Origin of the sequence: Afipia massiliensis, from assembly GCF_014203115.1 — a bacterium.
Lineage (GTDB): Bacteria > Pseudomonadota > Alphaproteobacteria > Rhizobiales > Xanthobacteraceae > Afipia > Afipia massiliensis.
In genome coordinates, this window is record NZ_JACHIJ010000006.1 from 1 (window position 1) to 55947 (window position 55947).

57 protein-coding genes and 2 pseudogenes (1 of these 59 only partly in view) are annotated in these 55947 nt (G+C 57.9%); 46 read left to right on the top strand and 13 right to left on the bottom strand.

What is annotated here, in order from left to right:
- Positions 1-103: 103 nt before the first annotated feature.
- Complete coding sequence (locus HNQ36_RS19585) at positions 104-877, top strand: crotonase/enoyl-CoA hydratase family protein (protein WP_347339993.1); 774 nt, start codon at positions 104-106, stop codon at positions 875-877.
- A 93-nt stretch (positions 878-970) separates the two neighbouring features.
- Here the strand turns inward: HNQ36_RS19585 and HNQ36_RS19590 are convergent, their stop codons facing one another.
- Positions 971-1381, bottom strand: coding sequence for a PaaI family thioesterase (locus tag HNQ36_RS19590; protein ID WP_184087823.1), 411 nt, complete (start codon positions 1379-1381; stop codon positions 971-973).
- A 709-nt stretch (positions 1382-2090) separates the two neighbouring features.
- On the opposite strand from HNQ36_RS19590, the gene HNQ36_RS19595 reads away from it, so the two are divergent.
- The 7 genes from HNQ36_RS19595 (at position 2091) to HNQ36_RS19625 (ending at position 8164) form a co-directional block, all read left to right on the top strand.
- Positions 2091-2402, top strand: a complete 312-nt coding sequence (locus HNQ36_RS19595; protein WP_184087825.1) for a cupin domain-containing protein — start codon at positions 2091-2093, stop codon at positions 2400-2402.
- A gap of 556 nt (positions 2403-2958) precedes the next feature.
- Positions 2959-3744, top strand: coding sequence for an enoyl-CoA hydratase/isomerase family protein (locus HNQ36_RS19600; RefSeq protein WP_184087827.1), 786 nt, complete (start codon positions 2959-2961; stop codon positions 3742-3744).
- A gap of 145 nt (positions 3745-3889) precedes the next feature.
- Positions 3890-4294, top strand: a complete 405-nt coding sequence (locus HNQ36_RS19605; protein WP_184088372.1) for a GFA family protein — start codon at positions 3890-3892, stop codon at positions 4292-4294.
- A 1327-nt stretch (positions 4295-5621) separates the two neighbouring features.
- A complete protein-coding gene (locus tag HNQ36_RS19610) occupies positions 5622-6173 on the top strand; it encodes a pyridoxamine 5'-phosphate oxidase family protein (protein ID WP_184087828.1) in 552 nt (183 codons plus the stop codon).
- Between the two features lie 39 nt (positions 6174-6212).
- Positions 6213-6839, top strand: coding sequence for a glutathione S-transferase family protein (locus HNQ36_RS19615; RefSeq protein ID WP_184087830.1), 627 nt, complete (start codon positions 6213-6215; stop codon positions 6837-6839).
- 155 nt (positions 6840-6994) lie between these two features.
- Positions 6995-7378, top strand: a complete 384-nt coding sequence (locus HNQ36_RS19620; protein ID WP_210312127.1) for a VOC family protein — start codon at positions 6995-6997, stop codon at positions 7376-7378.
- 405 nt (positions 7379-7783) lie between these two features.
- Positions 7784-8164: a nuclear transport factor 2 family protein gene (locus tag HNQ36_RS19625; RefSeq protein ID WP_184087832.1), complete on the top strand. Its 381-nt coding sequence runs from the start codon at positions 7784-7786 to the stop codon at positions 8162-8164.
- Positions 8165-8242: 78 nt separating this feature from the next.
- Here the strand turns inward: HNQ36_RS19625 and HNQ36_RS19630 are convergent, their stop codons facing one another.
- Together HNQ36_RS19630 and HNQ36_RS19635 are read right to left on the bottom strand one after the other, a co-directional pair.
- The gene (locus HNQ36_RS19630; protein ID WP_184087834.1) at positions 8243-8842 is read right to left on the bottom strand and encodes a LysE family translocator; all 600 of its coding nucleotides are present in this window, start codon (positions 8840-8842) and stop codon (positions 8243-8245) included.
- Positions 8843-8948: 106 nt separating this feature from the next.
- Positions 8949-9875 (bottom strand): LysR family transcriptional regulator, encoded by a 927-nt coding sequence (locus HNQ36_RS19635; protein WP_184087836.1) that lies wholly within the window; start codon positions 9873-9875, stop codon positions 8949-8951.
- A gap of 139 nt (positions 9876-10014) precedes the next feature.
- On the opposite strand from HNQ36_RS19635, the gene HNQ36_RS19640 reads away from it, so the two are divergent.
- From HNQ36_RS19640 to HNQ36_RS19660, 5 genes are all read left to right on the top strand, one after another.
- Entirely contained in the window at positions 10015-10719 is a 705-nt protein-coding gene (locus HNQ36_RS19640) for an RraA family protein (RefSeq protein WP_210312128.1), read from the top strand.
- Between the two features lie 124 nt (positions 10720-10843).
- Positions 10844-11818: an NADPH:quinone reductase gene (locus tag HNQ36_RS19645; protein ID WP_184087839.1), complete on the top strand. Its 975-nt coding sequence runs from the start codon at positions 10844-10846 to the stop codon at positions 11816-11818.
- Between the two features lie 178 nt (positions 11819-11996).
- Positions 11997-13430: an aldehyde dehydrogenase family protein gene (locus HNQ36_RS19650; RefSeq protein ID WP_184087841.1), complete on the top strand. Its 1434-nt coding sequence runs from the start codon at positions 11997-11999 to the stop codon at positions 13428-13430.
- Positions 13431-13514: 84 nt separating this feature from the next.
- The gene (locus HNQ36_RS19655) at positions 13515-13943 is read left to right on the top strand and encodes a heme-binding protein (protein ID WP_184087843.1); all 429 of its coding nucleotides are present in this window, start codon (positions 13515-13517) and stop codon (positions 13941-13943) included.
- 53 nt (positions 13944-13996) lie between these two features.
- On the top strand, positions 13997-15145 hold the full coding sequence (locus tag HNQ36_RS19660; protein WP_184088376.1) for an alpha-hydroxy acid oxidase: 1149 nt from the start codon (positions 13997-13999) through the stop codon (positions 15143-15145).
- Between the two features lie 33 nt (positions 15146-15178).
- Here HNQ36_RS19660 and HNQ36_RS19665 read toward each other — a convergent pair whose 3' ends face one another.
- Positions 15179-15622 carry an Lrp/AsnC family transcriptional regulator gene (locus tag HNQ36_RS19665; RefSeq protein ID WP_184088385.1) on the bottom strand — a complete coding sequence of 148 codons (444 nt, stop codon included), beginning with the start codon at positions 15620-15622 and terminating at the stop codon, positions 15179-15181.
- Positions 15623-15776: 154 nt separating this feature from the next.
- Between HNQ36_RS19665 and HNQ36_RS19670 the strand changes: the two genes are divergently transcribed.
- The 14 genes from HNQ36_RS19670 to HNQ36_RS19735 all read left to right on the top strand — a co-directional run bounded on the left by HNQ36_RS19670 (position 15777) and on the right by HNQ36_RS19735 (position 30448).
- Positions 15777-17006, top strand: a complete 1230-nt coding sequence (locus HNQ36_RS19670; protein ID WP_184087845.1) for a thiamine pyrophosphate-dependent enzyme — start codon at positions 15777-15779, stop codon at positions 17004-17006.
- Positions 17007-17008: 2 nt separating this feature from the next.
- Complete coding sequence (locus HNQ36_RS19675) at positions 17009-18022, top strand: alpha-ketoacid dehydrogenase subunit beta (RefSeq protein ID WP_184087847.1); 1014 nt, start codon at positions 17009-17011, stop codon at positions 18020-18022.
- A 3-nt stretch (positions 18023-18025) separates the two neighbouring features.
- Complete coding sequence (locus HNQ36_RS19680) at positions 18026-19306, top strand: dihydrolipoamide acetyltransferase family protein (protein WP_184087848.1); 1281 nt, start codon at positions 18026-18028, stop codon at positions 19304-19306.
- The gene (gene lpdA / locus HNQ36_RS19685) at positions 19306-20703 is read left to right on the top strand and encodes a dihydrolipoyl dehydrogenase (RefSeq protein ID WP_210312129.1); all 1398 of its coding nucleotides are present in this window, start codon (positions 19306-19308) and stop codon (positions 20701-20703) included. Before HNQ36_RS19680 ends, lpdA begins: the two co-directional genes overlap by 1 nt.
- A gap of 288 nt (positions 20704-20991) precedes the next feature.
- Positions 20992-21528, top strand: coding sequence for a TRAP transporter small permease subunit (locus tag HNQ36_RS19690; protein ID WP_184087852.1), 537 nt, complete (start codon positions 20992-20994; stop codon positions 21526-21528).
- 25 nt (positions 21529-21553) lie between these two features.
- On the top strand, positions 21554-22975 hold the full coding sequence (locus HNQ36_RS19695) for a TRAP transporter large permease (RefSeq protein WP_184087854.1): 1422 nt from the start codon (positions 21554-21556) through the stop codon (positions 22973-22975).
- 285 nt (positions 22976-23260) lie between these two features.
- Complete coding sequence (locus tag HNQ36_RS19700; RefSeq protein WP_184087856.1) at positions 23261-24355, top strand: TRAP transporter substrate-binding protein; 1095 nt, start codon at positions 23261-23263, stop codon at positions 24353-24355.
- A gap of 334 nt (positions 24356-24689) precedes the next feature.
- Entirely contained in the window at positions 24690-25580 is an 891-nt protein-coding gene (locus tag HNQ36_RS19705) for an NAD(P)-dependent oxidoreductase (RefSeq protein WP_184087858.1), read from the top strand.
- A 56-nt stretch (positions 25581-25636) separates the two neighbouring features.
- Positions 25637-26044: a (R)-mandelonitrile lyase gene (locus tag HNQ36_RS19710; RefSeq protein ID WP_184087860.1), complete on the top strand. Its 408-nt coding sequence runs from the start codon at positions 25637-25639 to the stop codon at positions 26042-26044.
- Between the two features lie 45 nt (positions 26045-26089).
- A complete protein-coding gene (locus tag HNQ36_RS19715) occupies positions 26090-26974 on the top strand; it encodes a polysaccharide deacetylase family protein (protein WP_184087862.1) in 885 nt (294 codons plus the stop codon).
- Between the two features lie 22 nt (positions 26975-26996).
- On the top strand, positions 26997-27545 hold the full coding sequence (locus HNQ36_RS19720; RefSeq protein WP_184087864.1) for a hypothetical protein: 549 nt from the start codon (positions 26997-26999) through the stop codon (positions 27543-27545).
- A gap of 4 nt (positions 27546-27549) precedes the next feature.
- A complete protein-coding gene (locus tag HNQ36_RS19725; RefSeq protein ID WP_184087866.1) occupies positions 27550-28425 on the top strand; it encodes an N-acyl homoserine lactonase family protein in 876 nt (291 codons plus the stop codon).
- A 13-nt stretch (positions 28426-28438) separates the two neighbouring features.
- Positions 28439-29053, top strand: coding sequence for an NIPSNAP family protein (locus tag HNQ36_RS19730; RefSeq protein WP_184087868.1), 615 nt, complete (start codon positions 28439-28441; stop codon positions 29051-29053).
- Between the two features lie 489 nt (positions 29054-29542).
- Positions 29543-30448 (top strand): alpha/beta fold hydrolase, encoded by a 906-nt coding sequence (locus HNQ36_RS19735; protein ID WP_184087870.1) that lies wholly within the window; start codon positions 29543-29545, stop codon positions 30446-30448.
- Positions 30449-30663: 215 nt separating this feature from the next.
- On the opposite strand, the gene HNQ36_RS19740 is transcribed toward HNQ36_RS19735, so the two are convergent.
- The 3 genes from HNQ36_RS19740 to HNQ36_RS19750 all read right to left on the bottom strand — a co-directional run bounded on the left by HNQ36_RS19740 (position 30664) and on the right by HNQ36_RS19750 (position 32531).
- Complete coding sequence (locus HNQ36_RS19740) at positions 30664-30969, bottom strand: hypothetical protein (protein WP_184087872.1); 306 nt, start codon at positions 30967-30969, stop codon at positions 30664-30666.
- Between the two features lie 265 nt (positions 30970-31234).
- A complete protein-coding gene (locus HNQ36_RS19745; RefSeq protein WP_210312130.1) occupies positions 31235-31936 on the bottom strand; it encodes a DUF4865 family protein in 702 nt (233 codons plus the stop codon).
- A 31-nt stretch (positions 31937-31967) separates the two neighbouring features.
- Positions 31968-32531: a TetR/AcrR family transcriptional regulator gene (locus tag HNQ36_RS19750; protein WP_184087874.1), complete on the bottom strand. Its 564-nt coding sequence runs from the start codon at positions 32529-32531 to the stop codon at positions 31968-31970.
- 367 nt (positions 32532-32898) lie between these two features.
- On the opposite strand from HNQ36_RS19750, the pseudogene HNQ36_RS19760 reads away from it, so the two are divergent.
- Positions 32899-33191, top strand: a pseudogene (locus HNQ36_RS19760) (antibiotic biosynthesis monooxygenase family protein).
- Between the two features lie 72 nt (positions 33192-33263).
- A pseudogene (locus HNQ36_RS19765) lies at positions 33264-33497 on the top strand (branched-chain amino acid ABC transporter permease); the annotation flags it as partial.
- A gap of 331 nt (positions 33498-33828) precedes the next feature.
- Here HNQ36_RS19765 and HNQ36_RS19770 read toward each other — a convergent pair.
- Both HNQ36_RS19770 and HNQ36_RS25980 read right to left on the bottom strand, forming a co-directional pair.
- Positions 33829-34818, bottom strand: coding sequence for a Bug family tripartite tricarboxylate transporter substrate binding protein (locus tag HNQ36_RS19770; RefSeq protein ID WP_184087878.1), 990 nt, complete (start codon positions 34816-34818; stop codon positions 33829-33831).
- Between the two features lie 39 nt (positions 34819-34857).
- On the bottom strand, positions 34858-35091 hold the full coding sequence (locus HNQ36_RS25980) for a hypothetical protein (protein ID WP_210312131.1): 234 nt from the start codon (positions 35089-35091) through the stop codon (positions 34858-34860).
- A gap of 185 nt (positions 35092-35276) precedes the next feature.
- Here HNQ36_RS25980 and HNQ36_RS19775 point away from each other — a divergent pair, with 185 nt between their 5' ends.
- From HNQ36_RS19775 to HNQ36_RS19825, 11 genes are all read left to right on the top strand, one after another.
- Positions 35277-35951 carry a TetR/AcrR family transcriptional regulator gene (locus HNQ36_RS19775; protein WP_184087880.1) on the top strand — a complete coding sequence of 225 codons (675 nt, stop codon included), beginning with the start codon at positions 35277-35279 and terminating at the stop codon, positions 35949-35951.
- A 169-nt stretch (positions 35952-36120) separates the two neighbouring features.
- Positions 36121-36870, top strand: coding sequence for an ATP-binding cassette domain-containing protein (locus tag HNQ36_RS19780; protein ID WP_184087882.1), 750 nt, complete (start codon positions 36121-36123; stop codon positions 36868-36870).
- On the top strand, positions 36863-37564 hold the full coding sequence (locus HNQ36_RS19785; RefSeq protein WP_046829536.1) for an ABC transporter ATP-binding protein: 702 nt from the start codon (positions 36863-36865) through the stop codon (positions 37562-37564). The genes HNQ36_RS19780 and HNQ36_RS19785 overlap by 8 nt, the downstream gene beginning before the upstream one ends.
- 29 nt (positions 37565-37593) lie before the next feature.
- Positions 37594-38802 carry an ABC transporter substrate-binding protein gene (locus HNQ36_RS19790; protein WP_046827234.1) on the top strand — a complete coding sequence of 403 codons (1209 nt, stop codon included), beginning with the start codon at positions 37594-37596 and terminating at the stop codon, positions 38800-38802.
- Between the two features lie 56 nt (positions 38803-38858).
- A complete protein-coding gene (locus HNQ36_RS19795; protein WP_184087884.1) occupies positions 38859-39725 on the top strand; it encodes a branched-chain amino acid ABC transporter permease in 867 nt (288 codons plus the stop codon).
- On the top strand, positions 39725-40690 hold the full coding sequence (locus HNQ36_RS19800; protein WP_184087886.1) for a branched-chain amino acid ABC transporter permease: 966 nt from the start codon (positions 39725-39727) through the stop codon (positions 40688-40690). The genes HNQ36_RS19795 and HNQ36_RS19800 overlap by 1 nt, the downstream gene beginning before the upstream one ends.
- On the top strand, positions 40687-42183 hold the full coding sequence (locus HNQ36_RS19805; protein ID WP_184087888.1) for an AMP-binding protein: 1497 nt from the start codon (positions 40687-40689) through the stop codon (positions 42181-42183). Before HNQ36_RS19800 ends, HNQ36_RS19805 begins: the two co-directional genes overlap by 4 nt.
- A gap of 10 nt (positions 42184-42193) precedes the next feature.
- Positions 42194-42709: a nuclear transport factor 2 family protein gene (locus HNQ36_RS19810; protein ID WP_184087890.1), complete on the top strand. Its 516-nt coding sequence runs from the start codon at positions 42194-42196 to the stop codon at positions 42707-42709.
- A 15-nt stretch (positions 42710-42724) separates the two neighbouring features.
- Positions 42725-43537, top strand: coding sequence for an enoyl-CoA hydratase (locus tag HNQ36_RS19815; RefSeq protein WP_184087892.1), 813 nt, complete (start codon positions 42725-42727; stop codon positions 43535-43537).
- 6 nt (positions 43538-43543) lie between these two features.
- Entirely contained in the window at positions 43544-44719 is a 1176-nt protein-coding gene (locus HNQ36_RS19820) for an acyl-CoA dehydrogenase family protein (protein ID WP_184087894.1), read from the top strand.
- Between the two features lie 4 nt (positions 44720-44723).
- On the top strand, positions 44724-45797 hold the full coding sequence (locus tag HNQ36_RS19825) for an acyl-CoA dehydrogenase family protein (protein WP_184087896.1): 1074 nt from the start codon (positions 44724-44726) through the stop codon (positions 45795-45797).
- Positions 45798-45849: 52 nt separating this feature from the next.
- On the opposite strand, the gene HNQ36_RS19830 is transcribed toward HNQ36_RS19825, so the two are convergent.
- Entirely contained in the window at positions 45850-46338 is a 489-nt protein-coding gene (locus HNQ36_RS19830) for a winged helix-turn-helix transcriptional regulator (RefSeq protein WP_184087898.1), read from the bottom strand.
- Positions 46339-46422: 84 nt separating this feature from the next.
- On the opposite strand from HNQ36_RS19830, the gene HNQ36_RS19835 reads away from it, so the two are divergent.
- A complete protein-coding gene (locus HNQ36_RS19835) occupies positions 46423-47238 on the top strand; it encodes a dienelactone hydrolase family protein (RefSeq protein ID WP_184087900.1) in 816 nt (271 codons plus the stop codon).
- A gap of 75 nt (positions 47239-47313) precedes the next feature.
- Complete coding sequence (locus tag HNQ36_RS19840) at positions 47314-47658, top strand: 5-carboxymethyl-2-hydroxymuconate Delta-isomerase (protein WP_184087902.1); 345 nt, start codon at positions 47314-47316, stop codon at positions 47656-47658.
- Here HNQ36_RS19840 and HNQ36_RS19845 read toward each other — a convergent pair.
- From HNQ36_RS19845 to HNQ36_RS19855, 3 genes are read right to left on the bottom strand one after another with little or no spacing between them, the layout of a single operon-like run.
- The gene (locus tag HNQ36_RS19845) at positions 47655-48452 is read right to left on the bottom strand and encodes an IclR family transcriptional regulator domain-containing protein (protein WP_184088389.1); all 798 of its coding nucleotides are present in this window, start codon (positions 48450-48452) and stop codon (positions 47655-47657) included. The genes HNQ36_RS19840 and HNQ36_RS19845 overlap by 4 nt on opposite strands.
- 60 nt (positions 48453-48512) lie before the next feature.
- Entirely contained in the window at positions 48513-49751 is a 1239-nt protein-coding gene (locus HNQ36_RS19850; RefSeq protein WP_184087904.1) for an NAD(P)/FAD-dependent oxidoreductase, read from the bottom strand.
- Positions 49748-50071, bottom strand: a complete 324-nt coding sequence (locus tag HNQ36_RS19855; protein ID WP_184087906.1) for a 2Fe-2S iron-sulfur cluster-binding protein — start codon at positions 50069-50071, stop codon at positions 49748-49750. The genes HNQ36_RS19850 and HNQ36_RS19855 overlap by 4 nt, the downstream gene beginning before the upstream one ends.
- 463 nt (positions 50072-50534) lie before the next feature.
- Here HNQ36_RS19855 and HNQ36_RS19860 point away from each other — a divergent pair, with 463 nt between their 5' ends.
- The 4 genes from HNQ36_RS19860 to HNQ36_RS19875 all read left to right on the top strand — a co-directional run.
- Positions 50535-51893, top strand: a complete 1359-nt coding sequence (locus HNQ36_RS19860) for an aromatic ring-hydroxylating dioxygenase subunit alpha (RefSeq protein ID WP_184087908.1) — start codon at positions 50535-50537, stop codon at positions 51891-51893.
- Between the two features lie 14 nt (positions 51894-51907).
- On the top strand, positions 51908-53365 hold the full coding sequence (locus HNQ36_RS19865; protein ID WP_246395463.1) for a glutamine synthetase family protein: 1458 nt from the start codon (positions 51908-51910) through the stop codon (positions 53363-53365).
- A gap of 61 nt (positions 53366-53426) precedes the next feature.
- A complete protein-coding gene (locus tag HNQ36_RS19870; RefSeq protein WP_184087910.1) occupies positions 53427-54602 on the top strand; it encodes an ABC transporter substrate-binding protein in 1176 nt (391 codons plus the stop codon).
- Positions 54603-54680: 78 nt separating this feature from the next.
- Positions 54681-55947 carry the 5' portion of an amidohydrolase gene (locus HNQ36_RS19875; protein ID WP_184087912.1) on the top strand. The gene runs 365 nt beyond the window's last position, so only the first 1267 of its 1632 coding nucleotides appear in the window; the start codon lies at positions 54681-54683; its stop codon lies beyond the right edge, outside the window.

Genomic DNA, 55947 nt, shown 5'->3' on the forward strand with positions numbered 1-55947 from the left:
GGCTCACACCAAGCGAGTTTGCCAACCGTTCAAACAGGGACGAAAACCAGAACAGAGTCTACTTATAAACGAGGGCAATCAGGGGTGCAGGTCACTAACAATTATCCAATCGCGCTTTGGGTCGCGTAACGCTATCGATGCCGATCACGCGGATGCGCTGTATGACGCTTTTTTAGCGTTCGAGGTGGACGAGAGTGCTGACGTTGCCGTCATTTGGGGAGAAGGCGGCGCATTTTGTGCTGGAGCAGATTTGAAGAGTCTTGCGGCTCGTGGCATAGCAACGCGCGAGAATTCTGCCACGCACCGATCTTTAGATTTTCCCGAGGACAGTGGCCCAATTCCACGCGGGCCCATGGGGCCAACGCGGCTCAGACTCAGCAAGCCGGTTATCGCAGCGATCGAGGGGCCGGCTGTTGCTGGTGGTATGGAGCTTGCGTTGTGGGCAGATTGTCGCGTCATGGCTGAAGGCGCTTATATGGGAGTATACTCTCGGCGTTTTGGGATACCAATGACTGATGGCGGTACAGTTCGACTTCCGCGTCTAGTGGGCCAAGGTCGCGCTCTTGAAATTATTATGACGGGTCGCAAGGTGAAAGCAGAGGAATGCTTGCGCATTGGTCTTTGCGAAATCGTCGTGCCCGAAGGGCAAGCGCGCCAATCTGCTGAGGATATGGCGCAAGAGATTTCGCGATTTCCGCAGGCGTGCATGCGCGCTGATCGGCGCTCCGTTTATCTTCAGAACGGTCAGGGCGAACACGCTGCCTTGGTTCAAGAATGGTACAACTGCAATGGTGTTTTTAACGCGGAAGGGGCTGTTGGCGCGGCAAGATTTGCTCACGGAAACGGCCGCCATGGAGATTTTAGCAAGATCTCATAACTCCAGTCGACAATGCCGAGCGTAGCTCTCGTTTTTTGCTGATCAGCGCTGAGTATATCACGCAACCTCTGAGGGAGTCGTAGGACGGGCACGTTAATCAGTCACGACGCTAAATGTACCACTCGCCCGGGCGCATCGCTTGCCATCGGCGGTGACGATGCATTGCGCAAAGCAGAGTTTCCTGCCGACCTTGATGACGTCGGTTTCGATCGAAACCCATTGCCCGATTTTTGCTGAGCTGATGAAATCGATCGAAAGGCTGGCGGTTAGTAAGCGCGTTTTTCCGTCCCGCTTCATGCCACAACTCAGTCCCATCGCATTATCGGCGAGCGCCGTGATGAAGCCGCCGTGGGCAAAGCCACGCGAGTTGGTGTGCGGCTCCGCTAACCGCACGCCGAGAAGAACGGCATCCTGCGTCCTTTTGTAGTAAATCGGCTCCCATGGCGCCGTGATCGGACTCGGCCGAATGTGCGGTTCGAAACCTTCGGGAATAGTGGCGTTCATGCATCGCTCTCATGGACAGTGCATAGCGAGGCTTCGCCTTGCGCTGGGTCTCGTCGACAAAGTTGCAACGTGATTTTAGCGTCCGTCAATCCCGTGTCAGCAGTTGCCTCATAGGGCACATAGCAAGGCGGATAAGGACCGAATATTCAATTATTCGCAAGACGAAGTTCGCCAATTCAGAAGGATATGGGCAGGAGTTGAAGAGAGGCGTAGCAATAGTTGATTGAATGAGAGGCCAGGTTACCTACCGGAATCACGAAGAGGGTATCGCGCGAGTAAGCCTCATTCGTGTGGAAGCAATTGTTATCCAAGCGGATATAGCCTTTCAACATGGACGACCTATTGAGTGCATTCTGCTCGCTTCGACGGCATCGGATACTGTGAGAGAAACCAACGGATCGGGTTCGTCGTTTGCGCGATCGCGGCTGTTCCACACCTCGATCCATCGCTGCTGTATAATTGCGCTTCGGTCATACCAGCAATCGTGGCTGGATTGGCCAATGATCGCATTTATAGGTCATCTCGCATTTTTCCAACTTATAGTGTCAAAATTTCAAAGAGCAAAATCGTGACCAGCTGTTAGAGTAGATTGCTGCGTTAATACGCTTTTGCCGAGGCCATGGCGGTCCTGTGATTGGAGTCCGCTCTAGCATTTGGTTGGAGTTATATTTTCTTCCCTGTTGTCCATCTGTAACTTTCGGATATCCCAATGGCTTTTGAATGCACATGCCCGGCCATATCGACGGTCCAGGAAGACAATGCAACGGTTCGCATCACGCGATGGGATTTCGAGCCGGGAGCGGTCACTGGTTGGCATCGTCACGGCTGGCCTTACTTCGTTGTCATGTTGACCGACGGCATTTTGCGTATCCATGACGGCACATCTGTTACGGACGTTCTCCTTGTCGCCGGCCAATCGTACATGCGGAAATCCGGCGTGGAGCACGACGTCATGAATGGGTCTCCCCACCCAATTGGGTTCGTAGAGATTGAAATCAAACGACCTGAATGGCTCGACTAGTCGAAAGAGCAATTTATTCGGAACCTTTCTTAGATCCCGCTAAGTGGTCCATTCCACTTCTTTGCTCGACGAAACTGTCTGGCGAATTCGAGACTTTGTGATTGCCGATCCAATGGGAGTTCTCTGGCGCATAGGGTAAAAAAATCTCAGTGCCGGAAGCGGCGATTAAAGTAGCCAATAGCGTGCGAAGCTACGCCATGCAGTGTCAGCATCACAATCTCTCAAAGCGGCTTCCAGAATTTGCCAACGGAATGGCCAATCCTACGGGACTCGTCGTATCCGGCACGGTTGCGCGCCACCGGCCGCACACTGGGTATCGCTTGAAGTTAAAACGATGTGCAGCGTTCGCATCGATATTCAAGATCTAGCCTATTCTCGTTTTCGATCCACTGAAGTTTGACTTCAGCATTAAGCGGATATTCAAGGCGTGCGATCGTTACTAACCATAATCGTTGCGCTCGCCATCGTTTGTAAATGATCTAATGACGATTGTTTCGATTCAGAGGACAGTGCGGCGGGATGAGGCTCGGATTGAGTTTCGAAAATTGGATTCCTGATGACGACTAAAAATCAGTCTGTAGAATTTCGCGTGGATAACGCAATAGCCTACGTGACGCTTAATCGGCCCGATCAAGGCAACGCGATTAACGCGGATATCGTCAATGATCTGGTGCGTATTGCCCACCTTTGCGACAATGACCCACAGATCAAAGTTGTGCTGCTTTCGGCAAACGGAAAAATGTTTAGCGTCGGCGGGGACCTAGCGCTATTCTCCACTATGGGAGATCAAATCCGAGTTACCCTGAAGGGGCTGGCGGACCAATTGCATAAAGCAATCTCCCTTTTTGCGCGCATGGACGTACCTTTAGTAATCGCCGTGAATGGAATAGCGGCCGGCGGTGGGTTCAGTCTTTGTTTGATCGGAGATTATGTTATTGCGGCGGAGTCGGCCAAATTCACGATGGCATATACCAAAGCTGGGTTAAGCCCCGATGGCAGCTCCACCTATTTTTTACCCCGTCTTGTAGGATTGCGAAAAGCACAAGAGCTAGCGTTAGCTAATCGCACGCTTTCGGCTCAGGAGGCCGCGGACTGGGGGTTGATCACGCGCGTGGTGCCTGATGCTTCTTTGAAGGAAGAAGCGCGCGCCATTTGCCAGTCGCTGGCAAACGGGCCAAAGCATGCTCAGGCTGTGGTGAAGCGGTTGCTTTTCTGTTCTCCACGCAATGGTCTCGAAGAGCAGATGGAAATCGAAGGGCGTGAAATCGCCAATACAGCAGCTTCGGTCGAGGGAAAGGAAGGCATCCGTGCTTTTATCGAAAAGAGAACTCCTCGATTCTAGATGAACCCTTGGGTGGAGCGGATGGCGATGATTTCGGATTTAAAACATTTGGACAACGGTACGTCAGGCGTTTGAAGGTCCATGAAGTAACGAGCGTGACTTTTTGGCGGACGCTGGCACCAATCACAAACTTGGGAAAAACATCATGTGGGATCGGAAGGGCGGCTGTTTGTGTGGGGCTGTGCGTTACGCGTTGAAGAGCGAACCTCGGGCAATCGCGATATGTCATTGTACGCGGTGCCAGCGGCAAAGCGGCAGCTTGTTCTCGTTCAACCTTGTTATCAAGGAAACTGACTATGAGCAGTCGGGCGAGACCATGGTCTACGTGGATAAGGGTGATAGCGGGCAGTCTGTCTATCGTCATTTTTGCGGCAGCTGCGGGTCGCCAATATTAGCGAAGACAGCGTTGGCGCCTGGGAAGGTCGTTGTGAAGGCGGGCACTCTCGATAGCATGGAGGGCTTACAGCCGAAGACCGAGATATACACCGATCACGCAGCGAAATGGCTTGCGCCTGTCGCGGGAGCTGCGCGCTTTGCCCGGAATCTATGACCTTGAGATGAAGATGCAACATTGATGCTTGAAAGATTTTGTCGCTACGGCGCATAAATGTCCCCTCATTTAAGTGGTTTCGTGGAGCAGCAGCTCGCTAGCCGAGGCGAGCGTATTCAAGGAGCGTACTAGACGATCGCGGCTTGCTGTCGCTTACTTCATTTCGACTCGTTGGTATCTGACTTCAACTCTTTTGAATTTTATTCGGTAGAGCTTTGCTGTAATCACCGAAGCGCCAATACTGGCATCTCCTCACCTCATGCCGCGCCATCCATCGAGTTGGCGCGGCATATTTTTCCCAGTTTTGGCTCCGACGTCTTGCTCCGATCGAGACGACGCGTATGAACCCATTAACGAACGTTTCTCATCAGAAGATGATGATGTGCCGAGCCCTTAAACAATCTTTCCATCGGTGCCCTCACGCGGATGCGTCACATTTCATTTTGAAAACGAATAGCGATGCTGTTTGGGCCGCTCGAAAGATCAATAAGGTTGAATGCAAGTTCGAAGATTTAGTCCCAGGCCAAGGCTCCATCTGCAGAGCATCCCGCCCTCTTAGTTGACCGCTATTACTCACGTAAAGCAGTGATAACGCTGTCGAGTGCATCTCCTCGTCGACTTGAGCACGCAGTCGAGATAATGACTGTTCCAGCCATCGATCCAGCTGTGGCCCAAATCCTCCATTTGCGCTTCTGTCATGCCACTCTCGCGTATCTCTGCATTCCGTTCGGTGTCTGGATAGTCTGGGAGTTTCGACCATTCGAAAATGCGAAATCTCGATTTCAGATTTCAAAAGTGCATAAGGGAACTTTGTAAGTTACGATGGGCGGGTCAACATGCGAATCTTCGCGCTAAAAGATGAGTAAGAGAATTCTGAATGAGAGCGGGTGAAGACAAGAAGATCCTTGCAATCAACGCGGAAGATACAGAACCGCCCCCGAAGTCATCGTCGTATCCGGAGCCCATCTTCAGCAGGGTGGCCAAGCACAAGCAGCGACCGCGCTGCGATTTGTTTGAGCTCAAAAACTACAGTGTGAATCTGAGTAGGCGTTTTCCATGCGGAGAGTCGTCGATTTTACATCGACACAGCGAACGATATGTATTCATACATCGCGCATCAGTTGATCAACCGCGCAGCAGACATCGTTTCCTACCTTGAAATTGGTGATAGACGCCCGATGATAGGGGTGCGTACTCTCATGACGATTGAAAGTGGAGACGATGGGCATCAGGGCAACCGACCGCAGTAAAGATGCTCGGGGTAAGGACTCCAAACGTCATTATTGATGGTCTTTCCAGGGCGTGAACTCAGTTTGGGAGGAACAAGATGAGCAGCGCGGCGGGTATGCGAAGACATGATTTGATTATGTCGGAGGAGCAAGCGTTCAATGCGCTTGAGCAGGGTTTTAGTGGCTGGTTGGCAACCGTTGGACAGGATGGAATGCCGTACTGTACGCCTATGCTCTATATTTGCATGGATAATAGGGTGTATCTACACAGCACGCGCGCAAAAGGTTTGTTCCGAAATAATATAGACAATAACGCCAAGGTCTGCTTCGGCGTTGATGATCCGGATCAGGTTTACGCCTACGGACGCTTTGAGTGCGACTCCGCATTGGCATATCAAAGCGTGATAATGACCGGCGAGATCGAAGTAATTGAAGATCTCGAAACCAAGCAGCGATTCTGTGAGCGCCTTATGGCAAAGTATGGAAAGAAAGATTGGGATCGCCCGAGCGGTTTCTTCCCGCGTCTCAATCAGATCGCCGTTTATGCCATCACCATTCAACGTCTCACCGGAAAAAAGATCGAGTTGCCCGGGGTGTCGCAGCAGTGGCCGGCAATTGATCGAACAAAGACTCCCAATGCCCACTCTTAAACCAAATGCAAGAAGGGTTACGTCGGGATGAAACAGTCGATGAAGCTCTTCTATGCTGCTCATACTTGCGCGCTCGCATCGCACATCGCTTTAGAGGAAGCGGGTGCGGAATATGTCGCGATCCGGATCGATTTTGGTGCTGACGAGCAGCGCAAACCGGACTATTTGGCTATCAATCCGAAAGGTCACGTGCCAGCGCTTGTGACGGAGCTGGGCGTTCTGACGGAGACGCCCGCGATTCTCGCCTTCATTGCTCAAAGCTTTCCTGATGCTGGGCTGGCGCCGTTCGATGATCCTTTCTCGTTCGCAAAGATCCAAAGCTTCAACAGCTATCTTTGCTCGACTGTACATGTAGCGCACGCACATCGGATGCGAGGTTACCGCTGGGCGGATGGTCAGGCTGCGATCGAAGCGATGCAGAGAAAGGTTCCGCAATCGGTTGGTAGTTGCTTTTCGCTGATTGAAAAGGAGATGTTTGCTGGACCGTGGGTGATGGGTGCCACTTACACGGTGTGTGATCCTTATCTATTTACTCTCTCGCAATGGTTAGAAGCTGACGGCGTCGATATCCATAAAATGCCCAAAATATCAGAGCATAGACTGCGGATGATGGGGCGGCCTGAGGTTGCGAGGGCAATCGCAATGGAGACACGTTCCGAGGTCTAAACCAATGGCTTGTTCCCGCCGTTGCTATCCGCGATATCCAAGTTGGCACACCGTCTGACGCGTTTCGTGTTGACTTGGTCACATTAGGTGATCGGCGTTGGTCGCTGAAGGTGATGTAGCAGAGCCGCGCATGTTGAACGTAAGGGAGACGAGGATTGACGACAACTAAGAAGCTGTTACCAGCAGTTCTCAAGATGCGCACGTTCGTGCCAGCCAAAAATTTTGAGGAGAGCAGAAAGTTTTACGAAGCTCTAGGATTCGCGTCGACAAAATTGAATGACAAATCGTTCGAGATGCGACTCGGAAGCGAAGCCTTCTTCCTTCAGAATTTCTATGTAAAAGAGTTTGCAGACAATCTTATGATGCAAGTACTTGTGAGCGACCTCGATGAGTGGTGGGACCACATATCGGGTCTTTCACTGGAAAGAAATTTTCATGTGGTTCCCGCACGACCGCCGAGCCTCCAACCGTGGGGTTTGCGGGTAGCCTACGTATGGGATCCTTCTGGCGTACTCTGGCATTTTGCCTCCGATAGCTGACGGCGGCGTTCCTTAAGAGTCACTTGTTCTCGATTGAATTTGAGAGAATCCATTGATTATCTTTCGGCTGATCAAAGCTAGTGGTCGCGATCATGATGTGTTGGCGTCGTCGCAGCAGCACGTATCGCCGCGTCTTAGTTGCAGAGGGTTAGGGTGACGTTTTTTTAACTGATGAGGAAAGAGGCCAAACCTTATCAGTAGAAAAGCGGATTTCGAAGCACTGATGTTTGGCTTCAATATTTTGAGATTTTGCTCTACCGTTTCATGCTGTAAATCATACGGTGCCACTCTAGGCATCTGTTATATCTCCTTGAACTTAAGCCGCGCCAATCATTGAATTGGCGCGGCCTTTTTCTCGATAAAGAGCGGTTGTTTTCTGGGTGCCAGAACTAGGGTTGTGAAACTATGCATAACAGTGCAATCCAAGAAGTAGTTCGAACATATATGTTGGCGTGGAATGAAACCGACGCCGATCAAAGGTACCAGTTGCTCACCCGGTGCTGGGGAGCTGATGCGGTGTACGTCGATCCCTCCGTGCAGCTTTTCGGGCGCGATGCGCTTGCTGATCGAATTTCGATAGTTCAATCGAAGAGACCTGGCTCTCGCCTGGAGTTCGTAAGCGGTATCGATACACATCATAGTATGGTCAGGTTTCTATGGCGCGTTGCCAGAGCTGACGGCAGTTTCGGCGATACGTCGATCGACTTCGGCGAAGTGGGAGCGGGTGGCCGATTGGAAAAAATGGTGGGATTCTTCGGCGCTCCACCAAGCATCCCGCTTATCTGATCGAGGCTCGATCCGTATAGCGCTTTCGATCTGAATTATCAGATCGGATCATGCGCGGAAAATGTTTGAGGCTTGCCATCATACGATGATCAAGATCGTCGAGGCGGCGAGTAGTAGGCCCATAGCGCGGTTGAAAATCCGCGCGGTAGAGCGCTGCAGGAAAAGGTGCCGTTCAAGTAGGGCACCAAATAGAAGCCAGATCAGCAGGCTAGGGACAGCGGCGAGGAAAAACAGCAATGCAAATGCACCGGCATAAGGGATGATGCTGATGGAATCGGAATGAAAGTACGCGCCGATAGCGCCGGTGGCCACAATCCACGACTTTGGATTCACCCACTGAAACAATGCGGCATGATAAAAGCCAAATGCTTTCTTGTCCTTGGTATCGCCGACTACTTCTGCCGTGGCAATCTTCCACGACAACCAAAGCAGGAACAGTGCACCCAGCCAGTTCATCAGCGGCAAGATGCTCTTGTGCGCAACAAGAAGTTGACCGAGGCCGAGAGCGACGGAAAACATTAGAGAGGCCATTCCGACTGATACGCCAAGGAGGCATGGGAGACCGCGCCAGAAGCCAACCGCGGCGCCGGTAGCTGTCACCATAATATTGCTTGGCCCAGGAGTGATGGCGGCCACCACCGAAAAGGTCAAGAAGGCAAGTATCTCCTGGCGGGTCATCTCACGACGTCCAATCCGATACCAGTATATTGAAAATGCGCCTTAGTGATGTTGCGCGTGACCTAGGTGCTCAAACAGCAGATGCTTCGTGATGGAGCGAGGATTATTAAGGTCGCGCGCGAATTTCGCGAGGTAATTTCAGTGCTTTTCGGGGTTCGACTATCGTTTCGCCGACTCGGTTTCGAACAACTTGGTAAAGGATGTCTCGCAAGTCTGCAGCTGCGGGGGACAACTCACTTGCGGTCAACATTCGCAATTCAATCGCAGGCAGAGGTGGAAGGCCGAACTCTGCGCCCACGTCGCGAATGCCCGGAGGGACATGATGGCTCGTTCTTGGCGAGATACCATAGCCGGACTGCAGGGCCGCCCAAACGCCAGGCAAACTGGGCGTTGTGAGGGATAAACGCCAGCGAAGTTTTTTGCCTTCCAGAACTTGGAATGCGGCTTGGCGAAACAGACACGGATGATCGAACACGACAAGCGGAATTGGATCTTGTACCTCGGATCGGCTCATTCCCTTCCCACCAAACCACATCATTGGCAGAGATGCGATCAAAGTGCCGTGGTTAGAAGAATTAGCTTTGAAGAAAGCCAGCGCAACATCGAGCCGGCTGGAGTTAATTTCTTCCTCAAGCGAGTAATTGCGACCGGCGCGGACTTCAACATGGATTGCGGGGCGCTTTTTGGAAAATTGCCCGAGGGCATCGGGCATCACGTCTTCGAAGAAGTCTTGAGGAAGTCCCATCCGTACAGACGCAGCTGCGGTCATCGCGCCGACAGACGCAGCGGCCTCGTCATTCAGGGCGATAATACGTCGTGCATACATAAGTAGGGAATCGCCAGCCTCGGTTGGCACGAGGCCGCGGCCGTTGCGGCGGAACAATGGTTTTCCAGCCTGTTCCTCAAGTTTCTTCAATTGCATACTAACAGCGGACTGCGACCGGCCAAGCTGCGATGCTGCTCGAGCGAAACTTCCGAGCTCAAGTCCCAAGACCATCGTGCGCAAAGCGTCCATATCGAAGTTCGGCTTCATTCTTTTGAATTCCAGAATTGTGATTTCAGAACTATATGATATTCGAAACAATCATCTCTTGCTAGTGTTTTGATATCGGGCGGCTGATTTCGCGGAAACGCGATTTGGCGCGCTCCATCCAAGCATGGAGATTGTAATCTTGAGCCAGGCGCTGGTCGATCAGCTAAACAAACTTACGACGCCGTATCTGGCGGATGGTTGCTTGAGAACGGGTGTTCCAATCCGTTTTGCGCCAGCGGGCATAAATCCGCTCGTCGGCGACATGCGCTGCGCCGGGCGTGCGCGTCCAATTCGTCACGTCGGCAGCATTGATATTTTCTTTGAGGCGCTTGAGAGCTCGTCTCCCGGCGATGTTTTTGTCATCGACAACGGCGCGCGTCTCGATGAGGCATGTATTGGCGATATTGTCGTGCTCGAAGCCAAAGCGGCGGGCATCGCCGGCGTGGTGGTTTGGGGGCTGCACCGCGATAGCAAGGAACTCAACGACATCGGCTTTCCCGTGTTCAGCATGGGTTCGTTGCCGACCGGCCCGCAGCGTCTGCACGTTAGGCCTCCGGATATCTTGACCCGCGCAACGGTCGGTACTCATGCCATCACATCCAGCGACTTTGTCGTTGGTGATGCCAATGGTGTTCTCTTCCTGCCGGAAGACCGTCTGGAAAACATCGTTACTGCCGCGATCTCCTATCGCGAGACGGAGGCGCGGCAACTCAAAGGTATGAACGACGGCCGAAGCTACCGTTCCCAAACACGCTTCAGTGAATATCTGGCGCGACGGCAGCGCGAGCCCAGCTACGGCTTTCGTCAGCATCTGAAGGACATTGAGGCTGCGGGCGAAGTCTAAGACGCCGCGAACGAAATGCGGCTTACAGAAAGAAGCGCGGGTATCGCTCGGTCGATCGCAGAAAGCGCGACGTACCCGGTACCATTGCCTGCGTCCCACATCACCAGACCAATCGAGGGAAAAAGTGACTAAAGCCATTATCATTGAGAAGACGGGCGGGCCTGAAGTCCTGCAGTGGAACGACGTTCAGGTTGGAGAGCCGGGCGAGGAGCAGGTCCGCATCCGCCAGACCGCAATCGGCCTGAACTACATCGACACCTATCAGCGCTCGGGCCTTTATCCTGTTCCGATGCCGGGTGGCATCGGCCAGGAAGCTGCCGGCGTAATCGAGGCGGTGGGGTCACGTGTCAGTCACGTCAAGGTTGGCGATCGCGTCGTTTATGCCGGTGGGCCGGCGGGGTCGTATGCCGAGAAGAGGGTGATGCCCGCTGCACCTCTGGTGAAGCTGCCGGACAATGTTTCCGACCAGCAGGCCGCAGCCTTGTTGTTAAAGGGCATGACTGTTCAGTTCCTCATCCGCCGCACCTACAAAGTGAAGGCCGGTGAAACCGTTCTGCTGCACGCTGCGGCTGGCGGCGTGGGTCTAATTGCTTGCCAGTGGCTCCGGGCGCTCGGCGTGACTGTGATCGGCACGGTGAGTAGCGAAGAGAAGGCGGCGCTTGCCAAGGAAAATGGGTGCACCCACACTATTCTCTACACGAAGGAGAAGTTTGCCGATCGTGTCCGCGAATTGACCGACGGTGCAGGCGTGCCGGTTGTGTATGACTCGGTCGGCAAAGTCACGTGGGATGACTCGCTGTCGTGTTTGCAGCCGTTGGGCCTGATGGTCAGCTTCGGCAACACCTCCGGTCCTGTTGCGCCAGTCAATATCGGCCAACTTGCTGAGAAGGGCTCGCTCTTTGTTACGCGACCGAGGCTGGCGACCTACACGGCCAAGCCAGACGACCTCCAGGCGACGGCGAGCGATCTGTTCGACGTTGTTGCCAGCGGCAAGGTGAAGGCGGAAGTGGCACAGACTTTCGCATTGAAGGATGCAGCGGAAGCGCATCGCGCGCTTGAAGGCAGCAAGACGGTCGGCTCGACAGTCTTGATTCCTTAATACTGGAGCGGTCGGCGAACGCGGTGCCTTTGCATCGCGTCGCTCGCCTGTTTGAAAGACTATTCACGGTTGCAATCATTTAATCGCGCTGCGCTCGCATGGTCGAGCGCAAGACTGAAAACTAGCAGCCGCCAGGTAATTCTCTTACGGCTTTGGACTTTGATGTGAGGCAGAAGCGATGAGCAAAACGCACCGAAATCTGATCGACGGAGAGTGGGTGGACGGGGAATCCGCCCCCAATGTCAATCCGTCGGATCTCAATGATATTGTCGGTGACTACGCGCGTGCGACAAAGGCCGACACCGAAGCCGCGATTGCCGCAGCGAAAGCGGCTTTTCCCAAATGGTCCCGATCTGGTCTGCTTCAACGCCATAGCATATTGCGCAAGGCCTCCGATGAAATTCTTGCTCGCAAAGACGAACTAGGTCGGCTGCTTTCGAGGGAGGAAGGCAAGACTTTGGTTGAAGGAATCGGCGAAGCGGCGCGTGCTGCGCAAGTTTTCGATTTCTTCGCCGGCGAGGCTCTGCGGCTTGCCGGTGAAATCTTGCCGAGCGTGCGTCCGGGCGTGAGCGTCGAGGTGACACGCGAAGCCGTCGGCGTTGTCGGCATGATCACGCCATGGAATTTTCCGCTCGCGATCCCGTCCTGGAAAATTGCTCCGGCTCTTTGCCATGGCAACACGGTGGTGTTCAAGCCGGCAGATTTGGTGCCGGGCTCGGCTTGGGCACTCGTCGATATTCTTCGTCGGGCCGGACTGCCGAACGGCGTGCTTAATCTTGTGATGGGTCGCGGTTCGATCGTGGGGCAGACAATTCTCGACAGTCCCAACGTTGATGCGATCACCTTTACCGGCTCTACCGGCACAGGAAGGAGGGTGGCGGAAGCCTCCGTGGCGAACATGCGCAAGTTTCAGCTCGAGATGGGTGGCAAAAATCCGCTGGTGGTGCTTGACGACGCCGATCTTGGCGTGGCCGTCGAAAGCGCCGTGAACGGCGCATTCTTTTCCACAGGACAGCGCTGCACAGCTTCGTCGCGACTTGTCGTGACGGAGGGCATCCACGATCGGTTTGTGTCTGCGGTCACGGAGAGATTGAAAAACCTCGTTGTCGATGACGCATTGAGAGACGGCACGCACATTGGGCCCGTCGTCGATGAAAATCAGCTCGCTCAAGATCAGAAATACATCTCCATTGGTCGAGACGAGGGGGCAACGCTAGCCTTCGGAGGAGAGAGGTTGAATCGTCAGACGCCGGGCTTCTATCTTCAGCCGGCATTGTTCGTCGACGCGAGCAACGATATGCGGATTTCCCGTGAGGAAATTTTCGGTCCGGTCGCTTCCGTGATTCGCGTGAAAGATTACGATGAAGCATTGTCTGTCGCAAACGATACGCCATTCGGTCTATCTGCCGGCATTTGCACTACTAGCCTCAAGCACGCCACGCATTTCAAGCGCAACTCGGAAGCGGGCATGGTGATGGTAAACTTGCCAACAGCGGGAGTCGATTTCCATGTTCCTTTCGGAGGACGCAAAGGATCGTCTTGCGGCTCACGCGAGCAGGGTAAGTACGCCGCCGAGTTCTATACCACGGTCAAGACCGCATACACTGGTTAAGGAAGACAGGCCGGCATCGAAAGAGACAACCAGGCGGGAAAGCTTGTCTCGCTTGAGACGATATCAGTAGTGAAGGAGAGAAAAGTGTTTGGCCCGACACTTGCTGACGCAAACCGGATCATCGCGATCGCTTTTGAGAAGGCATCTGATCTTGATCTCAAGCCAATCGGAGCTGCGGTTCTCGATCCAGGCGGACATCTCCTGGCCTTCCAGCGCCAGGATGGGGCGTCGATTCTCCGATTCGAGATTGCATTCGGAAAAGCCTATGGCGCGTTGGCGGTCGGTGTCGGTTCGCGCGCGGTCGCAAGGATGGCCGTTGAAAGGCCGAATCTTGCGTTGGGGCTTTCAGGTGCCTCCGGTGGCAAGATCGTTCCGCTTCCCGGCGGCGTGCTGATTGTCAGAAACGGAGAGATCATTGGAGCCGTCGGCGTGACCGGCGATACGTCCGATAACGATGAGCTTTGCGCTGTGTCTGGAGTCGAAGGCATCGGCCTTGAGGCTCAGTGCGAGTGATCGAAATTCTGCAGGCGCCGGAACGCACCTATTCCATTGGGATCGCTACAATCATGACACCAGTCACAACGATTAGAGATCTGCGGGAGTTGGCCAGGCGGCGCATTCCGCGCGCGGTGTTCGACTATGGCGATCGTGGCTCCTATGAAGAGATTACGTTGCGCGACAATCGTGCGGATCTAGATGCGATCCGACTGCGTTCGCGAGTGATGATCGATGTTGCGGATCGTTCGACGGCGACTAATATTGTCGGCGTCCCGGCCGCATTGCCTTTGGCCATCGCGCCGATGGGCCTCATTGGTCTGTTTCACGGGGACGGGGAGATTCATGGCGCCCGTGCCGCACGCGACGCAGGAATTCCGTTCTGTCTCAGCACAATGTCAATCTGCACAATCGAGGATGTGTCCGACGCAGTTGGCGAGCCATTCTGGTTTCAGCTTTACATGATGAAAGACCGCGGCTTCTGCGCTTCTTTGCTGGAGCGCGCTAGGCTCGCAGGCTGTTCGGCTCTGGTGCTGACGCTGGATCTGCAGATCCAGGGGCAACGGCATCACGACGTCAAGAGTGGCCTGACCGTGCCCCCGCGACTCACAGCGAAAAATGCGTTCGATGTCGCGACAAAGCCCACTTGGATATTGAGCATGTTGAAAGCAAAGCGGCGTTCCTTCGGAAATCTCGAAGGGCGTATACCCGACGCCGACAACCTAACGACGTTGTCTCAATGGATCGCAGGGCAATTCGATCCATCGTTAAGCTGGAAGGATATCGAATGGGTTCGCGCGCGATGGCCCGGCAAGCTCATCCTAAAGGGAATACTCGATCCTCGCGATGCGATGACCGCTGCTACTTCGGGCGCCGATGCGATCATTGTTTCTAATCATGGCGGCCGTCAGCTTGATGGAGCGCCATCCTCGATAGCAGCACTTCCGGAAGTCGTATCTGCGGTCGCTGGGCAGACCGAAGTAATGTTCGATGGAGGCGTCATGTCGGGTCAAGACGTGCTGAAAGCGTGCGCCCTCGGCGCGTCATCCTGCTTGATTGGAAAAGCCTTTCTCTATGCTCTCGCGGCCAACGGATATGAAGGTGTGCGCACAGCGATCGAAATTATCCGCAAAGAGCTAGACATTTCCATGGCGCTCACTGGCGTCACTAATGTGAAAGACGTCAACAGGACGATCTTGGCGCCTGCCGGCAATCGTTGAGAATAAGGCTTCGGCAGAAGGCATATTGACGGGTCAGATCGGCAGCTTGGTGGTTTTCTTCACGCATTTGAGTGAGAAGTGTGAATTAACAGACGCAACGCCAGGGAAATGCAGGAGCACCTTTTTAAGGAATTGCTCATACTGGTCTACACTTCCTACGGCCACCCTGACAAGGTAATCGCTTTCGCCGCTCATCGAAAAGCAATCTACAATTTCCGGGCGACTCTGAGCGCTCTGCTCGAAGGCCTCGAGCGTATCCTCGTCGTGCGCCTTGAGCCTAATATTGGCAAATACGCTGATGCTGAGGCCCATGATGTTCGGGTCCAGGATCACCACGCGCTCGCGAATGGCGCCGCTCTCCTCCATCTGTTTGATGCGCCGCCAGCAGGGCGTGTGCGATAGCCCGACCTTCTGCGCGAGGTCGGCCACGGAAATTTCGGGAGAATCCTGCAACACGCGCAGGATTTTGCGATCCATCTCATCCACGAAATTTCATCCTAAAACCCCGCCCTCAGAACAATAACTCATCCTAATTCACCAGTCTTTACAAGTCAGGAAAGCAATTTGGTTTCCAACCACCCGATGCAATCATTCACGAAGAAAACCAAAAGCTGATCCTAGGGCGAGGAATATGTTGAACAGATCGCAACTTAATCTCCATGTGCCTGTACCTCAGGCGCGGCCCGGCGATCAACCGGACTTCAGTGGTGTTGTAATCACAGAGGCGGGAGCCGCTCGGCGCCCCAACGCTTTCGCGACCGAAACTGAGCTTCGGGACATGCCCTACGGCTTAATTCGCGTGCTTGGATCGGATGGCCGCGCTGTCGGCCCATGGAATCCGCAGATCGATGCGGCGGGTTTGCTCCGCGGGTTGAGAGCGATGGTTCTGACGCGTATTTTTGACGATCGCATGCTTCGGGCGCACCGCCAGGGTAAGACGTCGTTCTTCATGAAATCGACCGGAGAAGAAGCGATTGGTGCGGCTTCTTCGATGGCGCTCGACCGCGACGATATGTGTTTTCCGACCTATCGAATGCTGAGCTATCTCGTGGCGCGCGACTATCCGTTGGTCAATCTCGTTAATCAGATTTACTCGAACGCTGCCGATCCTTTGAAGGGGAGACAACTTCCCATCATGTATTCTGCGCGTGATTACGGTTTTTACTCGATATCAGGCAATCTCGGCACACAATTCGGCCATGCAGTCGGTTGGGCAATGGCATCGGCCTACAAGCACGACAATAAGATCGCTATCGGCTACGTGGGTGATGGTGCTACGGCCGAGGGCGATTTCCATTCGGCGATGACGTTTGCAGCTGTCTACCATGCTCCCGTCATCCTGTGCGTCACAAACAATCAATGGGCGATCTCGACCTTCCAGGGTATCGCGGGCGGCAACGAGACCACGTTCGCGGCGCGTGCCGTTGGCTACGGTCTGCCGGGTCTACGCGTCGATGGAAACGATTTTCTGGCGGTGTATGCGGCGATCGAATGGGCCGCGGAACGAGCTCGTAACAACCTCGGCGCAACCCTGATTGAGTTCGTAACCTATCGCGTCGCGGGACATTCCACCAGCGACGATCCGAACAAGTATCGCCCTGCCGCTGAAGCAACCGAATGGCCGCTGGGCGACCCCATCAAGCGTCTGAAAGAACATCTGATAGCGATCGGTGAGTGGTCCGAGACGCAGCATGCGGAGCTGGAAGCCGAATTGAAGGATCTGATTCGTTTGGCCACAAAAGAGGGTGAGGCGATTGGCACGCTCGGCCAGTCGAAACCAAGTACGCGGGAAATGTTCGAGGACGTTTACAAGGAGCCTGACTGGCGCCTCATAGAACAGCGACAGGAATTGGGAGTTTGATCATGGCGACGATGAACATGATTCAGGCGATCAACTCCGCGCTCGATGTGATGCTGGGTTGCGATCCCGATGTGCTGATTTTTGGCGAGGATGTCGGCTACTTCGGTGGTGTGTTTCGCGCGACGGATGGCTTGATGGCGAAGCACGGCCTGACCCGCTGTTTCGATACGCCGATCTCGGAAGGCGGGATCGTCGGCACCGCGATCGGTATGGGCGCCTATGGCCTGCGGCCGGTCGTTGAAATCCAGTTCGCTGACTACATTCTACCGGCCTACGATCAACTGGTCTCAGAGGCTGCGCGCTTGCGCTATCGCTCTGCCGGGCAGTTCTGGGCGCCAATCACAGTGCGCTCACCCTACGGCGGAGGAATTTTCGGCGGGCAGACCCATAGTTCCAGTCCCGAGGCGATCTTTGCTCATGTGTCGGGACTTAAGACGGTCATTCCGTCGACTCCCTACGATGCGAAGGGACTCTTGATCGCGGCGATCGAGGACGATGATCCGGTTATCTTTCTGGAGCCGAAGCGGATCTATAACGGGCCTTTCGACGGTCGCCATGGTCAGCCGGTGCAGCCGTGGTCTGCGCATGCCGCCAGCGAAGTGCCGACCGATTATTTCAAAATTCCTCTCGGAAAAGCAGCCATCGCGCGCGAGGGGGTGGCTGTCACTGTGCTCGCCTACGGAACGATGGTCCATGTCGCGCTCGCCGCGGTTGAGGACAGCGGGATCGATGCAGAGATCGTTGATCTGCGCAGCATCGTACCACTCGACATTGAAACCATTGTTGCGTCCGTCAGGAAAACCCGACGATGCGTCATCGTCCATGAGGCGTCCCGTTTCGGAGGTTTCGGCGGCGAGCTTTCATCCTTGCTGCAGGAACGGTGTTTCTACCACCTCGAAGCACCCATCGAGCGCGTCGCGGGATGGGACACGCCTTATCCGCACGCCTTCGAGTGGGATTACTTTCCCGGCGCTTCGCGGGTTGTCACTGCGATGCAGCGCGCGATTGAGAGCTGAGACATGGAAAATTATACTTTTCGTTTGCCCGACGTTGGTGAGGGCGTGGCTGAAGCCGAAATTGTCGCATGGCATGTGAAGATCGGCGATCTGATCGATGAAGACCAGTTGATGGTCGATGTCATGACCGACAAGGCGACGGTCGAAATGACCACGCCCGTGGCGGGGCGCGTCATCGCGCTTCACGGCGAGATTGGGCAACGTATGCCGGTGGGATCGGTTCTGATCGAACTTGATACCAATCAAAATGGGTTGGCGCCGGAAACTGCGAAGGCGCCGCCGAAGGAGGCGCCAGCATCGAAGTCCGTCGTGGCAGCGCCTGTAGCTGCTGCGCCTGTCAAGTCAACGTCGCCAGCGGCACCGGCAAAATCCGAACCGGCACGGTTTGCCGCGACGCGTGCGCCGGGCGATCTCCCGCTTGCTGCGCCAGCGACACGCAGGCGGGCCTATGAACTCGGTTTACCGCTGCAATTTGTACCAGGCACCGGTCCGGGGGGGCGGATCACCGCGGAAGATCTGAATGCGTATGTTGCAGGTACGCCGGCTGGTGCGTCGGTGCAACACCATCACGCGAAACGTGAGGGTATCACCGAGACCAGGATCGTTGGTCTGCGCCGCAAGATCGCCGAGAACATGCAGGTCTCCAAGCGCCGAATTCCTCATTTTACTTATGTCGAGGAGTTCGATCTTACCGAACTCGGGAGGTTGCGGCGGGAAGTGAATGCGGAGGGCAGGATGGATCGCCCGAAGCTGACCTTGCTGCCGTTTTTCATGCGCGCGCTTGTCAGCCTCGTCGCTGACTTCCCGCAGGTCAACGCACGCTATGATGACGAGACCAGTATTCTGCGTACATATGAAGGCCTCCATATCGGTATCGCCACCCAGACTCCGGGTGGGCTGATGGTGCCGGTTGTGCACCATGTTGAAGCGCTTGGCCTGTTCGAGTGCGCGAGTGAACTCGCGCGCGTCACAAAGGCGGCGCGAGAGGGCAAGGCCACCCGTGACGAGCTGACAGGCTCGACGATCACGCTGACCAGTCTGGGCGCACTTGGCGGCGTGTCCGCGACGCCGGTGATCAATTATCCAGAAGTGGCGATCATTGGCCCCAACAAGCTCGTCGAGCGGCCGGTTGTGCTGAACGGTCAGGTCGCGGTCCGAACAATGATGAACCTGTCCGCATCGTTCGATCATCGCATCGTCGATGGTTATGATGCCGCTCGATTCATTCAGGCCCTGAAACGCCTGATCGAACAGCCCGCATTGCTGTTTATGGATCGTGCGTGATGGAGACAATCAAGACCAAGGTCATCGTGGTCGGCGGCGGCCCCGGTGGTTATGTGGCGGCGATCCGTTGCGGCCAGCTCGGCTTCGACACTGTGCTTGTCGAAAAGGAGCGGCTGGGCGGCACCTGCCTGATCCGCGGCTGCATTCCATCCAAGGCGCTTATTCATGCCGCAGGGCAGTTCGAGGCCATAGCGCGGGTAGCTGAAGGCGGCCGTTTAGGCATCAGCTTGGCCAGTCCGCCACAACTCGACTTCGCCGGCACCGTCCGCTGGAAGGAAGGCATCGTCAATCAGCTGAATAACGGCATCGCGGGATTGCTGAAACGAGCCAAGGTAAAGGTCGTGCAGGGATGGGCGACGTTCTCCGATGCCAAGACGTGCCGAGTGACGGGAGCGGACACCGATGTCGTCATCACAGCGGAGCATGTCATTCTTGCCAACGGATCTGTGCCGGTTGAATTGCCATTCCTGCCGTTCGGCGGTTCAGTCATATCCTCAACCGAAGCGCTTTCACTGCCCGAGCTTCCGAAGTCTCTGGTGGTGGTGGGCGGCGGCTATATCGGCCTCGAACTTGGTATTGCGTTTCGCAAGCTTGGCTCTCAAGTTGCAGTCGTCGAGGCGCAGCAGCAGATTCTCCCGCTGTACGACGAACAGCTTGTCGAACCTGTTCGGCGCTGGCTGAAGCGCAAAAATGTCATCACGCATCTCGGGGCCAAAGCGGTTGGGATAGATGAGGCCGGAACGGGACTTGTCATTGAAACAGACTCCCGGGAGCGGCTGACGTTACAGGCCGACAAGATCCTCGTGGCCACCGGCCGTCGGCCCGCAGTAGATGGCTGGGGCCTCGAGCATATGGCGGTGGCGATTGATGGCGGGTTCGTGCGTGTCGATGAACGCTGCGCCACATCGATGAAGAATGTCTGGGCGATCGGCGATCTCGTCGGTGAGCCGATGTTGGCCCATAAGGCATCCATGCAAGGCGAAATGGTTGCGGAGATTATCGCTGGTCATCGCCGCCGCTTTGACCCTGTTGCAATTCCCGCGGTTTGCTTCACGGAGCCGGAGATCGTTAGCGTTGAGACGGGAGCAACGACAGCCGATTTGCAGGATGCCATTGTTTCAACTTTTCCCTTTCAGGCGAATGGCCGAGCCTTGTCGATGAATGGCGTCGAGGATGGTGGCTTCGTGCGTGTGGTCGCGAGAAAAAGCGACCACCGTATCCTCAGGATTCATGCTGTCGGTCCGCACGTGTCAGAGCTTGTGGGTGAATTCACCCAAGCGATAGAGATGGGGGCAGTCTTGCAAGACATCGCATGCACTATTCATGCTCATCCGACCCTGGGCGAAGCGTTCCACGAGGCGGCACTTAAGGGGTTGGGTCATGCGATCCATGCTTAACTCTACATTCAGTTCAGGCAGAGAGGCGTTCAACCTCTGTCTGGGTTCCACAAGTTTTGCTTCACTAATATCTGATTTCGGAATTATTGGGATTATCAAGACCTTCGCATCGTCATAGAGAGCGGTCCGCAATAAGGGATGTCGCCACGCTGGTCCTGCCTGTTTTCGTGGCTCATCGCGATACTAATGAAGATTCGATAGCGTGCGGCATAAGCCGCGATCATGCTAGCCGCAACAATAACAAAATTGGCGGGTGACCAATAAAGCAACACCACTCAGGGGGATGCGTTGGAAATCATAAAATTCACGCGCGTGATCGACGGCATTAGCGATGTCGCAGGTTACATTGCCAAATGGCTCGTGCTCCTCGCCTGCCTCGTGAGTGCTGGCAACGCAGTGGTCCGTTATCTGGTCAGCTACAGCTCAAACGGATTGCTTGAAATCCAGTGGTACATGTTCGGCGGGATCGTGTTGCTCGGAGCTGCGCAGACGCTGCGTCTTAACGAGCACGTTCGCGTCGATCTGCTGTATTCGTGGGTAACTGACAGAACGCGGCTGTGGATCGATATCTTCGGCTTCACGGTATTCCTGCTCCCGGTGATGGCCTACCTCACCTACCTGACCTGGCCCTTCTTCTTCAGTTCCTTCCAATCGAAGGAGATGTCCATGAACGCGGGCGGACTGATCCTGTGGCCTGCCAAGGCCCTCCTTCCCGCTGGTTTCGCATTGCTCTTCATTCAGGGGCTTGGCGAACTTGCAAAGCGTACTGCGGCGCTCGCTGGCGCGATACGCATTAACACGCATTACGAAGCTCCTTTGCAATAGCAACCGCACGAGTCGGGATTAGTTGATGTTTTCGCACGGCATATTTCCCCCGTTGATGTTCGGGTCCATGATCCTGTTTATGCTGATCGGGTTTCCGGTCGCATTCTCATTGGCTGCGGTTGGATTGTTTTTCGGCATTCTGGGAACCAATACAGGACACTTCGATCCATCGTTTCTGCAGGCTCTCCCCTTCCGCTTTTACGGAATCATTTCAAACGAGCTGTTGCTGTCGATTCCATTCTTTACATTCATGGGTGCGATTCTTGAACGGTGCGGTCTTGCGGAAGATTTGCTCGAAGGCACAGGTCAACTGTTCGGAAAAATTCCAGGTGGTCTCGCCTATGCCGTGATCCTCGTTGGCGCCATTCTTGGAGCGATCACCGGCACGGTGGCTGCCTCGGTCATCGCCATGGGCGTTATCTCGCTGCCGATCATGATCCGCTACGGTTACGATATGCGCCTCGCGACCGGTGTTATCGCAGCGTCCGGAACCATCACGCAGTTGATTCCTCCGTCGCTCGTGCTGATCGTACTCGCCGACCAGCTCGGCCGTTCCGTCGGCGACATGTACCTCGGCGCAATCGGCCCCTCGATCCTGCAGGTCGTGATCTTCCTGCTCTACATCGTCGGCGTATCGATCCTGCAGCCCCAAAAAATGCCGCCCCTTCCCGAGTCGGCGCGAGAGCCAATGGACTGGAAGCTCGTCAGCCGCGTGCTGTGGGGCATGATCCCTTCGATCGTCTTGATCTTTCTCGTTCTCGGCACCATCGGTCTCGGGCTTGCGACACCCACCGAGGCCGGCGCCATGGGCGCAGTCGGCGCGATGGTCCTCGCCGCGATGCACCGTCGCCTGACATGGCCGCTGGTCGAACAGGCGATGACGTCCACGATGCGGCTGACATCCATGGTGGTGTTCATCCTTGTCGGCTCGACCTGCTTCAGCCTCGTGTTCCAGGGCATGGATGGCGGGCGCTGGATCGAGCATCTGCTCACGGGGCTGCCGGGGGGTGCCATCGGATTCCTGATCTTCGTCAACATCTTCGTATTCTTCCTGGCGTTCTTCCTGGACTTCTTCGAGATCGCCTTCATCATCATTCCACTGCTTGCGCCGGTCGCCTCCAAGCTTGGCATTGACCTGGTGTGGTTCGGAGTCCTGCTCTGCGTCAACATGCAGACGTCGTTCATGCACCCGCCGTTCGGCTTCGCGCTGTTCTACCTGCGCGGCATCGCCCCACCTGAAGTAAAGAGCTCGGACATCTATTGGGGCGCCATGCCGTGGGTGCTGATGCAAGTCATCCTGGTGATTATCGTGATCTACTGGCCGGGTGCGGTGACCTACTGGATCGACACCACCAAGGTCGACACCACCAACATCAAGATCAACATCCCAGAGAATGAGATACCGCAACTCGAACTGCAGAGAACTGATAGCGCGCTATGGAGGTAGCGACGCTCTAAGAGGCACGGTTGTTTCTTCAAATTGCCAGGGACGCCGTACTGGACCTCTATGAAGCGAAACTTTTCGCTTCATAGCGCAGAGGCGAGACCTACCAAATGCTTTCGAAGTGGCAATGAAATTGTTCCGAATGTTTGAAGTCTGACTTCAAAAGTATTCGTTATAAAGCAGCGATCCGGATTGCTACTGCTAGATCCAATGATGTTCCCTAAAGTTATGGGCCAGTCCGTGCGCGAAGTACGTGCGCGAGAAACACGTTTTGGGAGGAATATGAGAATGAAGCGTCGCGAGTTTTTGAAAGTAGCCGCGGCCGGAGCAGCAGCAACTGCGGTTGCCTCGCCGGCCATTGCCCAGTCCTCGCCTGAAGTTAAGTGGCGCTTGGCGTCCAGCTTCCCGAAGTCGCTCGACACCATTTACGGCGGTGCTGAGCAGCTCTCGAAGTACGTCGCCGAGATGACTGACAACAAGTTCCAGATTCAGGTGTTTGCCGCAGGCGAACTGGTGCCGGGTTTGCAGGCTCTCGACGCGACCTCCAATGGCACGGTCGAAATGAGCCACACGGCTTCCTATTACTATGTCGGTAAGGATCCCACCTTCGCGATTTTCGCATCGGTTCCTTTCGGCTTGAATACCCGCATGCAGAATTCGTGGCTCGATCAGGGTGGCGGCAACCAGCTGGCCAACGAGTTCTACAAGAAGTACGGCGTGATCGGCATGCCTTGCGGCAACACCGGCACGCAGATGGGCGGCTGGTTCCGTAAGGAGATCAAGACGGTCGCTGATCTTCAGGGCCTAAAGATGCGCATCGGCGGCATCGCTGGGCAGGTGCTGGCCAAAGTCGGCGTCGTTCCGCAGCAGCTTGCTGGCGGCGACATCTATCCGTCGCTGGAAAAGGGCACCATCGACGCTGCCGAGTGGGTCGGTCCGTATGACGACGAAAAGCTCGGCTTCAACAAGGTCGCGAAGTTCTACTACTATCCAGGTTTCTGGGAAGGCGGATCGACGATTCATGCGTTAACTAATCTAGAGAAGTTCAAAACGCTGCCGAAGAACTATCAGGCGATCCTGACCAGCGCCGCTGCACATGCTAACAGTTGGGTCCCCGCGCGTTACGACATGCAGAATCCTGGAGCTCTGAAGCGTCTGGTGGCTAGCGGTACGCAGCTGCGCCCGTTCCCTAACGAAGTTCTTGACGCCTGTCTCAAAGCGACCAACGAGCTCTGGGCTGAAATCTCGGCGAAGAACGCCGACTTCAAGAAGGTGATCGATGCGATGCAGGCCTACCGCTCAGATCAGTATCTGTGGTGGCAGGTTGCGGAATACGCCAACGACAGCTTCATGATCCGGTCGCGAATACGCAACGGCGGATAGGCGGAAAAATTCGCTGGATTGAGCACGTCGAAGGCAGCTTTGATGCGCTTGCCGCGAATCTTTTGCTCAAGGAGCGAATGACGCTCAAATTCTAAGAATCTCCGGGAGAACCTTCGCACACTCGATTTTTGATAGTGGCAAAATTGATTCCCGATATGGAGTACGAGGTGTGCAATGACAGTATCTCAGCGTCCCATATGTTCCGAACGATGACATCCTAAGTACTATCTCTATTCGAACTCGCGGCCAGAATTGTGATGATTTGCAAAGCCAGTTTCGCAAAGTTCCTTCCTAGAGGCGGCTTGCATCGCGGGAGAGTGGAGTTCTTCTCGCTATGAACAATCCGTATGCACCCATTGGCTTCATCGGTCTCGGTACCATGGGTGAGCCAATGGCATTGAATCTGATCAAGGCGGGTCTTCCGCTTGTTGTGTGGAATCGCTCTCACGTAAAGTGCAAAAGCGTCGCCGCGTTAGGTGCGGCTGTCGCCACGCATCCGGAAGAAGTATTTCTGCGGTGTGAAGTTGTCATTGTCATGCTGGTCGACGGACCTGCCCTGGATGATGTTCTGGTGCGAAACGGACGAGCGTTCAATGACCGTGTGCGTGGTCGTATCTTGATTAACATGGCGACAACCGCGCCTGAGTATTCAAAAGCTCTTGAGGCAGACGTCATTGCTGCGGGAGGACGTTACGTCGAGGCTCCGGTATCTGGCTCGCGCAAGCCTGCGGAGGCTGGGAAACTGATAGGCATGCTAGCAGGGGAAAAGGAATCTATAGACACCGTACGGTCGTTGCTTGCGCCAATGTGCAGCAATGTCGTTCCTTGCGGAAATGTGCCGAATGCACTTCTTATGAAGCTTTCTGTGAATCTGTTTCTGACCGCAATCGTCGCTGGACTTTCTGAGGCTGTGCATTTCGCAAGTCGCCAGAAACTGGATCTCTCGAAATTTTTCGCTGTACTCGATGCTGGGCCATTGGCAAGCGACGTATCGCGCATCAAGGGCGAAAAGTTTCTGTCGCAGGACTTCGCTGTGCAGGCGTCAATCCGCAATGTTCTCGAAAATGTCCAGCTGATTTCAAATGCTGCGCAGGCAGCAGGGATTGCTTCGCCACTACTGAATGTCTGCCTCGCTCTCTTCACTGAGGCCAGCGCCTTGGGTTTTGCGGACAGCGACATGATTGCAGTGATACGGGCGATCGAGCAACGAACATCTGAACTCTAAAGCTTGGACGTGAACTCACTGCCGATAACCTGAATGCTCGCGTGGGAGTGGAGCGCATGGAAATTTATGTTAGCGGCTCGAGATCATCGCGCCGTGGCGAACCGGAATACTTTACCGGCTCTGTGTGGCGGGAAGAGATCATTACGGCGCCGGCACCGGCTCGCGTGCGGTCGGGATTTGCGCGCTTCGAACCGAGGGCGCGAACGGCTTGGCATACGCATCCTTTGGGTCAGACGCTCTGTGTGCTGTCTGGAGTTGGTCGAGTGCAGTCGTGGGGAGAGAAAGCACGCGAGGTGCGCGCTGGTGACGTTATTTGGATTCCGCCTGGCGAGAAGCACTGGCATGGAGCCAGTCCTAACCACACGATGGTTTACATCGCAACGCAGGAAGATCTCGACGGCGTGCATGTCAGATGGATGGAGCACGTTAGCGAAGCGCAATACCTCAGTCCGATAAGCTTGTGAGCTATCTGCGTTTTATATTGTTCGGTTAGATTCAGAGGAAGTGAGATGTCGAAAGAGATTCAGTGCACATTCAGTGTGGATATTGATGCGGTCGCGGGATTCCTTGGCTCGTGGGGAGGTGCCGATTCCATCTATGATATACAGCGGGGAATCTTCGCCGGTGAAATCGGTACGCCACGCATTCTCAAGCTGTTCGATAAATATGGAATCACAGCAACATGGTTTGTGCCAGGGCATTCCATCGAAACATTTCCTGAGCAAACAAAAATGGTTGTCGCTGCCGGGCATGAAATTGGTGCCCATGGCTATTCACACGAACCGCCGATGAACCTGACTGCGGAACAGGAAGAGGACATCCTCAAAAAGTCGGTCGATCTGATCGAGGAGTTCAGTGGAAAGAAGCCGCGAGGGTATTCAGCTCCATGGTGGGAGCCTTCTGCAAACACGTTCGACCTCTTGCGCAAGTATGGATTTCAATACGGGCATACGCAGGCTTACCACGATTTTCTGCCGTTCTACGCGCGCGTCGGAGAGACTTGGACGAAGGTCGACTATGCCAAGAAGGCTTCGGAGTGGATGAAGCCGCTGGTGCATGGAAAGGAAATCGACCTGGTCGAAATCCCCACCAACTGGTATATTGATGATCTCCCCCCGCTGATGTTCATCAAGCAGGCGCCCAATAGCGGCGGCTGGTTCAATCCTCGCGATATTGAAGAGATGTGGCGGGACCAATTCGACTGGGTTTATCGCGAGATGGATTATGCGGTATTCCCCATCACGATTCATCCTGATGTCGCGGGAAGGCCGCAAGTCCTCCTTCTGCTTGAACGGCTGATTTCGCACATTAACGCCCATGCGGGGGTCCGTTGGATGACCATGGAAGATGTGGCGAAGGATTTTCGTCGCCGTCAGCCATTCCGGGCACGTTGATTAGCGAGAGATGGACTTCGGAATGGGCGCGCGATCGCAAGGGCTGGAACGGGACATTGAAAGACCGTCCGAAAGTGTTCGTGGGATCATGAATGCGGATATTGACGACGGATCGATCGCGTATGCGATCGGGATGCAATTGCCTTTCGAATGCTTGCGCAACGCTGCGGCCCAACTGGCGGGGGTCCTGATTTTGGCCGCTACCGGCAGCCGATCAGGTTCTCCCGACCATCCAATCGTGGCCGTCGCGGCTGACAATCATCAGCAAGCACTCGACGGGATGAACGCGTTAAAGGTGCCGGACGGAAGCAGGCATCGGCATCTCCACATGATCCGCGCGTCGTCTCTTATCGCGGATGCCGTGGTTACGTTTAAATCCGTTGCTACACGGAAGAATTCCAACATCGATGCGGCTCTCGCGCTGCTGGTTCGTGGATGGAGCGAATTGCGCCTCGCCTCTGTATCGCTTCCCGGATGCGAGATCGTTGATCTCCAGCACGCCTGCTGTGCGGATCATCAGAAATCAATCGGAGCGGGTTTCGCCGCTCGTGCTGTTCAAGCGGGGCAGTAAGTAAATGGGTATTTATTCGATCTGGGTGCTTGAATACGGTTATACGAGCAGTTTTCCAAAAGGCGTGACGCTACACGGTGCGTTCAACGAGACCGCGCGGTTCTCGTATGCCTATGTACTGATCAAGGGACCTGGTGTCGTTGCGATGGTCGATGTGGGATTCGACAACGTCGCTTATGGAAAAGAACTGAATGATCGGTTTGGTGTCGAGAACTGGAGGTCGCCCCGCCAAGTGCTGGGGAATTGCGGTATTCGCCCGGAAGATGTAACGCACGTTTTTGTCACCCACGCTCACTTCGATCATTTAGGGGCGGCAGATCATTTTCCAAATGCTACCTTCTATATCCAGGAAACGGAGCTCACAAAATGGGTGTGGGCAATGTCGCTGGACCGGAAGTTTCGCTGGCTGACAGCGGCTGTCGATCCGGGCGATATCATTCGGGCGATCAATCTTGCGCGACAAGGACGACTCGTTTGCATTGACGGCGCTTGTGAGGATGTTCTTCCCGGTATTGATCTCTATCCAGCCTACGATACTCACACGGCTGGGAGCCAATATGTGCTGATCCGTAACGATAGCGGCCGCGCATCGGCCGATTCCTGGGTATTGGCCGGCGATCTCATTTACTGCTTCGAGAACCTCGCCGGAACGGATGCTTCAGATCCCGCTTACGTGCCGATCGGCCTGGCCATGGGGAGCCAGACCAATCTGCTTTTGATTGCTGATGAAATGGTGAAAAAAGTCGGTGGTGAAGCAAAGCGTGTAATTCCGGTTCATGAAGCCCGGCTCAAAGATGCTTTTCCTTCACGCCTAACCGAAGACGGCCTTCACATCACAGAAGTCACGCTGGGGGCTGGCCAGACAAGTTGCGTAGGATGATCGGATAGGATTCATGATTTACGAGTTCAGGACTTACACACTCCGGCCGGGCACATTGCCGGAGTTTCTCAAGCGGTTTGGCGATGCTTTGCCGAGACGTCAACATTTCTCGAAGCTTGCCGCGTTCTGGTCCACGGATATCGGTCCGTTGAATCAGGTCATTCATGTCTGGCCCTACGAAAACAGTCTGGAACGTGCGCGTATTCGCGCCGAAGCAGTGAAGGATGGAAGCTGGCCGCCCAACACCGGTGAGTTTATCCTGACAATGAATGCTGAGATATTCGAGCCAATGTCGTTCTCGCCAATGCTTGATCCCTCAAGCAGCGGGCATGTTTTCGAGATGTGCACCACCACCGTCAAGCCGTTCACCATGCCGCGCATGATCGAACGCTGGAACAAGATGCTGTCCGCGCGTTTGAAGCTATCACCATTGATAGGTGTCTTTGTAACTGATGTCGGCGAACTCAACCGATTGACGCATATCTGGTCTTACAAATCTCTTGATGAAAGGGCGGCCGTGAAGGACGCCGCTGTTGCGAGTCATCTCTGGCCGATCGGCAGCGACGATATCGTGATTGACGAAGAGACGAAAATACTTTTGCCCGCGTCATTCTCGCCGATTCAATAGGCGGATCAGATACTGAAAATCGGTCTTCGCAGATCCCAGGGCAGTTTCGAGTAGCCGCCGGAGATCCGGCGTCTTGGGGATCTCGCTCTAAGAGATTCTTGACGGGCTGCTTCAAAGACTCCCACCGAGTTTAGATAAGACGGTCGATCATGATTGATAGCTCTATGAAGTTAACGCAGCTCAAGATTTCCGAGGTTCGCGACAGTTTTGGCCGGCAAGGCCTGATGACTTTCATTGGAGCTAAGATAAAGCGATCAGTCGTGTCTGGCGACAACCGCGCTGGAAGGGCCACGTAAGCGCAAAGTGGAAACCGGTTTTTGGACAAGATCGTGCCCACGATATGTATGCCTCAGCGCTGCCGCGTCACTTCGATGAAAATGCCTCACTCTTGTTGACGAGATCTCGTTAGGGCGAGCCGTATGACTATTCTATAGCGTCTTCGATTCGCGAACAGCGGAAATCAACCTTTGCATTGAGTACGGAAAAGCCATGGACCCCAGCCTGCTCGACACCCATCCCTCATCGCCAGTCCAGTCAGCCCGGCTCAGCGAATGGGCACGCACATCGCGCACAGGCGTCCGCTATGTCGAAACCGAGGCGGTCTGGTTCCGTGTGCGCGAAGGCGGCGCGGGCGGCCCTGCCGTCGTGTTCTTCGCCGACGGGCCGAACGCGCTGGAGCATCACGATCCGATCTTCAACCGACTCTCGCAATGGACCCGCGTGGTCGTGGTCGATCCTCCGGGCTTCGGGTTTTCGACACCCAAGCCGAATTTCGATTTCACGGTCGGCGCATTCGCCGACGGCTATGCGGAGCTGTTGACGTCGCTCGGCGGGCCCTTCGTTCTCTGCCCGACCTGCACCAACGTCTATCCCTCCGCGCTGATCGCTGCGCAACGGCCTGAACTGGTGAGCCATCTCATTCTCATGCAGGCGCTCGACTGGGACCAGGAGAAAATGTGGACCGGTAAGATCGTCGATCCCGACGGCGATCTCGCCAAACCCTTTATCGGTCAAAAACTGAACTATCGCACCCGCACTACCGCGCCTGCGACATGGTATCCCAACGCGCTCGGTGCGCAGGATCTTGCCGAAACGTTTCTGAAGCAATCGTGCGAATGCTTTGCCCACGGCGGAAATTTTTGTCTGGCATCGCTGATCCAGAACTGGTTCGGGCCGGGCGTCGACAGTCCGTCATTTCTGACTTTTGTGCAGCCTGCTCTCGCTGTCTGGGGTATGAATGACCGCTCACATCGCAGGAGCGACAAACGCTCGCTGCTGAACATCGCGCCGCATGCGCGCTACGTCGAACGCGAAGGCGTCGGTCATTTCCCCGAGATCGAAGACCCGCTGTGGTTTGAAGCGCTTCTGAAAGATTTTTTGCGCGACGGCGGGTAGCGATCCGCCTCGTTCAGTAAGGCGCGGGTTCGCAACGCCCACTTACGCGCGGCGAGAACTGCTAAGCGATCCGGTGGATTCCCCTAATAAAACGACAAGACTTTGCACAGGCAACGCCTATCGATCACTAATCACCCATCGTCGCTGGTACTCCTGCTATCAAGCAGGCCCTTCCATCAAAGCGATCGAAAAAAAGTCTTGCCTCCTTGGGTGCGTCAGCGGGCCGGAGACGCGCGTGCGTCGGTATCTATAGTGCGGTTAGCAAGAGCAAAGCGGACGTATCTCTCTGTGTAATCGTTCGGGCTTCGATTAAATTGCGGCGAGGTGCAGGAGACCATCACGTCGAGGAAGCGAAAGCCCATCCAACCGGCTGCGATCTCGTCATAGAGCTTGGGATGGCCGATCTCGTCCCGTCTCGTGATGATCGGGTCGGCGAGATTCTTCCACACCACGGCGAGGAATCTGCCGGTCGCCTTGTCCCGGCGGCCGGTGAAGGTCGCCGGCCAGCCGACATGGATCATCGTGCAGCCGCGCCCGGCCAGCCAGCCGATCCGCGGTCATGTCGTGGAATTCCACCATCACGACTGGTTCGCCGGCAAGCGCGAATCCCTCGGGCAGATGCCGTTCAAGCTACGCCGCATCGGTCAGAAAGTTCGCCGCGACGGAGAGGTGGCGCGGGCTATGCTTCGAATCGCGTGTAACGCCGTCCGGCAGTTGGCGCGGTCCCGGAGGCCGGCGCGGAATGCGTCAGCCACCGGTAGATGTGGCCCGCCTCGAAGCGGTAGCTCATCGTGCGGCTCCCGGCGACAGCGTGCCGAGCAGCGGAGCCGACAGATGGGCGATCTGGTAAGCGACGCCACGCGCGCTTGCGTCGGGTTCCGCCTCAGACAAGAGAACGCGCACGAATTTCCAGTTGAGCGGATCGAGTCCGACGACCGCCGAGATGACATCCGGCTGTATCGCGCGTTCCCGCGCCAGCTCGATCTCTTTTGCGAAGGCGGCTGTCAGGTCGGCATCGAGCGGAATGGCGATATCGTCCCTGTAGAGGAAGCGAGCTTCGCCCGCTTTGCCCCGGAAGGCGTCGAGCGTCAAGAACGTCTCGATCTGCGCTCGTCCGTAGATATCCGTGATGATCTTGTAGCCGCCACGCAGCAGCCAATCGCGAAACGCCTTGTCGTGTTGCCAGAGATAAAGAGAAGAAAAGTTGTTCGCGGTGGCACCGAAGCAGCCGGCTTCCCGCAGCAGGAAACCCTTGAAATAAAGCTCGGGAACCGCGTCCCAAATGGCTCCACGTTCTTTCAACCATCGCCGGAGGGGTCCGAAATCGAAGTCTGCGGTCAGGCGATGTGCGTAATGGACGATAGTCATGCGTGGTTTTTCCTTTCCTGGTGAAGCGAAAGATAGCCCTAAGGCAGCGGCCGAGAGCAGCAGGCCCGCCGCCCGTTGATGACGACAGGACCGAGCGACAGCCCACACACGATCAGCCATGCGGATGGCGGTGAGGACACGGTCATGGCGGTCATTGCGGCGCGCTCAGAAGGATGACGGCGGCCTGCTTGCTTGCCCGGATGGGCTCGACGCTACCTTGGATGAACGCCTCGACGCTCGCGCCGTCCAACAAGGCGACCAGTTGCTGCGCCGTCGTGTCCGGTTTCCGGTGCCCGGCTCGTGCGGCGATATCGCGAAACGCTGCTCTGATCCAAGTTTTGTGCGCGCGCACGAGCGCGTGCATCGGCCCCTGGGGATACGGGTTCTGGACGGCGACATTGGTGAAGGCGCAGCCGCGAAAACCGGGCTTCGTTGCGAGCTGCTCGGACACGTCGAACATCACCTTGACGGCGGCGACCGCCGTCCGCGCTCCCTTGAGGCGGTTCGCGAATAAAGCCTGCCTCGCCTCCGCCTGGCGCTCGAAAGCCGCCAGGGCTAGGGCCTCCTTGGAGTCAAAGTTGTTGTACAGCGTCATGCGGGCGACGCCGGCGTGTTCGGTCACCTCATTGATGCCGACATTGGGCAGGCCGCGTTCATAGAAGAGATCCGCCGCCGTATCGATCAGGCGGTCGCGTGGCGATGGTCGCGCAGACATCGGTGCCTCCCTGTATGGGTATACCGATCTACCTAATTTGTGGAGCATCCGGAAGTCAAGCTCTCGTGAGCGAACGGTGCCTTCAGCCCGACTTGCGTAGGGAATCAAGGCGTCGATCAAACCATGGCGCGCATCGTCCCTCACCGTAGGCAGCTACGTCCTCGGCAACATGCTGCTGCCTGGGATCGGCGGCGCGATCGGCGGGATGCTCGGCGGCTATGCCGGCGGCATGGTCGATCAGCAGAACGGCGAAGCAGACCGTCTACGGCGCCCGGATCAGGATCTGCGGGCGCCCTCGTCGAGCTACGGCTCGGTGATCCCGACGCTCTACGGCAAGAGCCGGCTTACGGCACCAGCGCCTGGAAAAATGCAGACCTACCTGGACATGTGTGCCAAGCTCGGGCCGCAATGGACGGCTTCATCTCAATTGAACGATTCCAGAGCTTCTCAGATCCAACGAAGTTACTGGCTCTCTCCATTTGGCGAGACGAAGCCGCTGTAGAGGCATTCCGGAATTGGGAAGTTCATCGCGGTGTCCAGACGAACAGCCGCAAAGATGTATTTCTCGATTATCGGCTGCGTGTTGCAGCCGTCTTGCGCGACTACAGACTGACAGAGCGTGAACAGGCGCCTGTCGATAGTCGCGCTGCGCATGTGTAAAACGCACGCTCACCAATCAGGCTGAGAAGCGTTGCGGACTTGTATTCTTCATCCACCTGCAGCCGAGAAGGTGTTCGTCGCGCAGCATCGCTGACCGACGTGCACTGGATGACGCTGGTGGGCGGCCTCGGCACGGTGTTCGGCCCCGTGATCGGCGCTTTCGTCATCATCGCCATGCAGCAGTATCTGGCCGGCTTCGGGCAGTGGGTCACGGTGATTCAGGACACGATTTTCGTGATCTGCGTGCTGACCTTCCGCCGTGGAATCATCGGTGAAATCGCCCATTTCTTCGAACGGTCGCTGTAATTCCGGTGGGTCCCCCCATCCGGATGCGACCACTAGGTCGCTACTTGGCTCGGCACGAAAGTGCCGAGCCCTTTTGTTATGAAGCTGTATCGATTTACAATTCACACGTAACGTATTGATATAATTGAACCGATAAGCTCGAAATTTACATCTAACCCATTGGTTCGTTGAATTAAAAATGAGACTCTTAATCAGCGGGTCCCAGGTTCGAGCCCTGGTGCGCCCACCAAACAAACCAAACATTTGATGGTTTTGGATTGGTGAGAACGAGCCGCATTCTGCAGCTCGTTCAGCAGCTCTATCTCTGTTCGAGCCTCGGGGGCGCCGCGCCTCAATTGATTTTGGCGCCAGAGCTATCCACCACCTTGCCCCACCGCTCATAGTCCGCGTGAATCGTCTGAGTGAATGCTTCCGGCGTTGTCGTCGTGACGCTCAGACCCTGCGCGCCAAGGCGTTCCCGCACGTCAGGGAGATTCCCGATGCGGATCACTTCGGTGTTCAGTCGCTGGATAATGGCTGTCGGCGTTGCTGCGGGAACCGCGAGGCCAAACCAGGAGTCGACGACCAGGCCCGGCAAACCAGCTTCGGCGGCCGTCGGGACGTTGGGAAGCTGTGGCGACCGTTCGCGGCTGGTAACGACCAGTCCCTTGATCTTGCCGTCTCTGATTTGAGGCGCGAGGACGGTCAGGGTGTCGAAGGCAAGGTTCACCTGGCTGCCGAGCAGTGCGTTGATGGCCGGCGCGCTGCCTTTGAACGGCACATGCAGCAGATCTGTCCCGGTCAGGTTTTTGAAGAGTTCACCGCTCAGGTGGCAAAGCGTGCCGGGGCCGCACGACGAGTACGTAAATTTGCCCGGCTCGCTCTTTGCGGCAGCGATCAACTCCTTGAGAGTCGATACGGGTGTATCAGGGCTGGCCGCGACCACATAAGGGACCGACGCGAGAAGCGAGACCGGAGCGAAGCTTTTGAACGGGTCGTAAGTGATCGACCTGTTGATATGCGGCAGGATCGTGAGCTGCCCGGCCGAAGCAAGCGAGAGCGTGTAACCGTCCGGATCGGCCTTGGCGACGAATTCTGCCGCGATGGCTGTGCCGGCGCCTGGCTTGTTCTCGACTACAATGGATTGTTTGAGTGCTTCACTGAGCTTGTCGGCATAGATCCGCGCGATAGTGTCAGCGGCGCCGCCTGCCGGAAACGGCACGATGAACTTGATCGTTCTGCTTGGCCACGTATCGGCGAACGATGCGGTGCTGACGCTGACGAGCAAGCCGACCGCTGCGAGAGATGCCGAAATGAAGTTGAAGGTCCTGAAGGAACGCATCGTATAATTCCTTGATGGTTTATCGACGAGTTGCCACGGTCACGCGATCGCGCGGAAGGAATCGAATCCATTCCGCGACGTGGTGCGAGTTGTGGCGACGGTTTGCCTGCTATTCTCGATGTTGCCAGCGACGACGAGGGCGTTGGCTGTTTCATAAAAGATGGCGTCAGAACGCAGGCGTTGCAATGAAATGCTATTGCGAAACGATATGGACGCTTGGTTCATCCATCTCGCGCCGATCCCGGATTTTGGAAAATCGTTCTGTTCGCTCAATGACGAGCGAATGCCGCGTCGCTTGCGCCGGATGCGACAGTCATCGCGTCAGCCGATGCGGCAAGAGAACCTCTGATGCAATGGGACCCGGCGTGCGGGCCCATCCGCGAGCGGCGGCTGCAACATTGATAGTGGAAACCGACTCTGAAGTCGGGTAGCCATACGCTCTGCCAAAGGAGGCCGTCGTGGCTCGCTGGAATAACGCCGTTGCCAGCGCAACGGAACTCAAGAATCTCCGGAAGGACGCGTTGTACCGTGAGGCGGCAAAGGCCTTTCGCCGCAATGGCTATCACGGGACCTCGCTCGACGAGATCGCCGAGGGCTTGGGGATCAGCAAGCCCACCCTCTATCACTACGTCAAAACCAAGCGGGATCTTCTGTATCAGTGCCACATGGCGGCGGCCGAGCAGGCGCTGTCCACGGTGTGCCGGGACGAGGGCGTCACCGGCATCGAGCGACTCCGGAGGACGACGTCAGCCTATGTCCGATCAATGATCGGCGAGCAAAGCTATAGCGTTATTATTCTTGAGGAAAAATCGCTTTCCCCGGTCCAGCTTTCGACCGTCGTGCATGAGCGTGATCGCTTCGAGGGCGCTCTGATCTCGATGGTGCTGGAGGGGCAGCAGGACGGCACGATCCTCCCCGGGGAACCGCGGTTCGTGGTCTTCAACGTGCTCGGCGCGGTCAATTGGGTCACCAAATGGTACCGGCCCGGTGGCTCCTGGAGCGAGGCGGACGTCGGCGAAGGGGTCGCAGGCTTTGTCTGCCGGGGCCTAGCGTCGCCTGGCGTCACAATTGAAGGTAGTCAATTACTGCCGCGATTGCCGTCGATGGCAGCAATGTCAGTGCGGAAAACCTAGTCGGCGAGTCCACCCTGTTGACTTTCGACTCTGCAGTCGATTAGTCGTACCGATAGTTGAGGCGGGCCGATGAAGAGCGCGCCGGGTATGGCAGGACGTTGTGGCGGACCAAGTACGAGATGGAACGAGCCCGGCAGGGGCAAGCAGCTCCCGTCAGTTGTTACGGGCAGTGGGACTCTCGAAGCGCTTCGGCGGCGTGCAGGCGTTGCGCGATGTGTCGTTCGCGATGGATCGTGGACAGGTCGTCGGGCTGATCGGGCCAAACGGCTCCGGCAAATCGACCTGCGTCAATCTTCTCTCCGGCACACTGCCTGTCAGCGCAGGCGAAGTCTGGCTCGACGATGAATTGCTGACCGGCAAGCCGATTGATGCGGCTGTGGTCAAAGGCCTGTCGCGCACCTTCCAGAGCACGCAGATATTCCCTGAAGATACCGCGCTCGAAAATGTGATGCTCGGGTGTCACACGCTGTTCAAGCAAGGCCCGGCGAAGTCCGTTCTGCGCACAGCTTCGGCCAAACGCGAAAATCTCGAACTGGCCACCCACGCCGAGCGCTCGCTTGCATTGGTCGGCCTTGCGGAGCGCCGGGACCAGATCGCTTCGACGCTGTCGGCGGCCGAGCAGCGCCTGCTGATGATCGCTGTGGCGCTGGCGTCAAAGCCGAAGGTCATTCTGCTCGACGAGCCAGCGGCGGGCATGGTCGCCAGCGAGCGCCGCGCCTTGGCAGGCATCATCCGCTCCCTGCCGTCGCACGGCATCAGCGTGCTGGTGATCGAACATCACATGGGGCTGATCATGGAGGTCTGCGACCGCATCGTCGTGCTGAACTTTGGCCAGAAGATTGCCGAGGGCACTCCAGCTGAAATCCGTAACAATCAGGCGGTCATCGACGCCTATCTTGGGCATCGCGATCATGCTTGAAGTCTCCGATCTGCGTATTGCTTACGGCCAGGTCGAGGTCGTGCATGGTGTGTCCTTCAATGTGCGCCAGGGCGAATGCGTCGCGCTGATCGGCCCGAACGGCGCCGGCAAATCCACCATTCTGAAGACCGTCTGCGGGCTGATGTCGCCAATCGGCGGCTCGATCATGTTCGATGGCCGCTCCACCGCGGGCCTGCCCGGTCACACAATTGCAGGACTCGGCATTTCGATGTGCCCGGAAGGCCGTCAGGTCTTTCCGGAAATGACCGTGATGGAGAACCTGCAGCTCGGCGCCTATACGCGCCGGCGTAGCGCGATCAAGAACGACCTCGATGAGATGATGACATTGTTTCCGCGTTTGCGCGAGCGCGCCGGGCAGAATGCCGGAACGCTGTCAGGCGGCGAGCAGGAGATGGTGGCGATCGCACGTGCGCTGATGGCGCGCCCGAAACTCTGCATTTTCGATGAGCCATCGCTCGGCATCGCGCCGCGCGTGGTCGATGAAATCGAACAGACGCTGCTGGCGATCAAGGCGCGGGGCGTCACCATCCTGCTGGTCGAGCAGTCCGTTTCGATGGCGCTTCGCGTTGCCGACCGCGGCTACGTGATCGAGGCGGGATTGATCGTGCTTGAAGGGTCGTCGGCCGAACTCTCGGGCAACAAGGACGTCCAGAACGCCTATCTCGGTTTTTGAAGCAAGAAAACTCACAGGAGGAGATACTTATGAAGAAATTGTTGGGAGCGGTGCTGTCCGCAGCGCTGATCGGAGCGCCCGGCGCATTCGCCGCCGAAAAGACGCTGACGATCGGTTACAGCGATGCGCTGACCGGCGGCGGCGCTGTCTACGGCGTGCCGCAGAAGAAGGCGATCGATCTTGCGATCGAGGAGATCAATGGTGCCGGCGGCATCAAGGTGGGCGCGGACAACTACAAGATCAAGACCATCGAGTATGACGACAAGGCGGACTCGACCGAAGCCACCAACGTCGCGCGCAAGCTGATCGACCGCGACGACGTCAAGTTCATCCTCGGCTATTGCTGCTCCGCCTCGGGCGGCGCGATGGCCTCGTTCATCGGTCGTGAAGACGTTATCGTACTGGTCGGCACCGCTGGTGCGCGCTCGATCACGTCGATCGGCAACAAGAACGTATTCCGTACCCGTCCGCCCGGTGACTACACCGGAGCAGCCGCGGGCAAGTTCATCGCCCAGCAGGGCGTGAAGACTCTTGGCGTTCTCGCCGTGCGCGACGTGGCGCTGTTCACCCAGTACCGCGATGCGCTGGTCAAGGCGTTCGAGGAAGCCGGCGGCAAGGTCGTTGCGATCGAAACCTTCGGCGGTCAGGACCGTGACATGACCGCCCAGCTGACCAAGCTGCGTGGCCTCAATCCGGATGCGCTGTTCGTGTCGGGCTACGTCGAGCAGGTTGCCTTCAGCCACCGTCAGGCTGCCGAACTCGGCATCAAGGTTCAGCGTTATGGCTTCTCCGGCGGCAGCGCCGAGCAGTTCACCAAGGTTGCCACCGCCGAGCAGATGAACGGCGCATGGGATCTTCTGGCCATCGAGTTCAATGCCGACGTCCTCGGCCCGAAGGCGGTCGCCTTCGCCGATCGCTACAAGAAGAAGTACAACGAGAACCCAACGCCGAACCTGGCCTATGCCTACGACCAGGTCTATGTGCTACGCGACGCGCTGCAGGCCGCGCAGACCACGACCGACCTGAAGAAGATTCAGGACACGATCCGCGCGCTGCCGGTTCCGAAGGAAGCATTGTTGAAGTACCTGCCGATCAACGGCCGGATGTTCGACGACAAGGGCCAAGCCTACATCTCCAATGGCGCGTTTCAGTGGAAGAACGGCAACTGGGCCTTCGTCAAGGAGCTTCCGTCGGATGCTGCGGCCTATTCGAACTTCCTGAAGACGGTCAAGGATTGATCGCAGACCTAATTCAGCCCGCGGAATGTTCCGCGGGCTGATCATCGGACCAGCTCATGCTCATCGATTTCATCCAGCAGATCTTCAACGGCCTCGTAGTCGGCAGCATCTACACGCTGATCGCACTCGGCCTGACGACGATCTTCGGCATTCTCGGCATCGCGCACTTCGCGCATGGCAGCGTCGCCATGTTCGGCGGATATCTGACCTATTTCCTGATCTCGGCGCTCGGGATCGGCCTGTTGCCGTCATTCATTCTGGCGATGGCCGTCGGCGCACTGCTCGGCGTTGTTCTTGAGCGTGTCGCGTACTATCCGGTGCGTAACGCACCTCCGATCAATTCCTTCATTATCGCGCTCGGACTGACCCTGATTATCGAGAAGCTGAATCTGCTCGCGTTCGGTATCGATCAGGTCATCATCCCGACGCCGTTCGTCAATGTCATCAATATCGGCGGCGTGACCATGCCGGAGCTGCGCATCTATGTGCTGGTGATCGCCGCGATCCTGGTCATCGGAATGACGCTTCTGATCCAGCGTACGTGGATCGGCATGGCGGTTCGCGCGGTCGCGCAGAATCGCGTTGCGGCAGTGCTGATGGGCATCAACGTCAATTCCGTGTCGATGTTCGTGTTCGCGCTAAGTTCCGCGCTGGGCGTCGCGGCCGGCGTGCTGGTCGGCGCGCTGTTCGCGGTGGCGCCGGGCGTCAGCAGCGGGCTCGTCATCAAGGGCTTTGCGGTGCTGATCCTCGGCGGCCTCGGCTCGATCCCCGGCGCGATCGTCGGCGGCATGGTGCTCGGCGTGTCCGAAGCATTCGCTGCGGCGTTCGTGTCGTCGGCCTACAAAGACGTGATCTCGTTCCTGCTGATGATCCTTGTTCTGCTGGTGCGACCTGAAGGCCTGATGCGCAGGAGCAGCCGCTGATGTGGACGCGATTTGCCATTGTTGCGGTCATTGCTGCCGCAATCGTCTTTCCGCTGTTCGTGACGGTGAACTACTTCATCCACCTCGCGATCCTGGCGATGATCTTCATGATCGTCGCGCAGGGCGCCAACGTCATTCAGGGCTATACGGGCTACGTCTCGATCGCGCAGGGCGCGTTCATGGGCATTGGCGCCTATGCCTCGGCGTTGCTGAGCATGCGCGCAGGATTTCCGGTGTGGCTCTCGATGCTGGTGGCCCCGTTCATCACGGCGGTCGCCGCGGCGATCGCGGGCTATCCGTCGCTTCGGGTCAAGGGTCACTACTTCGCCATCGTGACGCTGGCGATGAATATGGTGGTGTTCATCGTGCTGGTGAACTGGATCTCGCTGACTAAGGGCGAGCCCGGCCTGCCGAGCATTCCGTCGCCTGAAGCGATCAATCTCGGCTTCATTGAAATCGCATTCGAGAAGCGTCGCGCCTTTTACTATCTCGCGCTGGCGGCGCTGGTTCTTGTTATGTGGATCGTGGCCGCTGTGGTGCGGTCGCGGGTCGGCCGGGTGTTGCTGGCGATCCGCCAGAACGAGACTTTCGCTGAAGCTGCGGGCATCGCCTGCTGGAAGTACAAGCTGTTCGCGTTCATCTTCAGCGCGTCACTGGCGGGCTTTGGCGGCGCGATCTACGCGCACTACATGGGATTCATCAATCCGACGCCGTTCTCCGCGGATGCATCGCTCAACGCCATTCTTGCGGTCATCCTGGGTGGCAGCGGTACGCTGACCGGCCCGCTGATCGGCGGTGCGCTGACTGTGATCCTGCCGGAAGCGCTGCGCGTGGCTGAAATCTATCGCCTGATCGCCTATGGTCTGTTGCTGATCCTGGTGGTGATCTTCCTGCCGCGCGGTCTGGTGCCGGCGGTGGTCGATGGTGTCAGGTCGATCACGGGCAGGGGGAAGAAGGCTCCGTGAGCGTGCATATCGGCAGCTTCGTTCGGCATCACGCCATCTCGCAGCCCGATGCACCGGTGCTGCGCGTGGGCGAGCAGGCGCTGAGCTATCGCACGCTCGACCGCCGTGCGGCTGGTTGCGCCGTACGGCTGCGTGATTTCGGTGTCGCCGCCAATGACCGCGTGATGTTCGTGCTGCCGAACTGCGTGGAATGGGTCGTGCTCTACCAAGGTACGCTTCAGGCTGGCGCGATTCCGGTGCCGATCAATCCGCTGCTGGCGGCGGCCGAGCTAGCCGCGATCATCACCGATTGCGAGCCGCGTGTGGTGTTTGCGCGTGCGGCGATGGCTGCGCAACTGCGCCAGAGTGTCGGTCACATCAGCTCCGTGGTCGATATCGACGCGCAGCCGTTCACATCCGACGAAGCCGAGCCGCAGCCGTTGCCACGCGCAGGCTCCGATGATGTCGCGCTCATCCTTTATTCATCGGGATCGACCGGCCTGCCGAAGGGCATCGAACTCTCGCACGCCAACATCTTCTGGAATGCGCAGGCCTTCGCTTTCGATCTGCTGCGGTTGACACCAGACGATCGGGGATTGACCGGCCTCCCGCTGAGCCATGTGTTTGGTCACACCTGTCTCTACACAGCGTTTCTGTTCGCAGGCGCATCGGTCACGCTGGTCGAACGTTTCGATGCTGCGGCGGTCCTTGCGACGATTCATTCGCAGCGAATTACCGTCTTCATGGGCGTCCCGACCATGTATTGGACGCTGCTGCGCGAGGAAATTCCCGCCGGCTTCGACCTGTCGTCATGGCGGGCCTGCGTCGCCGGCGGCCAGGCACTGCCGGAAGACGTGCATCGCAAGTTCGAGATCAAGTTCGGCGTCGCGATCTCCGAAGGCTACGGTATGACGGAAGCGAGCCCCTCCGTCACAGGTTGCCGCCTGTGGGGCGCGCCGCGCAAATCCGGCTCGGCCGGACAGCCCTATCTCGGCGTGCAATTGCGGATTGTCGACGACGAGGGCCGGGATGTCCCCCGCGGCGAGCGTGGTGAAATTCTCGTTGCGGGGCCTGGCGTCGCGCGCGGCTATTTCCGTCAGCCGGAGCTGACGGCACAGACTTTCCGTGACGGCTGGTTGCATTCGGGCGACATCGGCTACGTCGATACGGACGGTTTCCTGTTCGTGGTCGACCGCAAGAAGGAGATGATCATCTCCGGCGGCTACAACATCTATCCGCGTGAGATCGAGGAAGTCGCGCACGCGGTCGAAGGCGTCTACGAGGTCGCTGCGATCGGCGTTCCCGATGACCGGCTCGGCGAGCGCATTGTCGCCTATGTCGTATTGGACGCCGGCGCCTCGGTGCCGGAGGCGACGCTGCTTCAGCGCTGCAGTGATCAGCTCGCGCGCTACAAGGTGCCGCGCGAAGTGCGCTTCATGGAAGCGCTGCCGCGGAACGCAACCGGAAAGATCGATCGCCGCCGGCTTCGGGACCTTGGCCGCGATCCACAATAAGGACGGATGGATGAATACGCAGGAATTCACCTCGCTGCTCGAGGAAATGACGCTGGCCGCGGAGGTGGCCGATGGCGAGCGCTTCGCGCGCTGTTTCACCGAGGATGCGATCTACTACGACTACATCTACGGCGCACATCATGGACGCAAGGATATCGCGCACATGCTGCAGAACCTGTTCCGCCGGGATGCCGACGACGACTATCGCTGGGAGATGTTCGATCCGGTGTTCGACGGCCGCATGGGTTATGCGTGGTCGTTGTCGAGCTTCACGTCACTGGTGCCGCAGTTCAAAGGCAACTTCGTTGTGATCGACGGCATGAGCCGTTTCATTATTCGCGACGGCCTGATCGCGGAGTATCGCGAATCCGTCAATGGCGGCGTGGCGATGCAGCAGTTGGGCGTTGAGCCGGCGCGCATGGCGAAGGTCTTCGCTCGCTGGACCGGCTGGCTGAAAGAGCGCGCCGAAACCGCCACCTATCTGTCGAAGCAACCGAACTGGCGGAAGCGTCCACCGCAATCCTGAGCGAGGCCTTGTAGCATGACCTATCAGCACATCCTGTACGACGTTGAATCGCGCATTGCGACCATCACGCTGAACCGGCCGGATCGCATGAATGCGTGGACGCCGACCATGGAGCGCGAGGTGCGCCTCGCCATGGAGGCAGCAGCCAGCGATGACGGCGTGCGCGCCATTGTCCTGACCGGGGCTGGCCGCGCATTCTGCGCCGGCGCCGACATGGAGGAACTAAAGACGCTCGATCCCAACGACATCAAGAGCGACCAGTGGATGAAGCCGTTCGACATGAATCGGCGGCCCGACTGGCAGACGCGCTATTCGTTCTATCCGGCGATCTCCAAGCCTGTGATTGGAATGTTGAACGGCGCCGCTGCCGGCATCGGTCTTGTTCACGCACTTTACTGCGATCTTCGTTTTGCGGCTGACAACACCGTGTTTACGACGTCGTTCTCCCGCCGCGGGCTGATCGCCGAACACGGCATGAGCTGGATGCTGCCGCGCATCATCGGCCACTCCAATGCGCTTGATTTGCTGATGTCCGCGCGGCGGGTCTCAAGCGCGGAAGCGCTGCAAATCGGTCTCGTGAACCGGCTCTATCCGGCGGCGGAACTGCGCGCCAAGACCATGGAATATGTCAAGGACATGGTCGACTTCGCATCGCCGCGCGCGGTCGGCGTCATCAAGCGTCAGCTCTACGAAGTGCCGTTCCAGAGCCTTGCCGAGGCGACGATCTACGCCAACCGCGAGATGGAGCTTGCAGCCCGCAGCGACGATTTCCGGGAAGGCGTCGCGAGCTTCCTCGAAAAGCGCCCGCCGAATTTCTCAGGGACCTGAGGCACGATGGCACGTCTGTTCACCGTCGAAGAAGATGCGTTCCGGCTCACGGTCCGGACATTTCTCGACGACAAGCTGCCGGCGGATCTGCGCGAGCGGATGCTGAGCGGCGAGCGCCCGACCCGCGAGGACAAAGTGACATGGAGCCGGTTGCTTCATGAACGCGGCTGGGGCGGCTACACGTGGCCCGCTGAACATGGCGGTCCCGGGTTCTCCCCGATCCAGCGCTATATTTTCGAGGACGAGGCCTGGCAGGCCGGCGCGCCCGAGGTCGTTCCGTTCGGTCTCAAGATGGTCGCGCCGGTGATCATGAAGTTTGGCAGCGACGCGCAGAAGAAACGTTTCCTGCCGCGGATCGCCTCGCTCGAGGACTATTGGTGTCAGGGCTATTCGGAGCCGGGTTCCGGCTCCGACCTTGCATCGCTGAAGACCCGGGCTGTGCGTGACGGCGACGACTATCTCGTCACGGGTCAGAAAATCTGGACCACCGAAGCCCACGACGCCGACTGGATCTTCTGTCTGGTGCGGACCGCATCCGACGGGCGCAAGCAGGACGGCATCTCGTTCCTGTTGATCGACATGAAAACGCCCGGCATCACCGTGCGGCCGATCATCACGTTCGACGGCGCGCACGAGGTCAACGAGGTCTGGTTCGACAACGTCCGCGTCCCCGTCGCCAACCGGATTGGCGAGGAAGGACAGGGCTGGACCTGCGCGAAGTATCTGCTCGAGAAAGAACGGCTGAACTTCGGCGGCATGGGCTTCTGCAAACGCGAGGTCGCGCGGCTGAAGCGGCTGGCGCAGACGAACGGGAAATCTCGTCTCGACAATCCGCTGTTTGCTGCGCGCGTCGCCGCGCTGGAGATGCGGATCGCTGCGGCCGACCTGACCAATTTGCGCTTTCTTCGCGCGGAAGAGCGCGGCGACGCGGTTGGGTTGCCCGCGCCCTACCTGAAAATTCTGAGCTCCCACCTGCAGCAGGATGTGCTTGAACTGCAGGTCCGTCTGCTCGGCCGCAGTGCCTTGCCGGTGCGCGCGGCCGATCTCAGCAACACGCCACTGGCGCTCGATTCTGAGCTGGCCAACGTCGCGCCGACCTACTGCAATTACCGCAAGACCACGATCTACGCAGGCTCAAACGAGATTCAGCGCAACATCGCGGCAAAGAGCCTGCTGGGGTGACATGATGTCCGACACCGCCAATGTCATTTTCGTTCCCAAGCAGGAGCACGGGCTCCTTGTTGATGCCCTCGATCATCTGCTGGGCGAGCCGGCGCTGATCAAGGACGGCTGGCGGCCGTTGTGGCTGCAGCTTGCGCAGGCTGGAATTCTCTCGGCGGCATTGCCTGAAAGCGATGGCGGCTTGCAGGATTCGCGGGCCTTGGCGTTGCTGGCCGAGCGGCTTGGCCGCAGCGGCGCGGTATCGCCGTTCATTTCATCGGGTGCTGCGGCGACATCGCTGCTTAGCCGCGTTCCGGCGGCTGATCGATTTGCCCAGCTTCGCGAACGCCTCGGCTCCGGCTCCGTCACCGTGGCGGTGGACATTCCGGGGATCGCGCAAAGCGAGCGCGGCGCTGTCACGTTGACTGACGGCAAGTTGAGCGGTGTTGTCCGTCTTGTGCCATTCGGGGCCGAAGCAGATTTCATCATTCTGGTTGCGACGTGCAACGATGGCGAACCTGCGCTCGTTCTGGTGCGAAAGTCCGATGTCTCGGTCGAGCAGTCCGTGATCGGAATCGATGGCGCGCCTTATGCGACGCTCCGCCTCGACGGCATCACGCTTCAGCCGGACTCGGAGCTTGCGCGCGGTGCAGAGGCCGAGCGGCTGATTGCATGGGGCAGGGATGTGCTCGTCACCATGCACTGCGCCGAGGCGCTGGGCGCGATGTCGATGCTGGTCGATCTGACGCGGGATTATCTCAAGGTCCGGCATCAGTTCGGTGAACCGCTGTCAGCGTTCCAGGTGTTGCGCCACCGGCTGGTCGACATGGACATGGCGCTGACCGAAGCGCGATCGGTGGTCGAATGTGCTGCCGGTCTTCTTGAGGAAGACGATGTGTCCGCCCGCCGGCAGGCCGTGATGGCGACGCATTTCACTGTGGCGCGTGCTGCGCTCAAGGTGTCGCAGGACAGCGTGCAACTCCACGGCGGCATCGGCATGGCCGACGAGACACCGGTTGGGGGTTACTTCCGCCGATTGCTGACCTTGCCGCTGCTGTTCGGCGACGAGGATGCCTGCGCGGAAAACTATTCCGGTTGACGGCTACGGCTGGTCCACGGCAACCGATAGGTCCGCGGTAACGTCGCGGCGTCTATTTCCTTGCTTGCGTAGACCGGCGCGGGAGGGTGATCACCGTCTCGACGTCGTCCCTCTTCACTGGATTGCCGTGCTCATCAACGAGGGCCACGGCAAGCTTCTGTCCCGTTGTCTTTGACCGGAGCGTCAAAGGCCCGGAGCCGTTTCCGATCCAGTGATCGCTCCATTCGGTCAATGCGGTAAAGGACAGGCCGAGGGACTGGCCCTTTTTGGTCAACGGATATTCGATCCGCGCGCGTTGTCCGTCCTCGCGATAGTCCCGGCGCTCCATCAGGCCGTTTTCAACGAGCCGGGCGAGGCGATTGCTCAGCACGCTTCGGGGAACGTCCAGTTCGTTCTGAAAATCATCGAACCGCCGGACGCCGTATAACGCCGATCGCAAAATCACCAGCGTCCAGCGGTCGCCGATCAGTTCGAATGCTTTCCACAGATTGCAGTCGCCTGGTGGAACAGGGGAGCGGCGGATGAGGGGGGCGTCGGTCATGACGTCATATTATCTGAGTTGCAAAATTGGATCTAGGTGGATAGCATCTGAGTCCAATAATTGGACTCAATGGAGTAGCTATTAATGCCAACCCGGCCCGTGAACAAGGACGATGCACTTGAGGATTTCGTTGCTCGCGAGATTACGCTGAACGGCGTGACAAAGGTGGTGCATGTGTCCGGAACCGGCCCGGCCGTGATTGTGATGACGGAGATGCCGGGCATCAGCCCGCATGTGGCGCGGTTCAGCCGCTGGGTGCGCGATGCGGGATTCACGGTGTACATGCCGTCGCTGTTCGGCCGTGACGGTGCGCTGGTCAGCGCAGAGGAAGGTGTGGCCGTGATGCAGCGCGCGTGCGTCAGCGCCGAGTTCCGTGCGTTCGCCGCCAACGAGTCCAGTCCGGTCACGATGTGGCTCCGGGCGCTGGCGCGACACGCGCACGACGAGCGCGGTGGTCCCGGCGTGGGTGCGATCGGCATGTGCTTTACCGGAAATTTCGCGCTGTCGATGATGCTGGAGCCAGCGATGCTGGCGCCGGTCGTGTCACAGCCCTCGCTGCCGCTCAACGATCCCGCCGGAATGGCGATGACTCCCGATGAACTCGCGGCCGTTCGCGAGCGCCTCGAGCGCGAAGACCTCACCGTCATGGCCTATCGCTTCGCGGGCGACAAGTTCTGCAAGGCGCAGCGCTTCGCTGCGTTCGCCGAAGCGCTCGGCGACCGCTTCGTCGCGCGCGTGCTCCCAGACAGTGCGGCCAACACGGACCTGCCGTCTTTCTTCGCAACCCATGTGACGACACCTCACAGCGTGGTGACGGCACACCTGATCGACGAAGCAGGACAGCCGACCATCGCCGCACGCGATGAGATCCTGTCGTTCTTCAAGCATCGGCTCACGTAGGAAGAGCATCGACGGCGGCTGGACTGCGGACGAACACGGCTGCATGATCTGCTCTGCCGAATTGCAGGGAACGTCATGCCTCATCTTGTCTGTCACTATTCCACGTCACCCGACATGCCCCCGATGCAGGACGTCATGCTGGCACTTCATCGCGCGGCTGCGTCCACCGGTGTCGTCCAAGCCGAGGATCTCAAGATCCGGGCGCAGCCGTTTACCGACTATCTCGTCGCCGGCGAGCAGCGATCGTTCTTTCACCTGTCGCTTTATCTTCTGGCGGGACGGACGCCAGAACAGAAGGAGCATCTCAGCACCGAACTGAGAAAAGCCCTCGCGGGTCTTTTGATCCGCGTGCACAGCATCAGCGTCGATATTCGCGATATGGATCCGCAGGCTTACAAGAAGCGATTGCTCGACAGCTAGACCAGCAGCGGTTTTGCTGAGATGGCCATATCCTTCAGCAGCGGCAGGAAGCGATCGATCATTTCGCCGGTCGTGATGCGATCCACATGCGCGCCGATATTCGCCGCCGCCACGACTGCGCCGTCGTATCGATGGATAGGGACCGAAATCGAGCGGAAGCCGGGTTCGGCTTCGCGGTCCACCAGCGAATAGCCCTTGTTCCGGTCGCTGATGATGGTGGCGATGACGATGGATTTGTCGGTGACGGTTTCCGGCGTCTGGGCGGCCAAGGTCATGGACTCGATGGTGGAGGTCAGTTCGTCATTTGAGAGACGGCCGAGCAGAACGCGGCCGACGGACGTGCAATAGGCCGGGAGCCTGTAGCCGATATCGATCCCGGCGGAAAATACCCGCGCGGGGCTGGCTCGGGCGACAAAGACGGCTTCCTGCCCATCCAGAATTGCAAGCGAACAGACCTCGTGGGCCTTTGTCGAAATCTCGTCCATCAGCGGCTGCATGACGGCAACGATCTGATTGGACGAGAGATAGGCCGAGGCCAATGCCAGCACGCGCGGCGTCAGCGAAAACAGCCGCTCGTCGCCTGCGACAAAGCCTGACTTCTGGAGGGTCAGGAGGATTCGGCGCGCAGTGGCGCGCGGCAGATTGGACGCCTTGGCGATATCGCTCAGCGTCATCGGGCGGTGTTCGATGCCGAACGATTGCAGCACGCGAAGGCCGCGGTCGAGGCTTTCGATGAACTCGCCCCCGTCGCGCCTGGCTTCTTCTTCCTCTGCGGTGCGCTTCACGCGGGGCATGCTGGTCAAGTTCTTCCGGTTCATGTGTCGATCCGATAGACGAGACCATATTTCGCCGGTTTATGCACCAGTCGTGTTGATCGTTGTCAAAAGCGATTTGAAATCGAAGGAGAGATCGGCCGCCTGCTCCGGCGTCGGTGAAATGCCACTGCCGATCAGTCGTCTGGCAGCCATTTGATCGCCTGCGCGACTGACGCTGTCCACGGCGCACAGTCTGTCCTGCTTGTAGTAGAAAACCGAGAACTGTCCGGTTTCCAACGATCCGCGCACCGCCTGCCGATCGAAATTACGCGAGATTCCCACAGTCTGCAGTTTCGCATCGTATTGATCGGACCAGAAGCGCGGCACGCTGTCATAGGGGCCGGTTTTTCCAGCGATCGCCAGCCCGGCCGCCTTGGCCTGGTCTTGCGCGTTCTGCACCGATTCGAGTCGCAGCCAGTCTCCGGCGTAGGCGTTGTAGTGATTGGCGCAGTCGCCGGCGGCAAAAATGCCGGGGTCGTCGGTCATGCCGTGGTCGTCCACCACGATTCCGTTGGTGCAGTTCAGTTGCGCGTCGCGTGCAAGCTGATCGTTCGCCACGCCGCCGATTCCCACAAGAACGAGATCTGCGCGCAGGCACGCACCGCCTTGCGTCGTCACGAATGCCACGCGGCCGTTTTGTCCTTCGATCCCTGCGACGGTGTCGTTGAGGCGGATATCGACGCTGTGCCTTGTGTGCAGATCGAGCAGGAATTGCGAGACGAGCGGCGAGACCGAACGTTCGAGCAGGCGCGGCGCGCTCTCGATGATGGTCACTTTCTTGCCGAGCTTGCTGGCGGACGCCGCGACCTCGAGGCCGATGAAACCGCCGCCGATGACGACAATCTCGGCTGCATGCCGCAGCCGTTCCTTCAGGCCCACCGCGTCGCGGATCGAACGCAGATAGCACACGCCGTCGAGGTTTGAGCCCGGAAGGGCCAGACGCCGCGCGTGAGATCCGGTGCCGATGAACAGCTTGTCGAAATCGAGTGTCGTGTTGCCGTTGATCGAAAGCTTCCGCGTATGCCGGTCGATCGCATGCACGCGAGTCTCGAGAATGAGATTAATCTGCTTCAGCTTGAAAAACGCGTCGTCGCGAAGGACCAGATTGTCCTGCGTGACCTTGTCGAGCAGGAAGTCCTTGGACAGGGGAGGCCGCTGATAGGGCAGCAGATGGTCGTCGGCGACAACCGTGATGCGCTCCGCATATCCTGAGTCGCGCGCGGACAGGGCTGCCTGAATCCCGGCATACGATGCGCCGACAACGACGAGCCCGCTCATGATTGTGCCTCCGGAATGTGGACGGTGAGGGATGTGATCGAGGACGGGAGCTTCAATTGGCAGCTCAAGCGGCTGTTGGATTTGCGAGGGGCGGCAACCGAGCCGAGCAGTTCGAGTTCTTCCGGTTGCGGCGGAGCCAGCACGCCCGAAGCGCCTTCTTCTACGTAGACGTGGCACGTCGCGCAATCGAGACAGCCGCCGCATTCTGCATCGATGCCGGAAATTCCGTTGCGGATCGCCGCGAGCATGACGCTCGTTCCGCTGTCGATGGTCACGACGGCCTCGGAGCCGTCCTGCTGAATGAATCTGATCTGGGCCATATCACTGCATCCGTTGTTGTGGCTTGGCAGCAAAGTTCAATTAACGAACATATGGGCGATCATCGAACATATCAAGCTAATGGAGGCTGCTATCCGCTTCACCCGGCATTGCGTCTCTTTTCGCATTTGCAGCACAAATAGGCGCTCTCGGCCTTCAAATTGCGCTTGCGCGATTTCTTGTTTGGAGTCAGTCTAACATATATCGCACATATGTTCGAACATCGAACATTGATCTAAGGCAAACGAGCACGATGCGAACGTCCGAACTGACAAGGCGCGGAGCAACCGCGGCAGATGTGCAGGAAGTTGCCGTATGCGGCGATTTTGCTTCTGCCGGGCCTCGCGTGTTGCGGCGGAAAGGTTTTCAATCGCCGAAGCATCTCGGCGAACCGAGACCTCGACTGGCCTGCGCCATCGATGATTTCGGCAATAATCCTCTCGGGACTGGAAGGACGAAACAGCCATGATGAGCCAAGAGCAGAACGATCTGATCACCCGCACGGGTCCAGCCGATCCCGCCGGGAAACTGATGCGGATGTACTGGCAGCCGGCGGCGCTGGTCGACGAACTCGAAGGCCCGCGGCCGATCAGGGCCGTGAAACTGCTTGGCGAAAATTTCGTCCTGTTTCGCGACGAGCAGGGCCGCTACGGCTTGATGGATCGCGATTGCCCGCATCGTGGCGCGGACCTCGCCTTTGGGCGGCTTGAAAACGGCGGTTTGCGCTGCGCCTTCCATGGTTGGCTGTTCGACGTCCAGGGCAACTGTCTCGAAACGCCGGCCGAGCCGGTCGGCTCATCGTTGTGCAAGAACATCAAGCAGCGCGCCTATCCCGTTGTGGAGAAGGGCGGCATCCTGTGGGCCTATCTCGGCGCGGGCGAGCCGCCGGCGTTTCCGGAGATCGACTGCTTCGTCGCGCCCGACGCCTATACCTTTGCGTTCAAGGGACTGATCGAATGCAATTGGCTGCAGGCACTGGAAGTCGGCATCGATCCGGCACATGCCTCGTTCCTGCATCGCTTCTTCGAGGACGAAGATCTGGAAAAGTCCTACGGCAAGCAATTCCGCGGCGCGTCCGCCGGCAGCGATATGCCGATGACAAAAATTCTGCGCGAGTACGATCGTCCGATCATTAACGTCGAGAAGACGGAGTATGGCCTGCGTCTGGTGGCGTTGCGCCAGATCGATGATGAACTCACTCACGTGCGTGTCACCAACCAGTTGTTCCCGCATGGCTTCGTCATTCCGATGAGTCAGGAAATGACGATCACGCAGTGGCATGTGCCGGTCGATGACACCCATTGCTACTGGTATGCGATCTTCACCAGCTACACCAAGCCGGTCGACAAGAAGAAGATGCGCGAGCAGCGGCTCGAACTGTACGAACTGCCAGATTATATCTCGCGGCGTAACAAGACCAACGACTACGGCTTCGATCCGCACGAGCAGGCGACCGAGACCTATACCGGCATGGGTCTGGACATCAACGTCCACGACCAATGGGCGGTGGAGTCGATGGGCGCTATCCAGAACCGCACCCGCGAACATCTCGGGCAGTCGGACAAGGGGATCGTGCAGTATCGCCGGCTGCTGCGTCAGGAAATCGAGAAGGCGGTTGCCGGTGGCAAACCGCTGCTGTTCCTCGATGAAGCGCACGCGCGCAGCATCCAGGGGCCAGCAACGATGGACGGCATCGGGCCGACGCGCGGTTGGGAAATCTACTGGATGGAAGTCGACGTGAAGCGGCGGCGCGGTGCGCCGTGGGCCGCGCCGATCCCGACTGAAATCGCCGCGAAGGTGCCGCATCTCACTGCGGCCGAATAAGGTCTGCTGAGCCAATGTCAGGGAAAGCAACGTCATTGAGCTTTGTCGCACGACATCGTCTTTGGTCGGAGGAGCAGAACGAAGCGGCAGTCCGGCTTCGGCGCATTGTCGAGGAAAAGGGACTGGATACGATTCGTCTGTCGTTTCCCGACCAGCATGGGATTCTGCGCGGCAAGACGCTGGTTGCGAGCGAAGCGCTGCGCATCCTTGAAAGCGGCTGCTCGATCACGACCACGATGCTTGCGAAAGACACCTCGCATCGCACGGTGTTTCCGGTGTTCACCGCCGGTGGTGGTTTCGGGATGAAGGAAATGCAGGGCGCGGCTGACGTCCTGATGGTCCCCGATCCGACAACGTTCCGGGTGCTGCCCTGGGCACCCACCACGGGCTGGGTCCTGTGCGATGTTCATTTCGCCGACGGCCGTCCGGTGCCGTTCGCGACACGCGGATTATACAAGTCGGTCCTGAACAAGCTGGCCGCGCGCGGCTATGACTTCGTGGCGGGGCTTGAGGTCGAGTTTCACGTCTTCAAGGTCAGCGATCCGAAGATGCAGCCCGGCGATGCCGGACAGCCTGGCGAGCCGCCGGAGGTCAGTCTTCTATCCCACGGCTACCAGTATCTGACCGAGCAACGCTACGACCAGATGGAGCCGGTGCTCGAACTAATCCGGCGCGATGTCGTCGCACTCGGTCTGCCGCTGCGGTCGATCGAGGTCGAGTTCGGCCCCAGCCAGTGCGAGTTCACCTTCGCGCCGACGGTCGGGCTCGATCCGGCCGATACGATGGTGCTGTTCCGCAGCGCCGTGAAGCAGATTTGCCACCGCCATGGTTATCACGCGACCTTCATGTGCCGCCCGCGCATTCCCAACGTCGTGTCGTCGGGCTGGCATTTGCACCAGTCGCTGGTTTCGAAATCTGACGGCCGCAACGCCTTTATGTCCGACACCGATGGGGAATTCCTGTCGGACTTCGGCAAGGGCTATCTCGGCGGATTGCTCGACCATGCCCGCGCGGCGACCGTATTCACGACGCCGACGATCAATGGCTACAAACGCTACCGGTCCTATTCGCTGGCGCCGGATCGCGCGATCTGGGGCCGGGACAACCGGGGCGTCATGATCCGCGTTCTGGGCGGCCCGAAGGACCCGGCTACGCGGTTCGAGAATCGCGTCGGCGAGCCCGCGGCCAACCCGTATCTATATATGGCGTCGCAAATCCTCTCGGGGCTGGATGGCGTGGATCGCTCCATTGACCCCGGGCCGTCTGCGGATACACCTTATGAGACCAAGGCCAGTCTACTGCCGAAGTCGCTGCGCGAGGCCGTTTTCGCGCTGAACGACGATCCATTCTTCAGGAACGCAATGGGCGCCGAACTGGTAGACTACTACGTGCACATCAAGAACGCCGAGATCGAGCGCTTTCAAGCCGAAGTCACCGAATGGGAGCAGCGCGAATATTTCGAGATGTTCTGATGCGGCGCGCCGGACAGGCTTGACGTAAACTAAATCAAATAAACAGGAGCAGGGGACGAATATGAAAAAGACAGTGAACTACGCGTGCGTGCTGGCAGTTGCTGGACTGATGTCGGGAGCGGCCCATGCCGACACCATCAAGGTCGGCGTCATCGGCACCATGTCCGGGCCGTATGCGCTGTTCGGCCAGAACTTCAAGGCCGGTATTGATGCCTGGGTGGCCGAGCACGGCTCCAAGGTCGCGGGCCACGACGTCGAGTTCATCTACCGCGACGAGGAATCGCCGAACCCAGCGAAGTCCAAGGCGCTGGCGCAGGAACTCCTGGTCAAGGACAAGGTGCAATACATCGCCGGCCTCTATTTCACGCCGGACGCCTTGGCGGTCGCGCCCCTGCTTGAGGAAGCGAAGACCCCGATGATCGTCTTCAATGCCGCGACCTCGGCCATCGTCGAGAAAAGCCCGTACATCGTCCGCACCTCCTTCACCATGTGGCAGAACACCGTTCCCGCCGCGAAAGTTGCGAAGGCGAAGGGTGCGAAGAAGGTTGCCATCGCGGTCACCGATTACGGTCCTGGCATCGATGCCGAAGCCGCGTTCAAGAAGACGTTCGAGGCTGACGGCGGAACGATCGTCGAAGCCATTCGCATGCCGATCGCGACCACCGACTTCAGCCCGATCATGCAGCGGATCAAGAGTTCGGGCGCCGACACGATCTTCACCTTCCTGCCTGCTGGTCCTCCGACCCTGGGATTTGTGAAGGGCTATATCGACAACGGCCTCAAGTCGGCCGGCGTGAAACTGATCTCGACGGGTGACGTCGTGACCGAGCCAGATCTGCCGAACATCGGCGACAACGGATTGGGCATTCTCTCGACCTATCACTACGCCGTGTCGCACGCTTCGCCGGAGAACAAGGCGTTCCTCGAAAGGCTCGCCAAGGTTGGAACGAGCGTTGATAACGTCACGATGACGTCGGTAGCCGCCTATGACGGCGCGCGCGTGATCTACAAGATGATCGAGGCCACCAATGGCAAGCGCGATCCGGAAAAGGCCGTCGCCGCGGTCAAGGGCATGAAGTGGATTAGCCCGCGTGGCCCGGTGTCGATCGATCCCACGACGCGTCACATCACGCAGAACGTCTATCTGCGCGAAGTGGCAAAGGAGAACGGCAAGCTCATCAACAAGGAGCTTCAGACATTTGAAGCCCAGCCTGATTGGGCGCTGGTCAAGAATTAAGCCACCTATCCGCCATGCATGGATTGGCGCGGGTTCGCTCGCGCCAATCTTTTACGACCGGACAGACAGAACCGAGCCATGCTGCACAGCCCGGACTCCATCCGATACATCAATGCGCGGATCTACCGGTCCGCGGATGATATCCGTCCGGCCCGTTCGCTCGTGACGCGAAAGGGCGTCATTGATTGGGTCGGCGATGACGAGGATGGACCAGACGCTGCCCGTGTTATCGACATGCAGGGCGCGACGATTATCCCCGGTTTGACGGACGCACATGTTCATCTGTTTGCCATCGCCAACGAGCGGCAGCAGATCCAGTTGAATGGACCGGGCGTCCGCACCGTTGCGGATGTTCTGCGTCACCTGTCGGTGGCGGCAAGGACAACTGCGCCCGCGCAATGGATCAGGGCGGTCGGTTTCGACGAAAACAATCTCGCGGAGCATCGTTATCCGACGCGGGACGAAATCGACGCCGCGGTCCCGGATCATCTCGTCATCATTCGCCGCTTCTGCGGGCATACCGCGATCCTCAACAGCGCCGCTCTGAAGCTGCTTCAGATCGGCGAGGGTGTCTCCGATCCGCCGAGCGGCTCGTTCGGGCGCGATGCGCGCGGACGGCTGGATGGCAGTGCCAAGGAAAGTGCCGCCGAGAATGTTTTCCGGGCGATCCCGGCGGTTGATCCGGCCGCGATGGCTGCTTCATTGCGCGAGACCATCGAAGACAGCATCCGCATGGGCCTCACGGCTGCTGTCGAAGCCGCGGTTGGTTTCACCAGCGGTTTCGATGACGAGTTCGCGGTATGGAATTTGCTTCGCCAGGATTCCTCGTTCTCACCGATCCGCCTTGGATTCATGTATCAGCTCGATCCGAAAGATGCCGCCGCGCGTGGCTTTATGCCCCGCCGTGATCCCGACTGGCAGGCGATGACGCTGAAGTTTTTTGCCGACGGCATCGTCGGCGCGCGCACCGCGGCGGTGACAAAGCCGTTTGCCGATACCAAGTCGCACGGGTTCTTCATGCGGGATGAGGCCGATCTCGAACGCGTGATTGTCGAAGCGCATCTCGGCGGCTGGCAAACGGCAACCCATTGCGTCGGGGATCGCGCGTCCGCGCGCATCATCTCGGCATTCGAGAAGGCTGAAAAAGCGTTGCCGGGACAAAAGCTGCGCCACCGCATCGAGCATTATTTCTGTCCGCCGGAGGGCGGTCTTGCGCGCATGAAGGCGCTCGACGCCCTGATCGTCACGCAGCCGAGTTTCCTGGCGCGGATGCGCCGTTCGATCCTCGAAGCGTTCGGACCGGATGCCAACAGCAAGTATCCCGCGCGTTCCGTGATTGATGCCG

Excerpts from the sequence above, each read along its gene's own strand:
- HNQ36_RS19590 (WP_184087823.1), bottom strand. The coding sequence starts at position 1,381 with ATGAACGCCACTATTCCCGAAGGTTTCGAACCGCACATTCGGCCGAGT.
- HNQ36_RS19595 (WP_184087825.1), top strand. The coding sequence starts at position 2,091 with ATGGCTTTTGAATGCACATGCCCGGCCATATCGACGGTCCAGGAAGAC.
- HNQ36_RS19600 (WP_184087827.1), top strand. The coding sequence starts at position 2,959 with ATGACGACTAAAAATCAGTCTGTAGAATTTCGCGTGGATAACGCAATA.
- HNQ36_RS19605 (WP_184088372.1), top strand. The coding sequence starts at position 3,890 with ATGTGGGATCGGAAGGGCGGCTGTTTGTGTGGGGCTGTGCGTTACGCG.
- HNQ36_RS19610 (WP_184087828.1), top strand. The coding sequence starts at position 5,622 with ATGAGCAGCGCGGCGGGTATGCGAAGACATGATTTGATTATGTCGGAG.
- HNQ36_RS19615 (WP_184087830.1), top strand. The coding sequence starts at position 6,213 with ATGAAGCTCTTCTATGCTGCTCATACTTGCGCGCTCGCATCGCACATC.
- HNQ36_RS19625 (WP_184087832.1), top strand. The coding sequence starts at position 7,784 with ATGCATAACAGTGCAATCCAAGAAGTAGTTCGAACATATATGTTGGCG.
- HNQ36_RS19630 (WP_184087834.1), bottom strand. The coding sequence starts at position 8,842 with ATGACCCGCCAGGAGATACTTGCCTTCTTGACCTTTTCGGTGGTGGCC.
- HNQ36_RS19635 (WP_184087836.1), bottom strand. The coding sequence starts at position 9,875 with ATGAAGCCGAACTTCGATATGGACGCTTTGCGCACGATGGTCTTGGGA.
- HNQ36_RS19650 (WP_184087841.1), top strand. The coding sequence starts at position 11,997 with ATGAGCAAAACGCACCGAAATCTGATCGACGGAGAGTGGGTGGACGGG.
- HNQ36_RS19660 (WP_184088376.1), top strand. The coding sequence starts at position 13,997 with ATGACACCAGTCACAACGATTAGAGATCTGCGGGAGTTGGCCAGGCGG.
- HNQ36_RS19665 (WP_184088385.1), bottom strand. The coding sequence starts at position 15,622 with ATGGATCGCAAAATCCTGCGCGTGTTGCAGGATTCTCCCGAAATTTCC.
- HNQ36_RS19670 (WP_184087845.1), top strand. The coding sequence starts at position 15,777 with ATGTTGAACAGATCGCAACTTAATCTCCATGTGCCTGTACCTCAGGCG.
- HNQ36_RS19675 (WP_184087847.1), top strand. The coding sequence starts at position 17,009 with ATGGCGACGATGAACATGATTCAGGCGATCAACTCCGCGCTCGATGTG.
- HNQ36_RS19680 (WP_184087848.1), top strand. The coding sequence starts at position 18,026 with ATGGAAAATTATACTTTTCGTTTGCCCGACGTTGGTGAGGGCGTGGCT.
- lpdA (WP_210312129.1), top strand. The coding sequence starts at position 19,306 with ATGGAGACAATCAAGACCAAGGTCATCGTGGTCGGCGGCGGCCCCGGT.
- HNQ36_RS19695 (WP_184087854.1), top strand. The coding sequence starts at position 21,554 with ATGTTTTCGCACGGCATATTTCCCCCGTTGATGTTCGGGTCCATGATC.
- HNQ36_RS19700 (WP_184087856.1), top strand. The coding sequence starts at position 23,261 with ATGAAGCGTCGCGAGTTTTTGAAAGTAGCCGCGGCCGGAGCAGCAGCA.
- HNQ36_RS19705 (WP_184087858.1), top strand. The coding sequence starts at position 24,690 with ATGAACAATCCGTATGCACCCATTGGCTTCATCGGTCTCGGTACCATG.
- HNQ36_RS19710 (WP_184087860.1), top strand. The coding sequence starts at position 25,637 with ATGGAAATTTATGTTAGCGGCTCGAGATCATCGCGCCGTGGCGAACCG.
- HNQ36_RS19715 (WP_184087862.1), top strand. The coding sequence starts at position 26,090 with ATGTCGAAAGAGATTCAGTGCACATTCAGTGTGGATATTGATGCGGTC.
- HNQ36_RS19720 (WP_184087864.1), top strand. The coding sequence starts at position 26,997 with ATGGGCGCGCGATCGCAAGGGCTGGAACGGGACATTGAAAGACCGTCC.
- HNQ36_RS19725 (WP_184087866.1), top strand. The coding sequence starts at position 27,550 with ATGGGTATTTATTCGATCTGGGTGCTTGAATACGGTTATACGAGCAGT.
- HNQ36_RS19730 (WP_184087868.1), top strand. The coding sequence starts at position 28,439 with ATGATTTACGAGTTCAGGACTTACACACTCCGGCCGGGCACATTGCCG.
- HNQ36_RS19735 (WP_184087870.1), top strand. The coding sequence starts at position 29,543 with ATGGACCCCAGCCTGCTCGACACCCATCCCTCATCGCCAGTCCAGTCA.
- HNQ36_RS19740 (WP_184087872.1), bottom strand. The coding sequence starts at position 30,969 with ATGATCCATGTCGGCTGGCCGGCGACCTTCACCGGCCGCCGGGACAAG.
- HNQ36_RS19745 (WP_210312130.1), bottom strand. The coding sequence starts at position 31,936 with ATGGCTGATCGTGTGTGGGCTGTCGCTCGGTCCTGTCGTCATCAACGG.
- HNQ36_RS19750 (WP_184087874.1), bottom strand. The coding sequence starts at position 32,531 with ATGTCTGCGCGACCATCGCCACGCGACCGCCTGATCGATACGGCGGCG.
- HNQ36_RS19770 (WP_184087878.1), bottom strand. The coding sequence starts at position 34,818 with ATGCGTTCCTTCAGGACCTTCAACTTCATTTCGGCATCTCTCGCAGCG.
- HNQ36_RS19785 (WP_046829536.1), top strand. The coding sequence starts at position 36,863 with ATGCTTGAAGTCTCCGATCTGCGTATTGCTTACGGCCAGGTCGAGGTC.
- HNQ36_RS19790 (WP_046827234.1), top strand. The coding sequence starts at position 37,594 with ATGAAGAAATTGTTGGGAGCGGTGCTGTCCGCAGCGCTGATCGGAGCG.
- HNQ36_RS19795 (WP_184087884.1), top strand. The coding sequence starts at position 38,859 with ATGCTCATCGATTTCATCCAGCAGATCTTCAACGGCCTCGTAGTCGGC.
- HNQ36_RS19800 (WP_184087886.1), top strand. The coding sequence starts at position 39,725 with ATGTGGACGCGATTTGCCATTGTTGCGGTCATTGCTGCCGCAATCGTC.
- HNQ36_RS19810 (WP_184087890.1), top strand. The coding sequence starts at position 42,194 with ATGAATACGCAGGAATTCACCTCGCTGCTCGAGGAAATGACGCTGGCC.
- HNQ36_RS19815 (WP_184087892.1), top strand. The coding sequence starts at position 42,725 with ATGACCTATCAGCACATCCTGTACGACGTTGAATCGCGCATTGCGACC.
- HNQ36_RS19820 (WP_184087894.1), top strand. The coding sequence starts at position 43,544 with ATGGCACGTCTGTTCACCGTCGAAGAAGATGCGTTCCGGCTCACGGTC.
- HNQ36_RS19825 (WP_184087896.1), top strand. The coding sequence starts at position 44,724 with ATGTCCGACACCGCCAATGTCATTTTCGTTCCCAAGCAGGAGCACGGG.
- HNQ36_RS19830 (WP_184087898.1), bottom strand. The coding sequence starts at position 46,338 with ATGACCGACGCCCCCCTCATCCGCCGCTCCCCTGTTCCACCAGGCGAC.
- HNQ36_RS19835 (WP_184087900.1), top strand. The coding sequence starts at position 46,423 with ATGCCAACCCGGCCCGTGAACAAGGACGATGCACTTGAGGATTTCGTT.
- HNQ36_RS19840 (WP_184087902.1), top strand. The coding sequence starts at position 47,314 with ATGCCTCATCTTGTCTGTCACTATTCCACGTCACCCGACATGCCCCCG.
- HNQ36_RS19845 (WP_184088389.1), bottom strand. The coding sequence starts at position 48,452 with ATGCCCCGCGTGAAGCGCACCGCAGAGGAAGAAGAAGCCAGGCGCGAC.
- HNQ36_RS19850 (WP_184087904.1), bottom strand. The coding sequence starts at position 49,751 with ATGAGCGGGCTCGTCGTTGTCGGCGCATCGTATGCCGGGATTCAGGCA.
- HNQ36_RS19855 (WP_184087906.1), bottom strand. The coding sequence starts at position 50,071 with ATGGCCCAGATCAGATTCATTCAGCAGGACGGCTCCGAGGCCGTCGTG.
- HNQ36_RS19860 (WP_184087908.1), top strand. The coding sequence starts at position 50,535 with ATGATGAGCCAAGAGCAGAACGATCTGATCACCCGCACGGGTCCAGCC.
- HNQ36_RS19865 (WP_246395463.1), top strand. The coding sequence starts at position 51,908 with ATGTCAGGGAAAGCAACGTCATTGAGCTTTGTCGCACGACATCGTCTT.
- HNQ36_RS19870 (WP_184087910.1), top strand. The coding sequence starts at position 53,427 with ATGAAAAAGACAGTGAACTACGCGTGCGTGCTGGCAGTTGCTGGACTG.